This is a genomic window from Aliiroseovarius sp. ABM4_368 (assembly GCF_056161205.1).
Map to the genome: position 1 here is coordinate 1 of NZ_JBSWYR010000002.1, position 54,464 is coordinate 54,464.

63 protein-coding genes (1 of these 63 running past the window's edge) are annotated in these 54,464 nt (G+C 58.7%); 20 read left to right on the plus strand and 43 right to left on the minus strand.

What is annotated here, in order from left to right; translation table 11 throughout:
• The 4 genes from ACXAH3_RS05960 to ACXAH3_RS05975 all read right to left on the minus strand — a co-directional run.
• On the minus strand, positions 1 to 109 hold a 109-nt coding region (locus tag ACXAH3_RS05960), incomplete at its 3' end, for a GTP-binding protein (RefSeq protein WP_474861802.1).
• Between the two features lie 197 nt (positions 110 to 306).
• Positions 307 to 1,482, minus strand: coding sequence for a M48 family metallopeptidase (locus ACXAH3_RS05965; protein ID WP_474861163.1), 1,176 nt, complete (start codon positions 1,480 to 1,482; stop codon positions 307 to 309).
• The gene (locus tag ACXAH3_RS05970) at positions 1,479 to 2,654 is read right to left on the minus strand and encodes a DUF898 family protein (protein WP_474861164.1); all 1,176 of its coding nucleotides are present in this window, start codon (positions 2,652 to 2,654) and stop codon (positions 1,479 to 1,481) included. The genes ACXAH3_RS05965 and ACXAH3_RS05970 overlap by 4 nt, the downstream gene beginning before the upstream one ends.
• 7 nt (positions 2,655 to 2,661) lie before the next feature.
• Positions 2,662 to 4,995, minus strand: a complete 2,334-nt coding sequence (locus ACXAH3_RS05975) for a DNA topoisomerase IV subunit A (protein ID WP_474861165.1) — start codon at positions 4,993 to 4,995, stop codon at positions 2,662 to 2,664.
• Positions 4,996 to 5,127: 132 nt separating this feature from the next.
• On the opposite strand from ACXAH3_RS05975, the gene ACXAH3_RS05980 reads away from it, so the two are divergent.
• From ACXAH3_RS05980 to ACXAH3_RS05995, 4 genes are all read left to right on the plus strand, one after another.
• Positions 5,128 to 5,700, plus strand: coding sequence for an SH3 domain-containing protein (locus tag ACXAH3_RS05980; RefSeq protein ID WP_474861166.1), 573 nt, complete (start codon positions 5,128 to 5,130; stop codon positions 5,698 to 5,700).
• 110 nt (positions 5,701 to 5,810) lie between these two features.
• A complete protein-coding gene (locus tag ACXAH3_RS05985) occupies positions 5,811 to 6,641 on the plus strand; it encodes an SDR family NAD(P)-dependent oxidoreductase (RefSeq protein ID WP_474861167.1) in 831 nt (276 codons plus the stop codon).
• 72 nt (positions 6,642 to 6,713) lie between these two features.
• Complete coding sequence (locus ACXAH3_RS05990; protein ID WP_474861168.1) at positions 6,714 to 6,917, plus strand: twin transmembrane helix small protein; 204 nt, start codon at positions 6,714 to 6,716, stop codon at positions 6,915 to 6,917.
• A complete protein-coding gene (locus tag ACXAH3_RS05995) occupies positions 6,917 to 7,489 on the plus strand; it encodes a cob(I)yrinic acid a,c-diamide adenosyltransferase (RefSeq protein ID WP_474861169.1) in 573 nt (190 codons plus the stop codon). Before ACXAH3_RS05990 ends, ACXAH3_RS05995 begins: the two co-directional genes overlap by 1 nt.
• Here the strand turns inward: ACXAH3_RS05995 and ACXAH3_RS06000 are convergent.
• Positions 7,486 to 7,965, minus strand: coding sequence for a GyrI-like domain-containing protein (locus ACXAH3_RS06000; protein WP_474861170.1), 480 nt, complete (start codon positions 7,963 to 7,965; stop codon positions 7,486 to 7,488). The two genes, ACXAH3_RS05995 and ACXAH3_RS06000, sit on opposite strands and share 4 nt — an antisense overlap.
• 225 nt (positions 7,966 to 8,190) lie before the next feature.
• Here ACXAH3_RS06000 and ACXAH3_RS06005 point away from each other — a divergent pair, with 225 nt between their 5' ends.
• Together ACXAH3_RS06005 and ACXAH3_RS06010 are read left to right on the plus strand one after the other, a co-directional pair.
• Positions 8,191 to 8,949 (plus strand): electron transfer flavoprotein subunit beta/FixA family protein, encoded by a 759-nt coding sequence (locus ACXAH3_RS06005; RefSeq protein WP_474861171.1) that lies wholly within the window; start codon positions 8,191 to 8,193, stop codon positions 8,947 to 8,949.
• The gene (locus ACXAH3_RS06010) at positions 8,949 to 9,875 is read left to right on the plus strand and encodes an electron transfer flavoprotein subunit alpha/FixB family protein (RefSeq protein ID WP_474861172.1); all 927 of its coding nucleotides are present in this window, start codon (positions 8,949 to 8,951) and stop codon (positions 9,873 to 9,875) included. The genes ACXAH3_RS06005 and ACXAH3_RS06010 overlap by 1 nt, the downstream gene beginning before the upstream one ends.
• 52 nt (positions 9,876 to 9,927) lie before the next feature.
• Here the strand turns inward: ACXAH3_RS06010 and ACXAH3_RS06015 are convergent, their stop codons facing one another.
• The gene (locus tag ACXAH3_RS06015; RefSeq protein ID WP_474861173.1) at positions 9,928 to 10,755 is read right to left on the minus strand and encodes a DUF6473 family protein; all 828 of its coding nucleotides are present in this window, start codon (positions 10,753 to 10,755) and stop codon (positions 9,928 to 9,930) included.
• A gap of 195 nt (positions 10,756 to 10,950) precedes the next feature.
• Here ACXAH3_RS06015 and ACXAH3_RS06020 point away from each other — a divergent pair, with 195 nt between their 5' ends.
• Positions 10,951 to 11,826, plus strand: coding sequence for a 3-hydroxybutyryl-CoA dehydrogenase (locus ACXAH3_RS06020; RefSeq protein ID WP_474861174.1), 876 nt, complete (start codon positions 10,951 to 10,953; stop codon positions 11,824 to 11,826).
• Between the two features lie 41 nt (positions 11,827 to 11,867).
• Here the strand turns inward: ACXAH3_RS06020 and ACXAH3_RS06025 are convergent, their stop codons facing one another.
• The 7 genes from ACXAH3_RS06025 to ACXAH3_RS06055 form a co-directional block, all read right to left on the minus strand.
• Entirely contained in the window at positions 11,868 to 12,749 is an 882-nt protein-coding gene (locus ACXAH3_RS06025; protein WP_474861175.1) for a lysophospholipid acyltransferase family protein, read from the minus strand.
• A gap of 29 nt (positions 12,750 to 12,778) precedes the next feature.
• Positions 12,779 to 13,051, minus strand: coding sequence for an HPr family phosphocarrier protein (locus ACXAH3_RS06030; RefSeq protein ID WP_474861176.1), 273 nt, complete (start codon positions 13,049 to 13,051; stop codon positions 12,779 to 12,781).
• Positions 13,052 to 13,057: 6 nt separating this feature from the next.
• Entirely contained in the window at positions 13,058 to 13,450 is a 393-nt protein-coding gene (locus tag ACXAH3_RS06035) for a PTS sugar transporter subunit IIA (protein ID WP_474861177.1), read from the minus strand.
• A 1-nt stretch (position 13,451) separates the two neighbouring features.
• Positions 13,452 to 14,360 carry an RNase adapter RapZ gene (gene rapZ, locus ACXAH3_RS06040; protein WP_474861178.1) on the minus strand — a complete coding sequence of 303 codons (909 nt, stop codon included), beginning with the start codon at positions 14,358 to 14,360 and terminating at the stop codon, positions 13,452 to 13,454.
• 81 nt (positions 14,361 to 14,441) lie between these two features.
• Positions 14,442 to 14,885 (minus strand): HPr kinase/phosphorylase, encoded by a 444-nt coding sequence (locus ACXAH3_RS06045; protein WP_474861179.1) that lies wholly within the window; start codon positions 14,883 to 14,885, stop codon positions 14,442 to 14,444.
• Complete coding sequence (locus ACXAH3_RS06050) at positions 14,882 to 16,630, minus strand: sensor N-terminal transmembrane domain-containing protein (protein WP_474861180.1); 1,749 nt, start codon at positions 16,628 to 16,630, stop codon at positions 14,882 to 14,884. The genes ACXAH3_RS06045 and ACXAH3_RS06050 overlap by 4 nt, the downstream gene beginning before the upstream one ends.
• A gap of 92 nt (positions 16,631 to 16,722) precedes the next feature.
• On the minus strand, positions 16,723 to 17,427 hold the full coding sequence (locus ACXAH3_RS06055; protein WP_474861181.1) for a response regulator transcription factor: 705 nt from the start codon (positions 17,425 to 17,427) through the stop codon (positions 16,723 to 16,725).
• Positions 17,428 to 17,799: 372 nt separating this feature from the next.
• On the opposite strand from ACXAH3_RS06055, the gene ACXAH3_RS06060 reads away from it, so the two are divergent.
• The gene (locus tag ACXAH3_RS06060) at positions 17,800 to 19,398 is read left to right on the plus strand and encodes a phosphoenolpyruvate carboxykinase (protein ID WP_474861182.1); all 1,599 of its coding nucleotides are present in this window, start codon (positions 17,800 to 17,802) and stop codon (positions 19,396 to 19,398) included.
• Between the two features lie 82 nt (positions 19,399 to 19,480).
• Positions 19,481 to 20,362, plus strand: a complete 882-nt coding sequence (locus ACXAH3_RS06065; RefSeq protein WP_474861183.1) for an alpha/beta hydrolase family protein — start codon at positions 19,481 to 19,483, stop codon at positions 20,360 to 20,362.
• Here ACXAH3_RS06065 and ACXAH3_RS06070 read toward each other — a convergent pair.
• Positions 20,359 to 21,126, minus strand: coding sequence for a sulfite exporter TauE/SafE family protein (locus tag ACXAH3_RS06070; RefSeq protein WP_474861184.1), 768 nt, complete (start codon positions 21,124 to 21,126; stop codon positions 20,359 to 20,361). The genes ACXAH3_RS06065 and ACXAH3_RS06070 overlap by 4 nt on opposite strands.
• Before the next feature lie 190 nt (positions 21,127 to 21,316).
• Here ACXAH3_RS06070 and ACXAH3_RS06075 point away from each other — a divergent pair, with 190 nt between their 5' ends.
• The 3 genes from ACXAH3_RS06075 to ACXAH3_RS06085 all read left to right on the plus strand — a co-directional run bounded on the left by ACXAH3_RS06075 (position 21,317) and on the right by ACXAH3_RS06085 (position 24,071).
• On the plus strand, positions 21,317 to 22,966 hold the full coding sequence (locus tag ACXAH3_RS06075; protein ID WP_474861185.1) for an acyl-CoA dehydrogenase family protein: 1,650 nt from the start codon (positions 21,317 to 21,319) through the stop codon (positions 22,964 to 22,966).
• Positions 22,967 to 23,075: 109 nt separating this feature from the next.
• Positions 23,076 to 23,633 carry a TetR/AcrR family transcriptional regulator gene (locus ACXAH3_RS06080; protein ID WP_474861186.1) on the plus strand — a complete coding sequence of 186 codons (558 nt, stop codon included), beginning with the start codon at positions 23,076 to 23,078 and terminating at the stop codon, positions 23,631 to 23,633.
• A 39-nt stretch (positions 23,634 to 23,672) separates the two neighbouring features.
• Complete coding sequence (locus ACXAH3_RS06085; protein WP_474861187.1) at positions 23,673 to 24,071, plus strand: META domain-containing protein; 399 nt, start codon at positions 23,673 to 23,675, stop codon at positions 24,069 to 24,071.
• On the opposite strand, the gene recO is transcribed toward ACXAH3_RS06085, so the two are convergent.
• The 12 genes from recO to folK all read right to left on the minus strand — a co-directional run bounded on the left by recO (position 24,052) and on the right by folK (position 33,161).
• On the minus strand, positions 24,052 to 24,792 hold the full coding sequence (recO, locus tag ACXAH3_RS06090) for a DNA repair protein RecO (protein WP_474861188.1): 741 nt from the start codon (positions 24,790 to 24,792) through the stop codon (positions 24,052 to 24,054). The genes ACXAH3_RS06085 and recO overlap by 20 nt on opposite strands.
• 36 nt (positions 24,793 to 24,828) lie before the next feature.
• On the minus strand, positions 24,829 to 25,158 hold the full coding sequence (locus tag ACXAH3_RS06095) for a DUF1491 family protein (RefSeq protein WP_474861189.1): 330 nt from the start codon (positions 25,156 to 25,158) through the stop codon (positions 24,829 to 24,831).
• Complete coding sequence (gene era, locus ACXAH3_RS06100; protein WP_474861190.1) at positions 25,158 to 26,075, minus strand: GTPase Era; 918 nt, start codon at positions 26,073 to 26,075, stop codon at positions 25,158 to 25,160. The genes ACXAH3_RS06095 and era overlap by 1 nt, the downstream gene beginning before the upstream one ends.
• A 4-nt stretch (positions 26,076 to 26,079) precedes the next feature.
• Positions 26,080 to 26,760, minus strand: coding sequence for a ribonuclease III (rnc, locus tag ACXAH3_RS06105; protein WP_474861191.1), 681 nt, complete (start codon positions 26,758 to 26,760; stop codon positions 26,080 to 26,082).
• A complete protein-coding gene (gene lepB, locus ACXAH3_RS06110; protein WP_474861192.1) occupies positions 26,757 to 27,536 on the minus strand; it encodes a signal peptidase I in 780 nt (259 codons plus the stop codon). The genes rnc and lepB overlap by 4 nt, the downstream gene beginning before the upstream one ends.
• Before the next feature lie 115 nt (positions 27,537 to 27,651).
• Positions 27,652 to 28,050 (minus strand): holo-ACP synthase, encoded by a 399-nt coding sequence (gene acpS / locus ACXAH3_RS06115; RefSeq protein ID WP_474861193.1) that lies wholly within the window; start codon positions 28,048 to 28,050, stop codon positions 27,652 to 27,654.
• Positions 28,047 to 28,490 carry an ABZJ_00895 family protein gene (locus tag ACXAH3_RS06120; protein WP_474861194.1) on the minus strand — a complete coding sequence of 148 codons (444 nt, stop codon included), beginning with the start codon at positions 28,488 to 28,490 and terminating at the stop codon, positions 28,047 to 28,049. Before ACXAH3_RS06120 ends, acpS begins: the two co-directional genes overlap by 4 nt.
• On the minus strand, positions 28,487 to 29,239 hold the full coding sequence (locus ACXAH3_RS06125) for a pyridoxine 5'-phosphate synthase (protein WP_474861195.1): 753 nt from the start codon (positions 29,237 to 29,239) through the stop codon (positions 28,487 to 28,489). The genes ACXAH3_RS06120 and ACXAH3_RS06125 overlap by 4 nt, the downstream gene beginning before the upstream one ends.
• Positions 29,240 to 29,275: 36 nt before the next feature.
• Positions 29,276 to 29,923: a DUF2062 domain-containing protein gene (locus ACXAH3_RS06130; protein ID WP_474861196.1), complete on the minus strand. Its 648-nt coding sequence runs from the start codon at positions 29,921 to 29,923 to the stop codon at positions 29,276 to 29,278.
• A gap of 33 nt (positions 29,924 to 29,956) precedes the next feature.
• Positions 29,957 to 32,065 (minus strand): RelA/SpoT family protein, encoded by a 2,109-nt coding sequence (locus tag ACXAH3_RS06135; protein ID WP_474861803.1) that lies wholly within the window; start codon positions 32,063 to 32,065, stop codon positions 29,957 to 29,959.
• Between the two features lie 61 nt (positions 32,066 to 32,126).
• Positions 32,127 to 32,483 carry a DNA-directed RNA polymerase subunit omega gene (gene rpoZ, locus ACXAH3_RS06140; RefSeq protein WP_163040754.1) on the minus strand — a complete coding sequence of 119 codons (357 nt, stop codon included), beginning with the start codon at positions 32,481 to 32,483 and terminating at the stop codon, positions 32,127 to 32,129.
• A gap of 81 nt (positions 32,484 to 32,564) precedes the next feature.
• Complete coding sequence (gene folK, locus ACXAH3_RS06145; RefSeq protein WP_474861197.1) at positions 32,565 to 33,161, minus strand: 2-amino-4-hydroxy-6-hydroxymethyldihydropteridine diphosphokinase; 597 nt, start codon at positions 33,159 to 33,161, stop codon at positions 32,565 to 32,567.
• A 102-nt stretch (positions 33,162 to 33,263) separates the two neighbouring features.
• Between folK and ACXAH3_RS06150 the strand changes: the two genes are divergently transcribed.
• The 3 genes from ACXAH3_RS06150 to rnhA all read left to right on the plus strand — a co-directional run bounded on the left by ACXAH3_RS06150 (position 33,264) and on the right by rnhA (position 34,955).
• Complete coding sequence (locus tag ACXAH3_RS06150) at positions 33,264 to 33,821, plus strand: LabA-like NYN domain-containing protein (protein WP_474861198.1); 558 nt, start codon at positions 33,264 to 33,266, stop codon at positions 33,819 to 33,821.
• A gap of 75 nt (positions 33,822 to 33,896) precedes the next feature.
• Positions 33,897 to 34,484, plus strand: a complete 588-nt coding sequence (locus tag ACXAH3_RS06155; protein WP_474861199.1) for a class I SAM-dependent DNA methyltransferase — start codon at positions 33,897 to 33,899, stop codon at positions 34,482 to 34,484.
• Positions 34,485 to 34,502: 18 nt separating this feature from the next.
• A complete protein-coding gene (gene rnhA / locus ACXAH3_RS06160; protein ID WP_474861200.1) occupies positions 34,503 to 34,955 on the plus strand; it encodes a ribonuclease HI in 453 nt (150 codons plus the stop codon).
• A gap of 9 nt (positions 34,956 to 34,964) precedes the next feature.
• On the opposite strand, the gene ACXAH3_RS06165 is transcribed toward rnhA, so the two are convergent.
• From ACXAH3_RS06165 to def (ACXAH3_RS06185), 5 genes are read right to left on the minus strand one after another with little or no spacing between them, the layout of a single operon-like run.
• A complete protein-coding gene (locus tag ACXAH3_RS06165; protein ID WP_474861201.1) occupies positions 34,965 to 35,627 on the minus strand; it encodes a hypothetical protein in 663 nt (220 codons plus the stop codon).
• 34 nt (positions 35,628 to 35,661) lie between these two features.
• A complete protein-coding gene (locus tag ACXAH3_RS06170; protein ID WP_474861202.1) occupies positions 35,662 to 35,901 on the minus strand; it encodes a GlsB/YeaQ/YmgE family stress response membrane protein in 240 nt (79 codons plus the stop codon).
• 38 nt (positions 35,902 to 35,939) lie between these two features.
• The gene (gene fmt / locus ACXAH3_RS06175) at positions 35,940 to 36,839 is read right to left on the minus strand and encodes a methionyl-tRNA formyltransferase (RefSeq protein WP_474861203.1); all 900 of its coding nucleotides are present in this window, start codon (positions 36,837 to 36,839) and stop codon (positions 35,940 to 35,942) included.
• Positions 36,840 to 36,853: 14 nt separating this feature from the next.
• Positions 36,854 to 37,375, minus strand: a complete 522-nt coding sequence (gene def / locus ACXAH3_RS06180; RefSeq protein WP_474861204.1) for a peptide deformylase — start codon at positions 37,373 to 37,375, stop codon at positions 36,854 to 36,856.
• Positions 37,372 to 37,893, minus strand: coding sequence for a peptide deformylase (gene def, locus ACXAH3_RS06185; RefSeq protein ID WP_474861804.1), 522 nt, complete (start codon positions 37,891 to 37,893; stop codon positions 37,372 to 37,374). Before def (ACXAH3_RS06185) ends, def (ACXAH3_RS06180) begins: the two co-directional genes overlap by 4 nt.
• Before the next feature lie 101 nt (positions 37,894 to 37,994).
• Here def (ACXAH3_RS06185) and ACXAH3_RS06190 point away from each other — a divergent pair, with 101 nt between their 5' ends.
• Entirely contained in the window at positions 37,995 to 39,164 is a 1,170-nt protein-coding gene (locus tag ACXAH3_RS06190; protein WP_474861205.1) for a MalY/PatB family protein, read from the plus strand.
• A gap of 59 nt (positions 39,165 to 39,223) precedes the next feature.
• Here ACXAH3_RS06190 and ACXAH3_RS06195 read toward each other — a convergent pair whose 3' ends face one another.
• From ACXAH3_RS06195 to ACXAH3_RS06240, 10 genes are all read right to left on the minus strand, one after another.
• The gene (locus ACXAH3_RS06195; protein WP_474861206.1) at positions 39,224 to 39,571 is read right to left on the minus strand and encodes a hypothetical protein; all 348 of its coding nucleotides are present in this window, start codon (positions 39,569 to 39,571) and stop codon (positions 39,224 to 39,226) included.
• Between the two features lie 97 nt (positions 39,572 to 39,668).
• A complete protein-coding gene (locus tag ACXAH3_RS06200; RefSeq protein ID WP_474861207.1) occupies positions 39,669 to 41,108 on the minus strand; it encodes a cryptochrome/photolyase family protein in 1,440 nt (479 codons plus the stop codon).
• Positions 41,109 to 41,159: 51 nt separating this feature from the next.
• On the minus strand, positions 41,160 to 41,951 hold the full coding sequence (gene cobM, locus ACXAH3_RS06205; RefSeq protein WP_474861208.1) for a precorrin-4 C(11)-methyltransferase: 792 nt from the start codon (positions 41,949 to 41,951) through the stop codon (positions 41,160 to 41,162).
• On the minus strand, positions 41,948 to 43,747 hold the full coding sequence (gene cobJ / locus ACXAH3_RS06210; protein WP_474861209.1) for a precorrin-3B C(17)-methyltransferase: 1,800 nt from the start codon (positions 43,745 to 43,747) through the stop codon (positions 41,948 to 41,950). Before cobJ ends, cobM begins: the two co-directional genes overlap by 4 nt.
• The gene (gene cobI, locus ACXAH3_RS06215; RefSeq protein ID WP_474861210.1) at positions 43,738 to 44,439 is read right to left on the minus strand and encodes a precorrin-2 C(20)-methyltransferase; all 702 of its coding nucleotides are present in this window, start codon (positions 44,437 to 44,439) and stop codon (positions 43,738 to 43,740) included. Before cobI ends, cobJ begins: the two co-directional genes overlap by 10 nt.
• The gene (gene cbiE / locus ACXAH3_RS06220; RefSeq protein WP_474861211.1) at positions 44,436 to 45,635 is read right to left on the minus strand and encodes a precorrin-6y C5,15-methyltransferase (decarboxylating) subunit CbiE; all 1,200 of its coding nucleotides are present in this window, start codon (positions 45,633 to 45,635) and stop codon (positions 44,436 to 44,438) included. The genes cobI and cbiE overlap by 4 nt, the downstream gene beginning before the upstream one ends.
• Entirely contained in the window at positions 45,632 to 46,288 is a 657-nt protein-coding gene (locus ACXAH3_RS06225) for a precorrin-8X methylmutase (RefSeq protein ID WP_474861212.1), read from the minus strand. Before ACXAH3_RS06225 ends, cbiE begins: the two co-directional genes overlap by 4 nt.
• Complete coding sequence (locus ACXAH3_RS06230) at positions 46,285 to 47,523, minus strand: sirohydrochlorin chelatase (protein WP_474861805.1); 1,239 nt, start codon at positions 47,521 to 47,523, stop codon at positions 46,285 to 46,287. The genes ACXAH3_RS06225 and ACXAH3_RS06230 overlap by 4 nt, the downstream gene beginning before the upstream one ends.
• Before the next feature lie 21 nt (positions 47,524 to 47,544).
• Positions 47,545 to 47,772 (minus strand): DUF6732 family protein, encoded by a 228-nt coding sequence (locus tag ACXAH3_RS06235; protein ID WP_474861213.1) that lies wholly within the window; start codon positions 47,770 to 47,772, stop codon positions 47,545 to 47,547.
• A gap of 216 nt (positions 47,773 to 47,988) precedes the next feature.
• Positions 47,989 to 48,810 (minus strand): protein-disulfide reductase DsbD domain-containing protein, encoded by an 822-nt coding sequence (locus ACXAH3_RS06240; RefSeq protein WP_474861214.1) that lies wholly within the window; start codon positions 48,808 to 48,810, stop codon positions 47,989 to 47,991.
• Positions 48,811 to 48,919: 109 nt separating this feature from the next.
• Here ACXAH3_RS06240 and ACXAH3_RS06245 point away from each other — a divergent pair, with 109 nt between their 5' ends.
• Positions 48,920 to 49,498 (plus strand): YqgE/AlgH family protein, encoded by a 579-nt coding sequence (locus ACXAH3_RS06245; protein WP_474861215.1) that lies wholly within the window; start codon positions 48,920 to 48,922, stop codon positions 49,496 to 49,498.
• A gap of 6 nt (positions 49,499 to 49,504) precedes the next feature.
• Here ACXAH3_RS06245 and ACXAH3_RS06250 read toward each other — a convergent pair whose 3' ends face one another.
• A complete protein-coding gene (locus ACXAH3_RS06250; protein ID WP_474861216.1) occupies positions 49,505 to 50,461 on the minus strand; it encodes an L-threonylcarbamoyladenylate synthase in 957 nt (318 codons plus the stop codon).
• 94 nt (positions 50,462 to 50,555) lie between these two features.
• Here ACXAH3_RS06250 and ACXAH3_RS06255 point away from each other — a divergent pair, with 94 nt between their 5' ends.
• Positions 50,556 to 52,277, plus strand: a complete 1,722-nt coding sequence (locus ACXAH3_RS06255; RefSeq protein WP_474861217.1) for an acyl-CoA dehydrogenase — start codon at positions 50,556 to 50,558, stop codon at positions 52,275 to 52,277.
• Complete coding sequence (locus ACXAH3_RS06260; RefSeq protein ID WP_474861218.1) at positions 52,274 to 53,305, plus strand: MBL fold metallo-hydrolase; 1,032 nt, start codon at positions 52,274 to 52,276, stop codon at positions 53,303 to 53,305. Before ACXAH3_RS06255 ends, ACXAH3_RS06260 begins: the two co-directional genes overlap by 4 nt.
• On the opposite strand, the gene ACXAH3_RS06265 is transcribed toward ACXAH3_RS06260, so the two are convergent.
• Positions 53,302 to 54,249 (minus strand): NAD(P)-dependent oxidoreductase, encoded by a 948-nt coding sequence (locus ACXAH3_RS06265; RefSeq protein WP_474861219.1) that lies wholly within the window; start codon positions 54,247 to 54,249, stop codon positions 53,302 to 53,304. The genes ACXAH3_RS06260 and ACXAH3_RS06265 overlap by 4 nt on opposite strands.
• A 163-nt stretch (positions 54,250 to 54,412) precedes the next feature.
• Here ACXAH3_RS06265 and ACXAH3_RS06270 point away from each other — a divergent pair, with 163 nt between their 5' ends.
• On the plus strand, positions 54,413 to 54,464 hold the 5' end (the start) of the coding sequence (locus ACXAH3_RS06270; RefSeq protein WP_474861220.1) for a DUF6173 family protein. Its footprint extends 395 nt past the window's final position; only the first 52 of its 447 coding nucleotides appear in the window; it begins with the start codon at positions 54,413 to 54,415; its stop codon lies off the right edge, out of view.

The following is a 54,464-nucleotide window of genomic DNA, read 5'->3' on the forward strand; positions in this document are numbered from 1 at the left end:
CAAAGAATTTGGTGATCGCTGCCGTCAGAGTGGTCTTGCCGTGGTCAACGTGACCAATCGTGCCGATGTTAACGTGCGGTTTACCGCGTTCAAACTTTTCCTTAGCCATGAGCCCTACGCCTCGTGTCTGGGGGGGTCACTGACCCCGTGGTTCAATATCGCGCGCTAGCTATATCCTTGTCGAAAGAAAATCAAGGCTTGCGTGGGCCTTCCTGCAAGGAAAAGACGCAATCTGACGGCTACACAGCAAAAGCATGGAAATTTCGTCTGACTGCCAAGGGCTTGCGCCCCGTCTAAGCCGAGAACTTATTCTGACTGCGGCCATGTTTTCTTGTCGAATGTAACAGCGTTGGAAGGCTGATGTCCCTGGCCACCGCAGACCGTCTGCAAATCACGCCACGATTGGGCGTCTAGAATCGTTTCATAGGCGCGGTTTGGATCCACCGCCGACTGCGCTGCCGAGATGCGGTCGGTCATCTGCGGATGGGACGCGAAATGTGCAACGATCCCTTCGGCATCGCCATGTTCTGCATGCAAACGCTCGAAGAACGTGCCCAGCGCCACGGGCGAAATATTGGCCTTTTCCAACAAATCATGGGCGTAATCATCGGCCCGCGTCTCGGCGGCTTGACTATAGGATGCATTGATCAACTGATTGGCTATAAACAAGGCAACGGTGCCGCCGGCGAAGTCGCCAAACAACAGACCCAGCACGCCAAGCGATCCGGCGGACCGTAGCGCATCGCGGGTGGGGTCGCGATAAACAACATGCCCGATTTCATGCGCTAGAACAGCGGCGACTTCGTCTGGGTTGTCTGCTTCTTCCAACAATCCTCGGAAAAAGACCAGCCGTCCGCCTGGCAGAGCGAAGGCGTTGACCATCGGGTGATCCAGAATGTGGATCTGCACGTCATATGGCAAGTCTGCATCCGGGTTCAGATGCGTATACATGGCCTGCATCGCGGCATTGCCCGCCGGGTCGTCGCAGATCCTAAGCTGATCCTCAAACCCAGTTTCGGACAAGGCAGTTCGGATTTGTTCAAACGTTGTGTCACCCAGCGCCTTTTCACCCTCGGGCGGCAGGATCTCGGCCAGTTGCGCTGCCATAAGCGGCACCAGCAGAAAGACGATCGCGGCGACCGAAGCCACCGCACCGCCCGCCCAAAGCACCAATTTGGACAGGGGAGTCGTACGCTCGCGTTTGCCGAGCGACGGGGCGTGTTGCGTCACATAGTCTTGAGCCGCCTGATCGGCCAGATACAGCCGCGTAACCGGGTCGCACTTGCGCGACAGCACCATGACACGCCGGTCCGCCTGATCGCGTAACCGGCGCAGGTTGGCCCAGCGCCATGCGACCTGTTTGCCATCAGGCATAACCAGGACCAGCGCCTCGGGAAGGCAATCCAACCGCACACGGGTTAGATGGGCGCGTTCACCTTGCGCAAGATCGGCAAAGACCTCGTTTTTGTGTTGCAGGCTCATATCGCAGCCCCCACATCCAGCGCGTCGGCAAAGCCTTCAGCCTCGGCAAATTCATCACGGTCGCGCTGAACGATCTGCGAAATGCCCTGCGTGTTCACGATTTCCGTCACTTCGGCGAAATGCTGCGCTAAGGGCAGCGTGATCCACGCATGGGTCATAGCTCGGGTGAGCGTCAGCAACAGGAAATAGGCCAGCAGTGCCATGGGCAGAAACGCGATACCGAAACCTTCAAGCGCCTCAAAGTCGATATTCTCCAGATCCGCCGTCCCGGCGATCAACATGAGCACCATGAACGACGCGATGACTACGGCCGACATGACAATATTCAACATCAACCCGCCAAGCGCATAGATCCCGATGATCCGCCACGGTCGCGGGTTGGCTGTAAACCGCATGTCGCCCAGTTCCTTAGCTTCGGTCATGCGCTTGAAACTTTCCGCTCGCCAATGGGCCAACCCATAGATCAGCCACGCCCCAGACAGAAAGAACAAAAACACCCAAGCGGGGTTTTCATAAAGATAGATCATCGCCCCGCCGACCACGGACAGGCCGACCGCGTAATAGACATGCCGCATCGCCCCGAACAAAAGCCCCTTCGCCCCGCTTTGAACAAAGCGTTGATCGCCATAGAAGGTGCGCGAGACACGGTATTTCTCCAGCCATAAAGTCGTAAGAGGCCACGTTAGCCCCAACGTACAGAACGCGAGGATCCAATGAACCATCGCGCGAATGCTATAGCCCCATGCGCCCGGTTCCAGCCCGAAACGAATACCGCGCCATCGGGTGCGGGCCAGAATGTAACGACGTGCACGGTATTGGGCGAAAAAGATGATCGGAGTCAGGCCCAGAAAACTCAGCCCATAGGCGGCAAAATTGGCATTGAACAGTGCAAAGCTGAAATACATCAGAAGCAGGTTCACGATGCCAATGTAGAACGCCATGAAGACCACAGCGACCAAAAAACCCAGAAGTTTCTCGAGCGGGTCACCTACGTACTCCATGGGTGTGCCGCCGGGACGAATGGCGCTCCAATAATACCGACGCAGGCGGGTCTTGGCCCAGAAACGATAGAACCCAAGCGTCAGGACTGTCAGGATGCTGGTGCGCAGTGCCAGCCAGAAAACTGGCCCCTTTTCGCCCGCATATGAGATCGTCAATTGGCTTGGAGGCACTGCCGGATCACTCGAACTTGTTGTTACGCGGGAAGCCGTGAGGCGGGGCTTTGCCGACACTGGCGCGCTTGCCCAGCCACGGCGACATATCGCTTTCTGTGCGCGTGCGGTCGCCGGTGGCGGGCCAGGACAGACCCTCGTCCAGATTGAAGGTCTTCACATCGGACAGGCCGCCATCCAGCTCGAGAATGCCCTGCTTGCCACGGGCCGAGTTGTACTTCTGCAACCGAACCCCCTTGCCGCGCGTCATCTCGTTGATCTCGGCCACAGGGAAGACCAGCAGGCGTCGATTTTCCGAGATTATGGCCACGTGATCACCTGAGACAGGCGCACAGATTTTGGCGGTTGCGTCGCCCACATTCAGCACCTGCTTGCCGTTCTTGGTCTGGGCCAACACGTCGCTTTCATTGACGATAAACCCGTTCCCTTCGTTCGAGGCGACCAGAAGCTTCCGGTCGGGCTGATGGATGAACAGATCCACGATCTCGGCCTCGTTCGGCAGATCGACCATCAGGCGCAAGGGTTCGCCCATGCCGCGCCCGCCGGGCAGGTTGGCGCAGGAAATGGTGAAGAACTTACCGTTGGAATCAAACGCCAGCAGACGGTCGGTGGTTTCGGCGTGGAAGATGAAACGCGGGCCGTCGCCGTCGCGGAATTTCAGCTCGCGGGTCAGGTCGATATGGCCCGACATGGCGCGGATCCAGCCCATTTGGCTGCACACCACGGTGATCGGCTCGCGTTCGATCATGGCTTCCAGCGGTACCTCTTCGACCTCGCCAGCTTCAGCGAACTGGGTGCGTCGAGCGCCCCCTTCGAAGTTCTTACCAAACAGCTTTTTCGACTCTTTCAGTTGCTCGGAAATCTTGTCCCACTGCAGGCCATCGCTGTCCAAAAGATCCTCAAGCGCGGCGCGCTCTTCCATCAGCTCGTCCCGCTCGCGGACCAGTTCGATTTCTTCAAGACGGCGCAAGCTGCGCAGACGCATGTTCAGGATGGCATCGGCCTGCACGTCAGACAGCTCGCCCTCGCCGGGCGCGGGGCTGACATAGTCGCTTTCCGACATGGCACGGGCGTGCTCGATCCCCCAATCCTCGCGCATCAGGGCGGCTTTGGGATCGTCGTCATAACGTATGATGTCGATCACACGGTCAAGGTTCAGGAAGGCAACGATAAAGCCCTCGAGCACCTCAAGCCGGTGGTCGATCTTGGCCATCCGGTGACGCGAGCGGCGCTGCAACACGTCACGGCGGTGATCAAGGAAGGCACGCAGCACTTCCTTCATCGAACAGACCTTCGGTGTCACGCCGTCGATCAACACATTCATGTTCAGGCTGAACCGCGTCTCAAGGTCCGAGTTGCGGTACATCAAACCCATCAGAAGCTCGGGATCAACATTCTTGGATTTCGGTTCCAAAACGATACGGATGTCATCCGCACTTTCGTCACGAATGTCGCCCAGAATCGGAACCTTCTTGGTCTGGATCAGCTCGGCAATCTTCTCGATCAGTTTAGACTTCTGAACCTGATACGGGATCTCGGTCACAACGATCTGCCACTGCCCGCGTCCCAAATCCTCGACCTCGTGCTTACAGCGCAGACGGAAGGACCCGCGGCCCGTGCGATAGGCGTTGGCAATGCTATCCTTGGGCTCGACAATCACGCCACCGGTCGGGAAGTCCGGCCCGGGCACATAGTTCAAAAGCGTGTCGTCACGCGCGTCCGGCACTTTGATCAGATGCAGACAAGCGTCAATCAGTTCAGGGATATTATGCGGCGGGATGTTGGTCGCCATCCCCACAGCAATCCCAGAGGCGCCATTGGCCAAGAGATTCGGAAACTCAGCCGGTAAAACAACCGGCTCGGTCAGGCGGCCGTCATAGTTATCGCGATAGTCGACAGCATTTTCGTCCAGGCCTTGCAACATCGCCTCGGCGACGAAGGTCATGCGTGCTTCCGTATAGCGACTGGCAGCCGGGTTATCGCCGTCGATATTGCCAAAGTTCCCCTGCCCGTCGACCAGCGGATAGCGCACCGCAAAGTCCTGCGCCAAACGTGCCATCGCGTCATAGATCGCGGCATCCCCATGGGGGTGGAAGTCCCCCATCGTATCCCCAGAAATTTTGGCGGATTTCAAGAACTTGCCACTGGACGCCAGCTTTAGGCGGCTCATCGCATACAAGATGCGGCGGTGCACGGGCTTCAAGCCATCACGGGCATCCGGCAAAGCGCGGTGCATAATCGTCGACAGCGCATAGGTCAGATAGCGATCACCAATGGCACGGCGCAGAGGCTCGGCCAGCTCGGTGCCTTCGTTCTCGGGATTGTCGGTTACATCATTCATAGTTTTGGTGTATCCTTGAGGGCGACTCGCGTAAAGCTGCCAAGCGGGTTTATCGGGGGATATTTCTCATTACATTCCCCGCGATTTTTTTAGAAGTACGATGTTAAATGGTTGTCGATTAAGGGGGATACTATGGGTATTATTCGCATGTCGTTGCTGACAGCGGGCGTTATGGGCGCCGCTATGATGCACTACGGACAAGATGACGGTCTGCCAACCGATCGTATTGGACGAGAACCAACTGTTGCTCAGGACACAATTGTTGCCGTTTCGGCCAAGGTGGAAGAAACGGAAGTCGAGGCTGTTGTGCCGCTGACCGCTGCCGCGCTTGTGCCCGCCGCGTCAGATGCCGAAACCACGCCGCGTGCCTTTGTCATAAAAGCCGCAGCAGTGGCGGACGACGCCAGCAGCCCAGCCGCCTTGGCTGAAGCCGCAGCGCGCAAGATGGCGACCGGCGCTCCTGCACCGACCGCGCCCACCACCACCGATGGCCTATCCACCCGTTTCCCAACCATGTTTGTAAGCGGCAGCACCGTGAATATGCGCGGCGGCCCGTCAACACAGCATGGCGTCGTGAACAAACTGACACGCGGCACTGAAGTGGTTGAGACCGGCCAAACCGACGATGGTTGGAGCCAGATCAAAGTCGTTGACACCGGCCAGCGCGGGTTCATCGCATCGAGATTCCTAAAGCCGCAACTTTAACTAGCGGTTCCCTTTCAAGAGCACCTTGGGGCGTCCTTTGTGGCGCCTCTTTTTTGTTGACCCCATCCGTGACGACCCCGTACCCCTTTCGGGCGAGGCAGGAGAACTTCATGACCCAGAAATCCATTCTAATCACCGGATGTTCGTCCGGTATTGGCTATGACGCGGCGCATACTTTGGCCAAACGAGGCTGGCGCGTCTTTGCCACCTGCCGCAAAGAAGACGATTGCGAGCGTCTGCGGGGCGAGGGGTTGGAAAGTCTACTTTTGGACCATGCGGACGAGGCCAGCATGGAATCCGCCTTGGATGAGATCTTGACCCGTACCGGCGGCACTTTGGACGCGCTTTTCAACAACGGTGCCTATGCCATTCCCGGCGCGGTCGAGGATCTGCCCACCGACGCCCTGCGCACAATCTTTGAGACCAATTTCTTCGGCTATCACCACTTGACCCGTCTGGTCTTGCCGGTGATGCGCAAGCAAGGCCATGGCCGGGTGATCCACAACTCGTCTGTGCTGGGCTTTGCCTCGCTTCCTTGGCGCGGGGCATATGTCTCGACCAAGTTTGCACTGGAAGGGCTGATGGACACGCTACGGCTTGAGATGCGGAGCCAGCCCATCGACATCATCCTGATTGAACCCGGTCCGATCACCACCAAGATCCGCGAAAATGCACAGCCACATTTCGAACGCTGGATCGATTGGGAAAACAGCCCACGACGAAACCTTTACGCCAAACTGCGCGAGCGCCTTTATGACGACAGCGGCGACTTAGACACATTCGAACTGCCCCCGTCTGCCGTAACAACAAAGCTGATCCACGCATTGGAACACCCCAAGCCCAAGCCCCGCTATTATGTGACTACGGCCACCTATATCGCGGGCATCGCCAAGCGCCTTCTGTCGACACGTTTGGGGGATCGGCTAACACCCAAGGGCTGACTGCGCCCAAATGCCCCTCGTAAATCCGGGGAAATGAGTCTATTTCAAACGCACACGCAAGGAAAAGACATCATGGCCGACGATCCACTGTTCATACTCGTAGTACTGTCCTGCGCCGCCGTTCTGATCATCTTGATGCTGGGCATAGGGTCGTTTGGTGTCGGGGGTAAGACCGCCCACAAATACTCGAACCGATTGATGCGCTGGCGGATTGGGGCACAGGCCGTGGCCATCGCGCTGATCCTGCTGTTCATCTGGCTGCGCGGAGGAAACTGATGGTTGTTCTGAACAAGATCTACACACGGACCGGCGACAAGGGCGAAACGGCGTTGGGTGACGGATCGCGCCGCCCCAAACATGACGCGCGGGTTGAAGCTTATGGCACGGTGGACGAAACGAACGCCACGATTGGTCTTGCACGGCTGCATGCCGAGGGCGACATGGACGCGGCCTTGGCCCGGATCCAGAACGACCTGTTCGATCTGGGCGCAGACCTCTGCCGCCCCGACATGGCCAAAGACGCCGACGCCGACTATCCGCCGCTGCGCATGGCGCAGGAACAGGTCGATCGGCTGGAAGCCGAGATCGACGCGATGAACAAAGCGCTGGAGCCGCTGCGCAGCTTCATCCTGCCGGGAGGCACCCCTCTGGCTGCCCAGCTGCACCTGTCACGCACCGTATCCCGCCGCGCCGAACGTCTGGCCACCGATCTGGCAACCCAGGAAGACGTAAACCCGGTGGCCGTGAAGTACCTGAACCGCCTGTCCGACTGGTGCTTCGTCGCCGCCCGCGTGGCGAATGACGACGGCAAAGCAGATGTGTTGTGGGTTCCGGGGGCGAATCGCTAGCCGATTGCCTGCACTGGCGCCCAGATTTCGTAAGCCATTTCTTCGGGCGTATTGCGCTCGTCATGCGGATAGCGTTCGAACACCGCGCCCTCACGCGGGACCACCGAGTTTGCAGGGATTAGCTCGCTAAACACGCGGTCAAATTGCTGCGGCAAGTCCGAAACAGGTCCAAATTTGCGTAGGACCAGATAGTCGCCTTCCGACAAGGTGACATGACAGTATCCTTCCGGCAGAGCTTCGACTTCCGAAGGCACCTCAAGCCCGACGGCATAGTTGAACGCGCCGTCCGGGGTCATGCCGTAAGACACACCATAGAATGCACCCTCAATCACGTTCTCGATTTCTGGCGGCTCCGCAAAGAACTGCTGCCAAAGTCCCGGAATCTGGTTTCGGGTTTCCATCGAATACTGACCGGACCGACCAGCGACGATACGGGATGGCGCGTGAAAAACTTCGACGGTTTCGGATTGCGTCATGGCGGATCTCCTATGATTCCCGGATCAGGATGCACGCGCTTCACCATCAAAGCAAACCCGACCACCCGGCAACATTCTTGCAATGAATCCCCCACAAAACGAAAGAACGCGACGTCGGTGGACCCAGACGTGACGATTTTACGCTGTTTTCACATGCAGCATTTCGGTAAACGTGTCGCGAGAGCATTACCGCCCCCTGTGGGCATAACTGGGAGATACACGCCAATGAAGGTGCTTGTGCCTGTGAAGCGCGTGATCGACTATAACGTGAAAGTTCGTGTAAAAGCGGACGGCAGCGGTGTCGATCTTGCCAACGTAAAAATGTCGATGAACCCATTTGACGAGATTGCCGTCGAAGAGGCCATCCGCCTGAAAGAGGCCGGGAAGGCTGACGAGATCGTCGTCGTGTCGATCGGCGTGAAGCAGGCTCAGGAAACCCTGCGCACGGCTCTGGCCATGGGTGCAGACCGCGCCATTCTGGTAAACGCTGCTGACGACGTCCACGAAGACATCGAGCCGCTGGCCGTTGCCAAGATCCTGGCGAAGGTTGTTGAAGAAGAGCAGCCGGGCATTGTTCTGGCAGGCAAGCAAGCCATCGACAACGACATGAACGCCACCGGTCAGATGCTGTCGGCCCTGCTGGGCTGGTCGCAAGGCACATTTGCCTCCGAGCTGGACATTGACGGCGACAGCGCCGTTGTGACCCGCGAAGTCGACGGCGGCCTGCAAACCATCAAAGTGAAGATGCCCGCCATCATCACCGTTGACCTGCGCCTGAACGAGCCGCGCTATGCGTCGCTGCCGAACATCATGAAAGCCAAGAAAAAGCCGCTGGATGAAAAGACCGCTGCTGACTACGGCGTTGACGTGACCCCGCGCCTCGAGATCGTGAAGACCTCGGAGCCGGCAGAACGCGCCGCTGGTATCATCGTTGGCTCGGTGGACGAGCTTGTATCGAAACTTAAGGAAGCGGGGGCTGTATAATGGCTGTTCTACTTCTTGCTGAAGTTACCAATGGTGAACTGGCGCTGGACGCCACCGCCAAGGCTGTCACCGCTGCGAAAGCTTTGGGTGACGTGACCGTTCTGGCTGCTGGTGCATCTGCCGCCGCTGCTGGTGAAGCCGCTGCCAAGATCGACGGCGTGGCCAAGGTTCTGGTTGCCGAAGACGCATCACTGGGCCACCGCCTGGCCGAGCCGACCGCAGCCCTGATCGTATCGCTGGCTGGCGATTACGAGCACATCGTGGCACCCGCCACCACCGACGCCAAGAACGTCATGCCGCGCGTAGCGGCTCTGTTGGACGTCATGGTGATCTCGGACGCCACCGCCGTGGTCGATGGCGACACGTTCGAACGCCCGATCTATGCCGGTAACGCCATGCAGACCGTCAAATCGAAAGACGCCAAGAAGGTCATCACCTTCCGTACGTCGACCTTCGACGCTGCTGGCGAAGGCGGTTCGGCTGCAGTTGAAACCATTGGCGCAGCTGACAACCCCGGCCTGTCGGAATGGGTTGAAGACAAGGTTGCCGCAAGCGACCGCCCCGAGCTGACCTCGGCTGGCGTTGTTGTGTCAGGCGGCCGTGGCGTGGGTTCGGAAGAAGACTTCGCCCTGATCGAGAAACTGGCAGACAAGCTGGGCGCCGCAGTTGGCGCATCGCGTGCGGCGGTTGATTCAGGCTATGCTCCGAACGATCTGCAGGTTGGTCAAACCGGTAAGGTTGTTGCTCCGGAACTGTACATCGCCGTGGGCATCTCGGGCGCCATCCAGCACTTGGCTGGTATGAAAGACTCGAAGATCATCGTCGCGATCAACAAAGACGAAGAGGCTCCGATCTTCCAAGTTGCCGATTTCGGCCTGGTCGCCGACCTGTTCGAGGCCGTTCCGGCCCTGACCGACGCTGTCTAAGCCGAAGTAACAGAATACACGAAAGGCCCGCCCATCCGGCGGGCCTTTTCTTTTACAGCCTCTGCGATGACAGACTTTCCGCCAGTTTACGCGCCACCCGTTCATGGGCCAGCGTACCCAACATCATCCCGGCTGCGGCAGCATCCATTTCCGAATGCACCAGCCCCTTTTGCCCAAACGAGATTTCATCGGGCGTCATCACCACTTCGACCAGATCACGCACGAAGGGGCGAATGTTCTCGACCATCGCGTGATCGACGAAGAGGGGATCAGCGCCCAGCGCGCGCTCGGACATCTGGCCAACCGGGTGGTCCGCCATCCAGACCAGCGTCGCGCGTTTGTCCAGCCGCGACAGCAAGCCTTTCATGCGCCCCACCCACGCGTTTTTCAGTTCCTTGCGGATTACCGCGAAGCGCTGTTCACAGGTGGATTGCAGCGCGCCCAACAGGTGGCGCGTGAAGTGATAATCGGTGAAGTCCAGCTCGGGATAGAGGTATTTCAACATGCTAGAGGCGCGCAAGAACCGATCGTTTCGGCGCGGATGAACCACATAGAAACGGTTGGACAAATTCTGAGCACCCGGCATCTGGATCACAACGTCACTGGCTTTGTTGCACAGTTTCAAAAGCGTCGGGTCCTGCAGGAACACGTCCAGCCCCGCATTCGGACAGCCAAAGTTCACCACCAAACGCCCCAATCCCACCTCGAGCAGGTCGGGATAGGGCTGCTTCATAAATCGGCCATAGGTTTCCGTTCCCCCAAGCACTGCCACATAGGGCACGCTTAGATCGCGTTTCGGTCCACGGAACAGTATTTTCGACGTTTTGTAACGACACGGGAAATAGTCCAACGACCCTTTCCCAAGGCTATCATAGGCCATGCCACCCACTCCTTCATTCTTCACCCAAGATGCAGTGTCGGCCCAAAGGATTGCCAAAATGCTAAGCCTAAAATGCTCGATGTTTCCTTCAGCCTTGCTTAACCCTTGCGCCTGCAACCGCGCGGGGCATACTCTGTCAGCAAGCAGACGCAACGCCGGGTCATCCCTGCGCGGCGCGACCAGAAGGAAAGTTATATGAGCATCGAGACAGTTGGCGTTATCGGCGCCGGGCAAATGGGCAATGGCATCGCGCATGTTCTGGCCCTTGCCGGATACGAAGTTCGCCTGAATGACATCAGCCAAGACAGTCTGGATGCCGCCATCGCCCGCATCACCAAAAACATGGAGCGTCAGGTCTCTCGCGAGTTGATTTCGGCAGATGACATGAGCGACGCCATAGGGCGGATCAGCACCACGCTGTCACTGCCCGATCTTGGCCCGACCGATCTGGTGATCGAAGCCGCCACCGAAAACGAATCCATCAAGAAGCAGATTTTCGATACCCTTCTGCCGCATCTAGGGGCGGACACGATCCTGACCTCGAACACATCTTCCATTTCGATCACTCGTCTGGCCAGCGGCACTGACCGCCCCGAACGCTTCATGGGTTTTCACTTTATGAACCCGGTACCTTTGATGAAACTGGTCGAGTTGATCCGAGGCATTGCCACCGACGAGCCCACCTATCAGGCCTGTCTGGCCGTGGTGGAAAAGCTTGGCAAAACCGCCGCCAGCGCCGAGGATTATCCCGCCTTTATCGTGAACCGCATCCTGATCCCGATGATCAACGAAGCTTGCTATGCGCTTTTGGAAGGCGTCGGATCGGTCTCGTCTATTGATGCATCGATGAAGCTGGGTGCGAACCACCCGATGGGCCCGCTGGAGCTGGGCGACTTTATCGGTTTGGACACCTGTCTGGCGATCATGAACGTGCTGCATGACGGGCTGGCGGACACCAAATACCGCCCCTGCCCTTTGCTTGTGAAATACGTGGAAGCTGGCTGGGTCGGACGCAAAGCTGGACGCGGGTTCTATGATTATCGCGGCGAGGTGCCGATGCCCACGCGCTGACCCCTAGAAACAAAAAAGGCCCCGCTGGGGCCTTTTTTCCCTTACTTGCCAGCCAGTGCCAGCGTATGCGCCCTGAGCCATGCCATAAACCCGCGCGGGTCTGATTGCAGCGTGGCCATTTCCTCGTCCGTTAGTACTTTGCCAACGACAGGTGCGATGGGACGGTTGCAGCTTTTGACGATCTCGTGCAGCAGCAGCGCTTGCCGCATCGTGGCCGACAGGCGGTTGGCGATTTGATACCAGCGCGAGTTCGCTCCGGGAAAGAAAATTGGCACAACCCGTGCGCCGGATCGGCGGATCATCTGCGCGGTAAACACGTTCCATTCGCGCTCAATCGCCGGCCCCATCAAACTGTCCGAGGATGCAACGACGCCCGATGGGAACAGAGTGATCAACCCACCCTGTTTCAGGTGCGCCATGGCTTCGGCCCGCATCTCGACCATCTTTTTCTGTGCTTCCGGGTCATGCGGGAACGGCACCGGAATCATGTAGGACGAGGCAACCTCGTCCAGCCCGTCCAAAACCGAACGGGTCAGAATGCGGTAATCGTCACGGCGACGGCCAATTAGCTCGGCCAGAACCATCCCATCGGTCAAGCCATGCGGGTGATTGGCCACGACGACCACCGGGCCATCCGCCGGGATATTTGCCAGCTGGTCATCCGGGGTCTGCACCTGCACACCCATAACGTCCAGACATGCGCCCCAGAAGGCTTGCCCTTTGGGCGCGCCACGGCGTTCCAGCTTGCGCACCATTCGCAGGATCGACAGCTTTCCGGTGAACCATTCGACGGTGCGGATGATCAGTCCTTGGACCGGATTGTTGAACGAATTGGCATAGGTTAGGCTGCGACGGTCATATTGCTGAGGGACCGCAGCCGTCGGATTGGCCTGCGCCACCGGGGTTTCCGCTTCATGCGTCACGTTTCGTTCATCCTTGCCACGTTGCAGCTTTACATGCCTTCGCCGAACTTGTCAGCCACCAAAGCCTCAAGCGCGTCCAGCAGCTCGGCTGCTTGCGGACCCGAGGTTTCGACCTGAATACTTGTCCCCTGCGAGGCAGCAAGCATCAAAAGACCCATAATCGAATCTCCGTCAGCGTCCAGCCCATCTTTCGATACCCGCGCACGTGCATCGTGGTTCTCGACCGTATCAACAAACTTGGCCGAGGCCCGCGCATGCAGGCCCTTCACATTGATAATCTCAAACTCGCGGTTCGTGGTCATAGCGCGTCAATCCTCGCTTACATCAATGCAGTCAATATACTTTCGACCCGCAGCCAATGCTTTCTGGGTCGACGCTTCGACCGACAGATGGCGGGTTTTTGCCAGTTTCAACAGCATGGGCATGTTGGCGCCGTAAAGGATCTTGCGGTCGGTTTTGCAACACGCGGGAAGCGAAAGATTGGCAGGCGATCCACCGAACATGTCCACAACGATCACGACGCCATCGCCTTGATCTACACTGTCCGCGGCGGCTGCTATCTCGGACCTTTTGTCTTCACGGTCACACTCTGCGGCCGTGGAAATCGCACGCATACCCGGCTGTTGGCCGACCACATGTTCGACCGTTGCCAGATATTCTTTTGCAAGCCCGCCATGCGCGACGATCACGATACCGATCACGCTAAACCCTCGATGTTGATGCCGCTGCTGTCCCGGCGCGGCGTTCCAATTCCCGGTGTCTAATTGACACCTGCCATTCGCGAGTTGCAAGCGCCTTTGCCAAGTTTTCCGCAAGGGCAACCGAGCGATGCTGGCCACCTGTGCACCCAAACCCAATCGAAAGGTGTGCTTTGCCTTCTTCACCAAAGGCTGGGATCAGAAATTCGACCAGATTTTGCACCTGATCAAAGAACTGCGCGAACCGGGGGTCTTCGGCGATATAGTCCGATACCTCGTGACTGCGCCCATCCAGCGCGCGCAGGGCGGGTTCCCAATGGGGGTTGCGCAGAAAACGAGCGTCAAACACCATATCCAGCCCACGCGGCACCCCGCGTTTATAGGAAAACGAGTGGACCGACACCGCAAGCTCTTCCGCCCCAGATACGGACAGCCAACGCATGATCTCGTCTTTCAGATCGTGTGGCGATAGGTCAGACGTATCAATCAACACATCCGCGCGGCCACGGATCGGAATTAGCAGCTCGATCTCACGCATGATGCCCAAATCGGGTGTTTCGTCCGGGGCCAACGGGTGGCGGCGGCGGGTTTCCGAATACCGACGCACCAGCATATCGCGCGAGCAGTCGAGATACAGAACCTCAACCGCGAAGCCATCATCCTCGCGCAGGTCTTCGATCACCTGCAGCAGCATTTCGGTCGAGAAATCACGGTTTCGCACATCGACGCCCAGCGCCAAGGGGCGCGTCAAAGCAGGGCCGGACAGAACACGGTCGATCAAAGACAGGGGCAGGTTGTCGATAACCTCGTACCCGATGTCTTCGAGCACACGAATCGCGGTCGTACGGCCAGCGCCGGACGGGCCGGTGACCAACACGATCTTCTGTCCAGATTTCGATTTACGATCCGACATTGCCCCTCCTTCCGAGCAGGCGTCTGGGTGACTGTCCGAGGCATATAGCGCAATTTAAAGGCGGACCAAAGTCCCGCCAGCTTATTCTGCGGTCGCGTGGCGTCCGTGACGCAGCAAGTTGAAGACCGCTATTGCGAAATAGGGTGCATCGACGCGGAACAAGCATTCAATCGCGCAACCGTTAACTTCTGTGATTGCTGGTGAGGTAGGAAGGCGCGACATTTCGATCTGCCCCATATCCACCACCAATTGCAGGCGGGCTTTGGGGCAATGGGGAACGTTGATCAAGCCCACTCCACGCGCCTCGATCACGCCGGGCATCTCGGGCGGAGCGATCACGTAAGGCGCGTCGCCCTCGATCACGATCTGGCTCAGGTCGTCAGCCACAAGTTGTCCGCCCAGCCCGATCAGCTCCAGCGCCAAAGCGGATTTCCCAGACCCGGATGGGCCAGTGATCATCACCGCTGCTTCACCCACAGCAACCGAGGTCGCGTGAAATTGGGCAGCAATGGGTGTATCGTTCATACGGGCAGACCCACCACGAAGCGTGCGCCCAGCGGGTCTGATGTCAGATCCGCGTCTGTCGGGCGAATATTTTCAGCCCAGATCACGCCGCCATGAGCTTCGACAATCTGTTTCGAAATCGCCAGACCCAAGCCCGAATTGTTGCCAAACTGGTTCTGTGGGCGTTCGGAATAGAAGCGATTGAAGATCTTGCCCAGCGCCTGATCAGGAATGCCGGGGCCGGTGTCTTCGACGACGACCAACACACGGTTCTCGCGACGGCGGGTCCAGACGCGGATGGCGTCCCCACTTTCGCAGAAGCTGAGCGCATTGGTAATCAGGTTCACAAACACCTGCGCCAGACGCGCCTCGAGCCCGCTAATCATGATCGGATCATTCGGTAGGTCGGTGATAAAGTCGACACCCTTGTTCTGCGCCTCGCCACCCAAATAGTCCGTCAGGCTGTTTAGCATCCGCAGAAGATCGAATTCTTCTTCATCTTCGCGTACCAGTTCGCTGTCCAAACGCGAAGCGTTGGAAATGTCACTGACAAGGCGATCCAATCGCCGCGTGTCGTGTTCGATTACGTCCAGCAAGCGCTCGCGCTGTTCTTCTTTATTGGCCAGCCGCAGCGTCCCTACAGCCGAGCGCAAGCTGGCCAGTGGGTTCTTAATCTCGTGTGCCACGTCGGCGGCGAATTGTTCGTTAGCGTCGATCCGGTCATAAAGCGCCGTTACCATGCCCCGCAAGGCGCCGGACAGACGCCCAATTTCATCCGGGCGCCCGGTCAAATCCGGGATACGTACCCGTCGCGTTTTGACGTTGCGTGGATCATTTTCACCGCTCAATTCCGCAGCTGTAGCCAGATCCGACAACGGGTTTGCAATGGTCGAGGCCAAGACGAGGCTCAGACCAATCGACACCAGAATGGCGATCACGAACATCTGCAGAAGCTGCTCGCGCTCGGCGCGGACCAGAAGGTCAAGTTCCCCTGCGGCGCTGGTAATGGCAACCACGCCCTTGGGCTCGCCATCCAGCAAGATTGGTGTGGCGACCGAAAAGACCGTACCTCCGTTTTGGTTGACCCCGTTGGCCACCTGCGTCGCCCCCAGCATTGCACGGAAATAAAGGCTGCGCGCCATGCTTTCCGTGTCCAAGGGCTGATCCAGCCCGCGCCCGGTGTTGGCGATGCCCGACGCGGCCTCCCAGACCGAGTTCAGCATGTCGGTGATCACGGTCGAGCCAACATCGCGCTGAAGCCCGTCCACCGGGGTGGGTTCGTCCCGGTCCCGTCCGACCGTTGTCGCCAACAGCGTTTCGGTTTCATCAAAAACAAACACCTCAAGCCCGACGGGCAGATGCAGTTTCGACAAGGTCTTGGCAAAAGCGGATGGCGCTGGTTCGGCTAGATCTGTTTCTAATGTTTCGATCGCTTCTTTTTCGACCTCGATCTCGCCAGTTAGTTCGTCCGTGGCTTCCGTCAGGGTCTCTTCCACAATCCGCGCGGCTTCTTCACCTTGCGCCAGTTGGGCTTCAAACACGTCGGCGATCAGCTCGGCCTCGACCACCAGACCGCGCTCACGCTGGAAAAGCAGGCTGTCGCGGAACGGGTTCAGATACAGAACACCCGCGACAAGGATCACCAGCCCCAAAAGGTTGAAGGTAATGATTTTGCGTGCAAGCGGCGAGCGGTTGATCGAAATCAGGCCGCGTTCGGACCGCTTGTTCGGCAACACCGTATCAAAGTCATCGTCGTCGGGGGACATCCAATCCTCGCCCAGAACGACGTCACTTTCGTTTGATTTTTTTCGGCCCTTCAAGCGCATGCGCTTCCTGCCCGACGCGTCTAACATGCGCTTCATTCTTCGTTGTAACGATATCCGATACCGTAAAGCGTCTCGATGGCCGAGAAATCATCATCCGCTGTACGCATCTTTTTGCGCAGACGTTTGATATGGCTGTCGATGGTCCGGTCATCCACATAGACCTGATCATCATAGGCAACGTCCATCAGCTGATCGCGGCTTTTCACGAAACCAGGACGCTGGGCCAAGGCTTGCAGCAGCAAAAACTCGGTGACGGTCAGGGATACGTCTTTGCCTTTCCACGACACCGCATGACGCAGTGGATCCATACGCAGTTCGCCGCGTTCCAACACACGCGCTTCTTCCACGTCGCCCGCATCGTCGCTGGCAATCACCTCTTGCCGGCGCAACAAGGCGCGGATGCGTTCGACCAGCAAACGTTGGCTGAACGGCTTGGTGACATAGTCATCTGCACCCATACGCAGGCCCAGCACCTCGTCAATTTCATCATCTTTCGAAGTCAGGAAGATCACCGGCAAGGTCGAGGTCTTCTGCCGCACGCGCTGCAGCAGATCCATCCCATCCATCCGGGGCATCTTGATGTCAAACACAGCAAGATCCGGCAAGCGTTTGGCAAAGGCGTCCAACGCGCTTTGGCCGTCATTATAGGTCTCGACCTCAAACCCTTCGGCTTCAAGTGTGATCGACACTGAAGTCAGGATGTTTCTGTCGTCGTCAACTAAGGCAATCCTAGACATAAGGCTTCCTCGCACTGCTCGTGCCACAATTAGTCGTAATATCTTGATTACATATTCTCGCTTTATCTACGGCGAATCAACTGAGAATTACGATTCGTGACGATGCCGCGCAGCTTTCTTACGCTGCTCACCAAGAAATCAGCGCGATTGTATCTGTCTTTATTTCGCATACGAAACTCTTTGATTGCGCAAACACGTACTTGGTTGCGCTAACGCGGCATTGCGCGCTGTTCCTTAAGAAAGTCGACGTGCTATAGGCCGAACACCGGCCCTCGTTCACATGAGGGTTGGCGTGCAGAAATCGCATCTGCGCTCTCATGTGAAACAGATACGCCGGGGAGCTACAGACGGACCGGCGACAGGAGCAAATAAATGACCACTGGACGGGTAAACCCAGCACGCCGCTTGGAAGATCAAGGCATCACCGGGCTGGGCAATGTCTATTATAACCTGATGGAACCAGCTTTGATCGAAGCCGCACTGGGCCGCGGCGAGGGCAAGCTGGGACAAGGCGGCACCTTCCTGGTCGAGACCGGCAAGCACACGGGCCGTTCTCCCAAGGACAAATTTGTCGTCAAAACCCCCAGCGTCGAGCCGCATATCTGGTGGGAAAACAATCCGCCGATGGATCCGGCCAAGTTCGACGTCCTTTATGAGGACATGCTGGAACACATGAAGGGTAAGGACTATTACGTTCAGGACCTGTTTGGTGGCGCTGACCCGGTACACCGTCTAGATGTGCGTGTGGTCTCGGAATTGGCTTGGCACAACCTGTTCATCCGCCACCTGCTGCGTCGCCCAGACCGCGACGAGCTGGACGAATTTGACCCCCAGTTCACCATCATCAACTGCCCGACTTTCCTGGCCGATGCCAAGCGTCACGGGTGCCGCTCGGAAACGGTGATCGCGTTGAACTTCGACCGCAAGCTGATCCTGATCGGCGGCACCGAATACGCGGGCGAGAACAAAAAGTCGGTCTTCACGCTGCTGAACTATCTGCTGCCTGAAAAAGGCATCATGCCGATGCACTGCTCGGCCAACCACGCCACAGGAAACCCGGTCGACACCGCCATTTTCTTTGGCCTGTCGGGCACCGGCAAGACCACCCTGTCGGCTGATCCCGAGCGTACGCTGATCGGTGATGACGAACACGGCTGGTCGGACACCGGCACCTTCAACTTCGAAGGCGGCTGTTATGCCAAGACCATCAACCTGTCCGCCGAAGCCGAGCCGGAAATCTACGCCACGACCCAAAAATTCGCGACCGTGATCGAGAATATGGTCTATGACGAAGAGACCAAAAAGCTGGACTTCGAAGATGACAGCCTGACGGCCAACATGCGTTGCGCCTATCCGCTGCACTACATTGCCAACGCTTCGGACTCTGCCATTGGTGGCCACCCGAAAAACATCATCATGCTGACCTGTGATGCGTTTGGCGTTCTGCCTCCGATCGCGCGCCTGACACCGGCGCAGGCGATGTATCACTTCCTGTCGGGCTTCACCTCGAAGGTTGCTGGCACTGAAAAAGGTGTGACCGAGCCCGAGCCGACATTCTCGACCTGTTTTGGTGCGCCCTTCATGCCGCGCCGCCCGGCCGAGTATGGCGCGCTTTTGCGTGACAAAATCGCCAAGCACGGCGCAACCTGCTGGCTGGTGAACACTGGTTGGACCGGCGGTGCTTACGGCACCGGCTCGCGCATGCCGATCCGCGCGACTCGCGCCCTGCTGACCGCCGCCTTGGACGGGTCGCTGGCCGAAGCCAAGTTCCGCAAGGATGAAAACTTCGGCTTCGAGGTTCCGGTCATGGTGGAAGGCGTTGCCGACTTGCTGCTAGACCCGCGCCGCACCTGGCAGGACGCCGCCGCTTACGACGCGCAGGCGCAAAAACTCGTAAAGATGTTCTCTGATAACTTCGTACAGTACGAAGCCGACATTGACGACGACGTGAAAGCCGCCGCCATCGGCTAAGCCGAACACAGAAGCTAGACAAACGCCTCGGCCCAACGCCGGGGCGTTTTCTTTTGGGCTGACGCGTCATGACATTACCCGTGTGAACTTACGCAAAGTCAGCCTTTACGCGCACGTCAACTTTGCGCTTGCTTGGGGCATGTCCCAGACCGTCACCATAGATGGCCCCGCCCCACTGAACGGAACGTTCTTCGCCGCGCAAAACCCGCGTGCTGTGGCGGTTCTGAACGGAGCCACCGGTGTCCCCCACCGTTTCTATCGCCATTTCGCTACATGGTTGGCCGAGGAACAAGACGTATCCTGCCTGATTTACGACTATCGCGATTTCGCAACCTCTGCCCGCGGCCCCGTGAAAGATGTCACCGCCACCATGCTGGATTGGGGGCTACACGACACTCAGGCTGCACGTGATTGGCTGTCGGCCCGTGCAGCCGGGTTGCCGATCTGGGTCATGGGGCATTCTCTGGGCGGACTGCTTTTGGCTCGGCAAAGCCGCACCGATGAAATCACGCGCGTGATCACCGTGTGCTCGGGGCCTGTTCAAACTTCGGATCATCCTTGGCCCTATCAGGCACTGGTGCGGGCGCTGTGGTTCGGGGTCGGACCGGTTTCAGTCGCGACGATGGGCTATGTGCCGAAACAACTGTCGGGGCTGGGCACCGACATCCCGGGATCGGTATTCAAACAGTGGAAACGCTGGTGCACAACACGTGGGTTTACCGCGACCGACCCGACCGTTCCCGCAGCACCCGAAGGCGCGCTGACCTGCCCTGTGCGCATGGTATCGCTGTCGGATGATAAGTCCGTTCCACCAAATGCGGTCGCCCGCTTGGCCAAGCTTTATCCGGGCACTCAGACCGAACACATCACATTTCACCCGAAGGATTTCGGGTTAGAAAGTGTCGGCCACACAAACACCTTCCGCCGTCAGAACGCAGCGCTTTGGCCCGCGCTGATCGCCTAGCCCATCAGCCCGCGTCTGATCAGGTTCAATCCTGCAACCGTCAGCACAACCAATGTCGCCCGCTTGAAGGTCTTTTGTGGCATTCGGTCATGCAGGCGATAGCCCACAGCCATCCCTAGAAACGCCGGGATCAGCAAGGCCACGGACAAAGGGGCTGTCTGGGAATTAAACACTCCCGACTGAACATGGGCACCCACAAGCACCAAAGCTCCGAACCCATAGACGACACCCTGCGCCAGCATCTGCTCGGTCTTGGGTGTGTTGGTCGCAATCAGATAGGCCACAAGCGGCGGCCCCCACACGCCTGAAATCCCGCCAACAAGCCCCGAAACGGACGCGATGACACTCTCATCCCGCACTCGGTTCTCGGGACGCAAAACCGGAACCCATCCACGCAACTGCATGAGACAGAACAGAACGACTGGAACGCCGATCAGGATAAACAGCAACCGCTGTGGCATGAACAAGACCAGTTGCGCACTGAGGATCAAAGTGAAGAACAGCGCCAGAAGATAGATCCGATATTTGCGCACAACTTCCCATGCGGCGCGTCTTCCGTGGCGCAACGCCTGACGGACGTTGGTGGTGGCTGTGGGAAGGATCAACGCAGCAAGTGCTATCTCGACGGGCAAAACAGTGGCAAGGCCCGAGATCATGATCAGGGGCAAACCAAAGCCCACCACACCTTTCACGAACCCCGCAAACAGCGCGATTGCGAGAGCAAAACCAAGCGTCGATATACTTAGATCAACCAGAATTCCCATGAGTATCCCTTACGTCTAACCCCTTGTAGCGGAATAAAACCCATACGCCACGCAAAACTCCAATGCGTTATATATGTTCGCATTTCAGGTTTCTGGTGTATTTTTATTGCGCTGCAACTGCAAAAGGATTATCTCTCTGCAGACGCGAAATAAGCAGCCGAATCCCGGCCGTATGTGACAGGAGTTTTCCATGACCAGCGCCCTGATCGACAACCTTCTTGACCTGACCGGCGCGGCCCTTGCCCCGGTTGAAGCCACTTTCAACGCCGCTAAGGAAAACGTCCGTGCGCTTGTGTCTGATGGCGACCGCGTGTCGGGCGCAAAATTGGAAGAGCACCAAGCCGCCGCCCACGCATTGTCTTGGCTCGCCACCTATACCGAAAGCCTTCGCCAAATGAACGCTTGGGCGACACGTCTGACCGACGAAGGCCGCTTCGGCGAGATGGAAAAGCTGATCCTGCAAATCGCCTTCGGTGAATACCTTGCCCAGATGAAGGGCGGTATGATGATGAGCCAGAACGAAATGGCACGTCTGACCGACATGGATGTTGACGGTGCTGCTTTGGACACCGATGCCATCGATACGCTGGTTGCTGAAGGCAACAACCAAGCGGCCCGCTCCCGACTGGTCGAGCTGATGCAAGACAATGCAGGCCATGCGACATTCGGCACCACCGGGCTGGATGAAGAACTTGAGATGATCCGCGAACAGTTCCGACGTTACGCAGACGAACGCGTGACCCCGAACGCCCATGAATGGCACCTTAAGGATGATTACATCCCGCTGGAAATCATCGAAGAATTGGCCGAGATGGGCGTCTTCGGCCTTACCATCCCCGAGGAATACGGAGGGCTGGGCCTGTCGAAAGCTTCGATGGTCGTAGTTTCGGAAGAGCTGTCGCGCGGCTATATCGGTGTCGGCTCGTTGGGCACTCGCTCGGAAATCGCGGCCGAACTGGTCGAGGCCGGCGGCACTGAGGAACAGAAGCAACACTGGCTGCCCAAGCTGGCCAGCGCAGAAATCCTGCCGACCGCAGTGTTCACCGAACCCAATACTGGCTCGGACCTTGGTTCGCTGCGCACCCGTGCGGTAAAGAACGCCGATGGCGACTATGAAGTCACAGGCAACAAGACTTGGATCACCCACGCAGCGCGGACCCATGTGATGACGCTGTTGGCGCGCACCGATCCCGACAGCAAAGACCACCGTGGTCTGTCGATGTTCCTGGCTGAAAAGACTCCCGGCGATGATGAAAACCCCTTCCCGACCGAAGGCATGACCGGCGGCGAGATCGAGGTTCTGGGCTATCGCGGCATGAAAGAGTTCGAGCTGGGCTTTGATGGCTTCAAAGTGAAGGGTGAAAACCTTCTGGGCGGCGAAGAAGGTCAGGGCTTTAAGCAGCTTATGAAGACCTTTGAAGCGGCCCGCATTCAGACCGCCGCCCGCGCCATTGGCGTGGCGCAGAACGCGCTGGAAATTGGCATGCAATATGCCGAAGACCGCAAACAGTTTGGCAAGTCGCTGATCAACTTCCCCCGTGTGGCCAACAAGCTGGCGATGATGGCGGTCGAGATCATGGTCGCGCGTCAGCTGACCTATTACTCGGCTTGGGAAAAGGACCACGGCCAGCGCTGTGACCTCGAGGCTGGCATGGCCAAGCTGCTTGGTGCTCGTATCGCGTGGGCCTGTGCGGATAACGCGCTGCAGATCCACGGCGGTAACGGCTTTGCCCTTGAATACCAAATCAGCCGCGTGCTGTGCGACGCGCGTATCCTAAACATCTTCGAAGGTGCAGCCGAAATTCAGGCACAGGTCATCGCCCGCCGCCTGCTTGGCTGATGTAAAATGCACATATGGTGCGGACAAAACTTTCTGTTCGCACCATACGATTGCGTACAGTGCGCATTCAGGCTAAGCACTACATACGGCACCGTATGGAGTTCTGCCAATGACAAATCAACGAAAGCGACTTCGTAAGGAAGACTGGATCTTAGCCGGATTGTCCGCCTTGGCTCGCCACGGCCACACAAGCCTGAAGGCCGAACCTTTGGCGCGCCAAATGAAGACCACCAAGGGATCTTTTTATTGGCACTTCAAGTACTTGTCGGATTTCCACAGCGCTGTCCTTGCCCATTGGCAAGAGCTGTCATTGTCCGCCCTTGAAGATCAATCTCTGACAGACGCGAAACCAGTGGAACGGCTTACACATTTTTCCGAAAGCCTGTCGCACCCCCAAACCCCGCTGTCGCCCGGCATCGACGCACGGGTGCGGGCATGGGCGCACGAAAACCATACGGTAGCGAATGTTTTTACTTCTGTCGATCAATCGCGCGAGCAGTACCTTGGCGAAATTCTGCGTGACCTCAACCTACCCAACCCCGACTTTGTTCACATCGTGCACGGCGCATTGGTCGGCTTCGGCACTCTTTCCGGCAGCGACGGTACCGCCGATAACGACGCCATTAGTACGCTTTTGGCAGCACTTCTGGCATTGCGCGACGCATAAGGGCTGGAAATCCCCGTGGCTAAGGCTCATCTTGGTCTAATGAAACCACTTCTATGGACTGCATTCGGGGCTGCTTTCTTGATGGCTGGCTGCAAAGACGAAACCATATCCGGCTACGCCGACACCAGCACCCATTGGGCATTGGTCGAGCTAGACGGAACACCATTCCCTGCCCGCGCCACGATCAGCTTTCCTGAAAAGGGGCGGATTGCGGGGAAAGCCCCATGCAACACCTATTCTGGAACGCAAACCGCCCCCTACCCGTGGTTCGAGGTGGGCCCCATTGCGGCCACCAAACGCGCCTGCCCAGATCTTCCATCCGAAAGCGCCTTCTTCAGCGCACTTAAGCAGATGAGCATCTCGGAAGTTTCTGGCAACACGTTGATCCTGTCGAACGAAGACGGTCGACAAATGGTGTTCAAGACCGCTCCGCGCTGACGGCATCACGCCGCAATCGATCCAAAAACCGCGCTCGGGCTTCAGGCAGGGGTTTATCGCCCAACGCATGCGCGATCCCGTGCGTCAGAAAATGCCCTGTGGTCATCAACCCGTCCAATACATTGGACAGCGACCCGTCGCCCACACCCAGTAATTCTGGTGGCAGCGGCAGCAAGCGATCCGCCCACTCCCCTGCCCCTTCGGCTGACACCGCTCGCCCCGTTTTGGGCGAAACATAGGCCAAGTCATCGCGCACCCCGGTGACGGCGCATTCGGACAGGTCCAAACCAAAGCCCAGCTCCTCCAGCAACGCCAATTCCCATTTCAGATAGGCGGTGGGCCACGCTTCATTGACGCCCAGAAGATCCAGCATGGATTGCGTGCGATCATACAATACGGGATGCGGCTCGCGCTCGGGCAGAGCATAGGCCAACAGCGCGGTGATGGCGTTCAGCCCACCCAGCGCCGTGCGATCCGACAGGACAAGCGCGCGACTGCGCAAAGGCTCGACAGTATAGCTACCGATATGCTCTTCCAGCCGCGCGCGCCATGTAACGTCCAACTGCGCGCCGGGCTGCAGGGTCGGCGCGATCTTGCGGCTAACGCCGCCGCGCACCACACCCGCGTGACGACCGTGCTCGGCAGTAAAAACATCAATGATGACAGAGGTTTCGCCATGCTTGCGCACCGACAGCAACGCCCCTTGATCCCGCCAATCCATCGCGACCCTCCTGCGCACAGCCTAGCGGGGTCCGCGTCAGTCCGAAAGCCCCGGTTCGTCCAGAAGATGGCGACCTTGCTTGTCTTCAACCTCGATCACCCAGAGGTCTGGGTCGAAGCCCTTTTGGCGTGTCAGAGCGGCGTCCACTTCCGCCTCGACGCCCTCGGCCAGAACCACCCAACAGCGATCACCCGTCATCAGGTCAAAGCTGCGTTGATAGGCTACGGCCTGTCCGTCCAGCGTGTTCATTTTGACCAAAACCGCCCCCGCCGTCGCGTCGCCCTTCTGGGTCACGAAAGCCGGAATGTCGGACAGGCGCAGCCGCGTCAGATAGGCCGAGACCCAGACATCCGCCGTCAGGCGCATCACTTATTCCCGTCGCGGAAATCGAGCCCCATTTCCGAGTAGCGCTCTTTTTCTTCAAGCCAGTTCGGACGCACTTTTACCTGCAGGAACAGGTGAATCTTGCGGCCCATGAACTCTTCCAGCTCGGCGCGGGCGGATTGGCTGACGGCTTTGATCGTCTCGCCACGTTTGCCAAGAATGATCCCCTTATGGCCGTCGCGGGCGACATAGATGATCTGGTCCACGCGGGCTGAGCCATCTTTACGCTCCTCCCAGTTTTCGGTCTCGACCGTCAACTGATAGGGCAGTTCCTGATGCAGGCGCAGGGTCAGCTTTTCGCGGGTCATCTCGGCGGCGATCATACGCATGGGCAGGTCGGCGATCTGGTCTTCGGGGTACAGCCACGGGCCTTCGGGCAAACGTTCAGCCAGCCACTTACGCAGATCTTTAACACCATGGCCTTTCTCGGCCGAGATCATGAAGGTCTCGGCAAAGTTATAACGGTCATTCAGGTCTTTGGTCAGCGCCAGAAGCACCCCGGATTGGACCTTGTCGATCTTGTTGATGGCCAGCGCCACGGTGCGGCCCTGCCCGATCTCTTCCAGACCATCCAGAATGCGCTGAACGCCTTCGGTGACGCCGCGATGTGCCTCGACCAGCAGAACGATCACGTCCGCATCCGACGCACCGCCCCATGCGGCGGCAACCATCGCACGGTCAAGACGGCGACGTGGCTGGAACAGGCCGGGCGTATCCACGAAAACGATCTGAGCATCGCCTTCAATCGCCACACCACGAATGCGCGCGCGGGTCGTCTGCACCTTGTGCGTCACGATCGAGACCTTGGCCCCCACCATATGGTTCGTCAGCGTTGACTTGCCCGCATTGGGCTCGCCAATCAGGGCGACAAACCCCGCACGTGTGTTCGCATCCGACATAAGTTTATCCTTCAACCTGCGCCAAAAGCGCCTTGGCCGCAGCCTGTTCGGCGGCTCGTTTCGAGTTGGCTTTCGCCTGTGCCGTCCGGCCATCGGGCAATTGCGCTTCGATGGTGAAGACCGGGGCATGATCCGGGCCTTCGCGGCTTGTTTCGACATATTTCGGCACGGCCATCTTACGCGCCTGCGCCCATTCTTGCAGGGCTGTTTTTGCGTCGCGGGCATCAGCCTCGACCGTGTTGATGCGATCACCCCATAGTCGCAGGATCATATCCCGCGCGGGGTCTAGCCCGCCATCCAGATAGACGGCTGCAATCACCGCCTCCATCGCGTCGCCCAAAAGCGCAAGCTTGCGACGGCCTCCGGTCTTCATCTCGGACCGGCCCAGTTTCAGGACCGCGCCCAGATCAATCTGCTTGGCGACATCCGCGCAGGTTTCCTTGCGCACCAACGCGTTATAACGCGGGGCCAGCGTGCCTTCGGGCGCATCGGGATCGTCGGCCAGCAGCTTTTCGGACATCACCAGCCCAAGCACCCGGTCGCCCAGAAACTCCAGTCGTTGGTTGTCAGGCCGCGTGGCGGACGAGATCGACCCATGCGTCAGCGCGCGGATCAGCAGATCGGGCTGCGAGAATTCGTACCCGATGCGTGCCGTAAAGGCCTGAAGGTCCGCAGAAAGCTTCACTCGATTTCCTTGAAGTAACGATCCGAGCGCCACGTCCAGAAATAGAACAGACGTTTGCCAGCGGCCGAGAACATGATGCGGTCGGCGCGGCCAAGCAGGTATTCAGCGGGAACAAAGCCTACCCCGCCAGCGTTAGGGCTGACACGGCTGTCGATCGAGTTATCGCGGTTGTCACCCATGAAGAAATAGTGGCCTTCGGGCACAGTGAACACGTTGGTATTGTCCACGCTGCGGTTGGCGAAGTTCAGGATCGAGTGCGACACGCCGCCGGGCAGCGTTTCAATGAATTTTTCTTTCAAGCACTCGCCGCCTTCGCCCACTGGACGGTTGATACATTGGGGGATGGTGCGGAAACGGCCCTGCGGCAGTTTGATTTCCGAGAACATTCCAACCGGCTCTTGCGTCGCGACTTCGCCGTTGATCGACAGTACGCCATTCTTAACTTGAATCTTATCGCCCGGCAGACCGATCAAGCGTTTTACATAGTCCGTCCCAAGGGTCGGATGACGGAAAACGACGACGTCGCCACGCTCGGGCTCGGATCCCAAAATACGCCCCGAGATCGGGCAGCTTGAGAACGGGCAAGAATGACGCGAATAGCCATAGGCCATTTTGTTGACGAACAGAAAGTCGCCAATCAACAGCGTGTCTTTCATCGACCCGGTGGGGATCCAGAAGGGCTGAAAGAACAGGGTGCGGAAGATCCCGGCGATGATCAGCGCCCAGAAGATCGTTTTCACGTTCTCCCACAGGCCATCTTTCTGCTTTTCGGTCATGTAACTGCCTTTTGTCTGTCAGGCCGCAGGGGCCGAAATCTGTTGTGGGCGATATGAGCGGATGGGGGGGCAGAGTCAAGTTTAGCGCCGGGTTTCGGCGGGTTTGAAGAGGGATTTAGGCAGGTCGCGCCTCAATCACCACAAATGCCTGCGCCCAAGGATGATCGTCGGTCAAGGTGACGTGGATGATCGCCGTATGCCCTTCGGGGGTCATTTCGTCCAAACGGTCCTTAGCCCAGCCCGTGACGGCCATCACGGGTTGGCCCGTGCGCAGGTTCGACACGGCCATATCGCGCCAGCTGATCCCCATGGCAAGTCCGGTGCCCAACGCCTTAGAGCACGCCTCTTTCGCGGCCCATCGTTTAGCCAATGTACCGGCCTCGTCCTTGCGGCGGGCGGCTTTGGCAAGCTCGCGTTCGGTGAAGACACGTTTGCGGAAGCGGTCTCCGAACCGATCCAGCGTGCCTTGAATACGCTCGATATTCGCAAGATCCGTGCCAATGCCAAGGATCATTTGGCTGCCTTTTTATCCAAGACTTTGCGCTGATTTTTGTACCCCATCGTCAGGAAGAAGCGGTTGACCAGAAGGGTAATCACCATGACGCCCGCAAAGACCAGCACCCATGTCATCATCGAAATGGACGAGAACATTTCCCGCATGGCAGGCATCAGGATCAAGAGTCCCGCAAGCACGGCAACAGTGATGACACCGACAACCATGGTGGCCAGCGTGGCGGCGGACCAAGCCTCGGCTTTTTTATACGGTCCCAGCCCGGCATCTGCGCGTTTTTGACCTTCGATCATCGCGGCCATCATCGGGGGCAGTACCGTGGACAGACCGGACGGCAGCGAGAAACCAAATAGGCGCTCAAGCAGCAAGCCGATGATCATCAACCCGATCATGGCCAGAATATAAACGCCCGCATAGCGCTTCCAGTTTAGTGTTCCGTTCATCCTCGGGCCTCGTTCATTAGGCGACGCATCTCGGCGATAGCGTCGGGAAGGCCACGGAAGATCGCTTCACCGATCAGGAAGTGGCCAATGTTCAATTCAATTACCTCGGGCATAGCGGCAATGGGGGCGACCGTATCATAGGTCAGCCCGTGACCCGCGTGCACCTCTAGCCCCAGCGAGTGTGCGAACGCTGCACCCTCGCGCAAGCGTTCCAGCTCGGCGTCACGCTTGTCGAAATCCCCTTCTGCATGGAAATCGCAATATGCCCCAGTGTGCAGTTCGACCACAGCGGCACCAATCCGAGCCGAGGCTTTGATCTGTTCGGCATCCGCATCGATAAACATCGACACACGACAGCCTGCGTCGCGCAGGGGCAGGATGTAATCGCCCAGACGGTTGTCGTTGCGCGCCACGTCCAGGCCGCCCTCGGTCGTCAGCTCTTCGCGCTTTTCGGGCACCAGACAGACAGCGTGGGGTTTATGACGCAGGGCAATGGCCTGCATTTCTTCGGTCGCAGCACATTCAAAATTCAACGGTGCCGTCAGGGCTTCCATCAACCCGTCAATATCCTCGTCCCGGATATGGCGGCGGTCTTCACGCAGATGCGCGGTGATGCCATCGGCCCCGGCTTCTTCCGCCAGCTTTGCCGCCCGCACGGGATCAGGATAAGCTGACCCGCGCGCGTTTCGCACTGTCGCTACGTGGTCAATGTTCACACCAAGCCGAAGCTGGCCTGCGGTCTGGGTCATGTTCGTGCTCCTGCACCGGTTCCGTTTTGGAAAGTGTTACTTGTTTTTGTCAGGGCCGCCACCCTCGGAAAACCGTTCGGCCATACGTTTTTCGTACCGCGCCTTCAGCTTGTTAATCCGGCGGCGCTGATAGGCGTGGATTACCGGGTTGGCCAACACATAAGCCGCGATACCTGCGATGATACCGGGGATCAGGCAGCCCACCAGATAAGGCAGGAACACGCGGTCATAGAAGCGGTCCAATTTCGACCAATCCGCGATCCTATCGGTGAAGACCGACTTGATATTCATCCAAATTTCATTGGTGGCCGAGGTAAAACTGGCAACGATTTCAGGAAGATGGACCGTCACGTTGTGGCCCAGAATGGCATGACCCAAATTGACCGACAGTTCGGCAATGATGGGAAAAGTCAGCGGGTTACCGACAAAGGTCGCCAGAAGGGACGCCAGAACATTCCCGCGCATCAGCCACGACAGAATGGCCGCGGTCAGAAAGTGCAGCCCGTAAAACGGCGTGAACGACGCAAACACTCCGGCTGCAATCCCGCGCGAGATCCGATGCGCAGGGTCGGGCAGGCGTCGCAATCGATGCACCACATACTGCGCCGCACGATACCACCCGCCACGCGGATAAAAGAATTCCGCTACGATTCGCAGATACGATCGCGGATTTCGTTTAAACACGTGCGTTTCCTTCCGCCTGCTCGGCCGGTTTCGTTATGGTTTGCGGCTCAGATCCCGATGACGATGTACCGCTGCGACATCACTATCAGCCTCAAGTGCCAACATAATGGCATGAAGATGTTCGATATCGCGCAGCTGAACGTCTACGATCAAGCGATAGAAATCCGGTTTCCGATCCAAGAACTTCAGGTCCGAGATATTGGCCTTCTGTTCGCCTATCAAGGTGCAAATGCGTCCCAAAACACCTGCATCATTGGAAATCGTCAGCTCAATGCTGACAATGTGGATGGCCGGGTGCTTACCTGAATGCCAATGCAAATCCACCCAGCGCGAGCTGTCATCGTGCAGATCCGCCAGCGCATCGCAGTCAATCGTGTGCACCATCACGCCCTTGCCGCGATAGGAAATCCCGACAATCCGTTCGCCCGGTACTGGCTGACAGCACTGTGCCGGAGCAAAATCCTGCCCGGCTTCCAGCCCGATTACTGATGCATCGACGTCAACCTCGTCCCCGCCGGTTCCGGCCTCGGGATAGAGTGTTCCAACAACGTCCCGCGCCTGCAGTTCGGCCGATCCAAGACGCGCCAAAAGCTCGTCCGTGTCTTTCAGACGCAGCTGTTTCGCAGCGGTCGCCAGTGCCTTATCGCTGACCTTGCGCCCCACATGTTCGAACGCCAGACGCGCCAATTCGCGGCCTAGACGGACATAGCGGTCGCGGTCATCTGAACGCAGCTTCTTACGGATCGCTGCTTTGGCACGGCCTGTCACCACGATGTCGATCCAAGTGGCTTGCGGGCTTTGGCCTTCCGCCGTCATGATCTCGACCGACTGACCGTTCTTGATCCGCGTCCACAGCGGCACGCGAATGCCATCAACCTTGGCCCCAACGCAGCTGTCACCAATCCGCGTGTGGATGGCATACGCAAAATCCAGAGGAGTCGCGCCGCGCGGCAGTTTGACCACCTCACCCTTCGGCGTGAAGCAGAACACCTGGTCCTGATACATCTCGAGCTTCACATGCTCGAGGAATTCGTCGTGGTCATCCGCCGCTTCAAACCGTTCCGTCAAAGACGCAATCCACTTGGCCGGATCGACCGCAAACGGGTTTTCCACCCGGATCCCGTCACGATAGGACCAGTGCGCAGCCACGCCGGTTTCTGCCACCTCGTGCATCTCTTGCGAGCGGATCTGAACCTCGACCCGCTTGCCGTCACGCCCCGACACCGTGGTGTGGATCGAGCGATAGCCGTTCGATTTCGGCTGACTGATATAGTCCTTGAACCGCCCCGGCACCGCGCGCCACCGCTGATGGATCGCGCCCAGAACCCGATAGCAATCCGCATCACTTTCCGTGATCACCCGAAAGCCATAAGTATCGGACAGGCGCGAAAAGCTTTGCCCCTTCTCTTCCATCTTGCGCCAGATGGAATAGGGTTTTTTCGCGCGCCCAAAGGCTTTGGCCTCTATGCCGGCCTTGTCCAGTTCCAGACGGATATCGCTGGTGATCTTCTGGATCACATCACCGCTTTCCTTCTGAAGCCGCAAGAACCGCCGCATGATCGAGCTTCGACCCTCGGGGTTCAGCACGTGAAAGGCCAGATCCTCAAGCTCTTCACGCATCCACTGCATCCCCATACGACCAGCAAGGGGGGCATAAATATCCATCGTTTCGCGCGATTTTTGGACCTGTTTGTCCGGGCGCATCGCCTTGATCGTACGCATATTGTGCAGACGGTCGGCAAGCTTCACCAAAATGACGCGCATGTCTTTGGACATGGCCATAAAGAGCTTGCGGAAATTCTCTGCCTGCTTCGTTTCAGACGAGGAAAGCTGAAGATTGGTCAGCTTGGTGACACCGTCCACAAGCTCGGCAATATCTTTGCCAAACAGTTCGGCAACCTCGCCATAGGTTGACCCGGCATCTTCAATCGTATCATGCAGAAAAGCGGTGATGATGGTCGCATCATCCAGCTGCATATCCGCCAATATCTCGGCCACGGCAAAGGGATGCGTGTAATAGGGGTCGCCCGAATGGCGATACTGCCCAAAATGCATTTGGCCGCCATATTCAAAGGCGGCCATAAGCAGGTCCGAGTTGGACTTGGGATTGTACGTCGAAATGCGTTCGATCAGACCGTCGATATCGAGATCAACAAGCTCGTCTTTCCAGCTCGTCACTCGTGACGCCCCCGCTCGCTTTCGATCAGCCTTGGCCTTGCGCTTCCATCAGCGCGCGCAGCAGCTTTTCTTCCGACATGTCGTCGTCAGCAGGCTTGTCAGCAGCTTCGGCACCCATAAGCAGCGCCATGCTGTCTTCTTCGGGTTCGTCCACCTCGATCTGAGTCTGGTGATCTTCGATCATGCGTTCGCGCAGCTCGTCCGCCGTCTGGGTTTCGTCCGCAATCTCGCGCAAAGCAACAACGGGGTTTTTGTCGTTGTCGCGATCAACTGTAATCTCGGCTCCTGCCGAAATTTCACGCGCACGATGCGACGCCAGCATCACCAGATCAAACCGGTTCGGCACTTTATCTACGCAATCTTCAACCGTCACACGGGCCATGTCAGCTCCATTCCTTGCAAGGGGATGTGAAACGCCTGTCTATGCCTCTGGACGGGCAATGACAAGCACAAACGCCCCATATCAGGCCATTTCAAAGGGCGAAACCTCTTTTTTTGCGGCATCCGGCAGGGCGTTAGCCATCTGCTGGATGGTTTTCCCCAAAACGGGGTGGCGCCAATCCGGTGCGACGTCCGCCAAAGGAATCAGGGCGAACCCACGGTCCTGCAGCCGCGGATGGGGAAGGATCAACTGATCTGGAGCTTCTTGCATCTGCCTGTCCAACGGCAGATTTTTCCAGTGCAGGAACGTATCGCGATCCGGCGCCACGCGGTCCTCATATGCAATCATGTCAATATCAAGCGTCCGTTGCGCCCAACGCGAGGGTCTTTCGCGACCGAATCTATCTTCGACCTGATGAAAGGTTTTCATAAGAATTTCAGCAGGTTCATCCACCATAAGCTGAACGGCCACATTGATGAAATCCGGCCCCGCCCCCGCCGGAAAGCAAGCTGTGCTATAGTAACGACTTACAGAGGTGATTCTTAAACCACGTTCAGAAAGACAATTCAGCGCATCGCGCACAAGTTCTGCCGATTCCTTTAATTCAAAAGTGACGTTACTTCCTAACAGTGCTAATACTTTTGCATATGTTTCTTCGTGATTTTTGGCTTGCAGCACAGCGAGCGTTCCCTAGATTGCGACAAGTGTTTTCTTCGTTAAGTGATTTTAATCCTACCACTCACGGAATTGCTCGGCGAAGACAATTAGAAAGGATAATTAATGTTCTATCGTGACGAGCGTCTTGCACTCTTCATCGATGGTTCAAACCTGTATGCAGCGGCTAAGTCGCTTGGGTTTGACATCGACTACAAGCTGCTTCGGCAAGAATTCATGCGCCGGGGAAAGCTTTTGCGGGCCTTCTACTATACCGCTCTTCTGGAAAACGACGAATACTCACCCATTCGCCCGCTGGTTGATTGGTTGCACTATAATGGCTTCTCGATGGTGACGAAGCCCGCCAAAGAATACACCGACTCCATGGGGCGCCGGAAAGTCAAAGGCAACATGGATATCGAACTGACGGTCGACGCTCTTGAGCTGGCTGATTATATCGACCACGCTGTGCTGTTCTCGGGCGATGGTGATTTCCGCCCGTTGGTGGCCGCGCTTCAACGCAAGGGCGTACGTGTGTCGGTCGTCTCGACGATCCGCAGCCAACCACCGATGATAGCAGATGAACTGCGCCGCCAAGCGGACAATTTCATCGAGCTGGAAGAACTGAAAGACGTGATCGGCCGCCCACCACGCGAATTTGAAGGTGGCGACGAACGCGAGTGATCTGAGCGAACGGGCCGGGGCAAACGCTCCGGCCTTTTCATTTGCAGCGCACCGACCTTAGTTCCCTGAACCAACATGTCCGAAGATCGCCAAACACTCGACGTCTATGACGCACAAGCAGCCGAGTACGAAGCCCGCGTTGCCGTAAAATCCACGCCTGGGCTGGATGCGTTCATGGCTGCGTTGCCGCAGCGCGCGCATGTGTTGGATCTGGGCTGCGGACCCGGTCTGAGCGCAAAGGCAATGCTGAAACATGGCCTATCTGTGGATGCCATCGACGGGTCCGACGCGATGGTCAAACGCGCCCGCGATCATGGCGTTCCGGCGCGTAAGGTGCTGTTTCACCAGATCACCGGACAGTCTGTTTATGACGGGCTCTTTGCCAATTTCAGCTTGCTCCACTTGCCCCGCGCAGACATGCCCGCGATGCTGATCCGCCTTAACAACCTGTTGAAGCCGAAGGGATATCTTCATATCGGGTTGAAGCTTGGCACGGGCGAGGCCCGCGATGATCTGGGGCGGTTTTACACCTATTACCAACAGGACGAGTTGGAAGGGCTGTTGACCTTGGCGGGCTTTACACCCATCACCCATATTCTGGGATCAGGAACCGGGCTGGATGGTCGGCCCTCGGACTGGATTGTCATTCACGCGCGCAACTAGGCGAAAGGGAACAAGATTATGGCCAAGTTTTTCGCCTATACCGATGGTGCCTGTTCCGGCAATCCCGGCCCCGGCGGCTGGGGCACGCTTTTGCAAGCTAAAGAGGGTAACACCGTCGTCAAGGAGCGCGAGCTGAAGGGTGGCGAGGCGCTGACCACCAACAACCAGATGGAGCTTATGGCCGCCATCATGGCGCTTGAAACCTTAGGCAAGCCCTGCGCGATCACCGTCGTGACCGACAGCCAGTACGTCAAGAACGGCGTCACCGGCTGGATCCACGGGTGGAAGCGCAACGGCTGGCGAACGGCCGCAAAGAAGCCTGTGAAAAACGCCGAGCTTTGGCAAAGGCTGGATGCGGCCCAAGCCCGTCATCATGTGACATGGGAATGGGTAAAGGGTCATGCGGGACATCCCGAAAACGAACGCGCGGATGAGTTGGCGCGGGCGGGCATGGCACCGTTCAAGACCTAAGCAAGCCCCCTAGGACTCAAGCCACAGCCCCAGGCCCAGCTCGCTTTCCTCTGTTCCTTGAAGACCTTTGGTATACTGCACAGTCAGGTGCCGCCCCTGGCGCATTTCCCACGCGATGGACGGGATGGCTTTCACAAATGTCTGAGCGGGCGTCTCCATCACGTCCACGCCCAGCATGGTCATCACCTGATCATGGGGCTTTAGGCCAATCATCCCGTAACCGCCATATTCAGTCTCGTACCCTTCGGTGGAAACACTGGCGAAAAGCTTCAGATCCGCCCAAGCAGACCCTAGTGGCGTATTGAAACCGCGACCAAGATGGAAGGCGGGTTCGATCCGGGGGTCGTACTCGGGACCAGCCAGCGTCAGACTTAATGCCTTTCGTAGCGGGCGGTCGTTCTGAGAGAAATGCCAACGGGCCGACAGTTCGTATTCTGTCGGCTGTAGGATCGCAAAATCATAACGGATCTTGCCAGAAATCGTGATGTTGTGGCGTAACCCGTATTCGACATAGGCGGTGCCACGCGGATAGTTCTGCAGGCTGCCGGTATCTTGTTCTGTGGACACAGACAGGAACACCTCGCCCTGCTCGCGTGGCCATGCACCCGCTACGGCCTGAACCGTCGCGGTAATCACTGCAATACACGCCAAGATGAAAGCACGAACCAACATGGGTTCACTGTGCCTGAAGAAGGTTAATCGCCTGTTAACTGCGGCCCGAGTACCGCTGCCACAGCCAAATCACCAGCATCGCTCCCAGTACCGCTCCGATGACTCCGAAAGCAAAGCTGCCGATGGCCAAAAGGAAGCGCATTAGAAGCCCGCTGATCAACGCGCCGCCCACGCCAATGGCAATTGTCGTCGGTACGTCGGTGCGCACATCCATTATTCGCGTGGCCAAAAAGCCTGCGGCGGCTCCAATGATGATCAAAAGGACGATGGGCATGGGATCAATATGGGGTCAGTTGCTGGCAAATGAAAGGCTTAGCTGACGTGATCGGGCATCTCGAACCCGCGCAGGAAGTCCTCGGCCTCCATCGCGCGTTTGCCGGGACGCTGCGCGCGCAGCACCTCGACCGCTCCATCACCACATGCCACGGTCAGTCCGTTCAAAACCTGCCCAGGAGCCCCTTGACCATCCGCCAAACGCGATGCCAGAAGCTTCAATTGCTCGCCCGCCATGTCGCATTTCGCGCCGGGAAACGGAGACAGGCCACGGATCAGGCGATCAACCTCGATGGCCGGACGAGTCCAATCCACCCGCGCCTCGGCTTTGTCGATCTTGGCGGCATAGGTCACGCCATCATCAGACTGCACCTCGGGGGACAGATCCCCCAAACGTGCCAAAGCATCAACGATCATCCGCGACCCCATCGCAGCCAATCGGTCATGCAACTGCGCGGTGGTTTCCGCGGCGCCAATCGGTGTTGCCTCGCGCAACAGAACGGGACCTGTGTCCAGCCCGGCCTCCATCTGCATGATGCAAATGCCGGTTTCCGCGTCACCCGCCATGATCGCGCGGTGGATCGGCGCTGCCCCACGCCAACGCGGTAAAAGCGAGGCGTGGATGTTCAAACAGCCATGCGTCGGTGCGTCCAAAATGGCTTGCGGCAAAATCAAGCCGTAAGCGACGACCACCGCAGCATCCGCGTTTAGATCTGCAAAAGCCGCCTGTTCATCTGCCCCCTTCAGTGACACCGGATGGCGCACTTCCAGCCCCAACTCCAACGCTCTCGCATGAACCGGACCGGGGCGATCTTTCTTACCGCGCCCCGCCGGTCGCGGCGGCTGGCAATAGACGGCTGCGATGTCATGCCCAGCTTCGACCAGAGCCTCGAGCACCGGAACGGAAAAATCGGGCGATCCCATGAATACAAGACGCATCTGGACCTCGGACCTTAGCAGCAAGAACAGGATTTGCTGGTGGCACCAAGCTTCTTGGCCTTCTTAACCAGCATGTCGCGCTTCGTGCGTGACAGGTGATCCAGGAACATCTTGCCATTCAGGTGGTCGATCTGATGCTGCACCGAAGTGGCCCAGATATTCACGAGATCGCGTTCCTCAACCTCACCAACCTCGTTCAAGAACCGTACAGTCACCGCGCGCGGCCGTTTGATCACAGCGGACACACCGGGCAAATTCGGGCTGGCTTCTTCATGCTCGCGATACTGGGTCGAGGCATGCAGGATTTCTGGGTTCGCCATACGCACCGCCTGCCCGCGCTCGTCAGACGCATCCACAACCGCAAGACGCTGCATGATCCCAAGCTGAGGCGCGGCCAGCCCAACACCGGGCATCGCGTCCATTGCAAAGATCATCTCGTCCCAGATGGCGCGGATCTCGTCCGTAACGGCCTCGACCGGTTCGGCGGCTGTGCGCAGGCATTTATGCGGGTATTTCACATAAGGGCGGTGGGTCATGTCCGGGCCAGCTCTCGCTTCAGTTTCTGCATCTTACGGGTGATCATCTGGCGCTTCAGCGGCTTCAGATAGTCGATGAACAGCTTGCCGTTCAGGTGGTCAATCTCGTGCTGAACACAGGTCGCCCACAGCCCGTCGAAATCCTGTTCTTTCAAATTCCCTTCGCGGTCCAACCACTGAACACGCACCTCTTTCGGGCGAGTGACTTCGGCGAACTGATCGGGGATCGACAGACAGCCTTCTTCATAGACGTTCAGCTCGTCCGAAGACTGGATGACCTCGGGATTGAACATGATCATCGGCTCGCGCGGAGCGTCTTCCTCGCGCACGCAGTCCAGCACGATCAACCGCTTCATCACCCCGATCTGAGGAGCTGCCAGCCCGATCCCCGGCGCGTCATACATAGTTTCCAGCATGTCATCGGCCAGCTTGCGCAGATCGTCGGACAAGTCCGGCACAGCGTCGGCCACCTTTTTCAGGCGCGGGTCGGGGTGAATGAGGATCGGTTTGATGGTCATATGCAGCATGTAGGACATGCGCCCCTTTGGTGCAATGGCTGGCTTGCGCCCGCCGCCAAAGCCGCTAACGTGCCCCAAAACGCCATCCCGAAGGAGACACCATGAATTTCGACGAAGTCATCGAGCGCCGCGGCACTCATTCCGCCAAATGGGACATGATGGAGAAGATCTATGGCGTACCCAAGGACGAGGGCATCGCCATGTGGGTGGCAGATATGGATTTCCGCCCGCCTGCAGCGGTTCAGAACGCACTGCAAGGCATGCTGGATCACGGCATCTATGGCTATTACGGCGATGAAACATCGTACAAAGACGCCATTTGCTGGTGGATGAAAACCCGCCACGATTGGAAGGTCGACCCAGCCGCAATTTTCACCACCCACGGGCTGGTCAACGGCACAGCGATGTGCGTCGACGCCTTCACCAATCCCGGCGATGGAGTTGTGTTGTTTACCCCGGTTTACCACGCCTTCGCCCGTGTGATCCGTGCTGCCGAACGTGACTTGCGCGAATGCCCCTTGGTGAACAATGACGGGCGCTATGAAATGGATTTCGCTGCCTATGACGGCATGATGCAGGGCAACGAGAAAATGTTGATCCTGTGTTCACCGCACAACCCCGGCGGCCGTGTCTGGACCAAGGAAGAACTGGAAGGCGTCGCCGATTTCGCACGCCGCCACGATCTGATCATTGTCTCGGACGAGATCCACCATGATTTGGTCTTCCCCGGTGCGACCCACATCCCCATGACGAAAATCGACGGGATCGAAGACAGGTTGGTCATGATGACAGCCACGACAAAGACCTTCAACATTGCAGGCTCGCATTCTGGAAATGTCATTGTTCCAGACCCGGACCTTCGCGCAAAGTTCGTAGGACGCATGGCTGCGATGGGCATCTCGGCCAATTCCTTCGGCATAGTCATGGCCGAAGCGGCCTATTCACCCGAGGGCGCCGAATGGGTGGACGGCGTCGTCGCCTATATCGACGAGAACCGGAAACTGTTTGATGCAACGATTGCGGGCATTCCCGGTCTAGCCTCGATGCGGATGGAGGCAACCTATTTGGCGTGGGTCGATTTCTCGGGCACCGGGATGGAGGTTGCCGAATACCGCCGCCGGGTCGAACAAGACGCCAAACTGGCCGTGAACCACGGCGAGACGTTCGGTAAAGGTGGCGAGACCTTCCTGCGTTTCAACCTGGCCACCCCACGCGCACATGTCGAAGAGGCCTGCGCGCGCCTTAAGGCCGCCTTCGCGGATTTGCAGTAACAAACACAAAAGCCCGCGCGGGTTCGTCCAGCGCGGGCTTTCTTGTTCAAAACTCGGCGCTAATGCCCTCGGATCAGTGCAACCGGGGCGTCATCTTCTTGAGCATAATCTCGCGGCACGGTGTCATGGGCTTCCGCCTTTCGTTTGAATTCATATTTCATCTGACCGTCTTCCTCTTCCGAGGCGATAATCAAGCACTGATATAGGTGTCGCGACCCATCATACAGGTCCACCAACCCGCGCAAATGTGGCGCGCGTTCCGCGTCCAGCGCGAATCCCGTTTCCCAGAATTTCAGAATCGGAAAGACTTCTTCATTCACACGTATGCGCAAACGGCTCTTCTTTTTAAGGTCTTTCTTGCGCGCAGCTTCCAGTCCCTCGCGCACTTCTTTTGGCAGATATTCCACGGTTCGTCCCCTCCCAAAGCAGATGACTATCATTGCACAAGATATGTATCGGTCAAGTAAACCGAGTGTTAACCTTGAGTAATAATCGAGACTGCAGTTAGAGCGCGCTAAAGGCATCAAGCGCGGATGAACGAGCACTGGCATGGTCCACGATGGGGTTTGGATATGTTGCCCCCAAGCGCACGCCTGCCCCTAGCAACACCGCCTCAGGCGCCTGCCAAGGAGCGCCAAGATGGCGGTCTGGCAGGTTCGCCAGCTCTGGCACCCAACAGCGAATATACGAACCGGTTGGGTCAAATTTCGCGGCCTGCGTGATAGGATTGAAAATCCGAAAATAGGGCGCGGCATCCGCCCCGCAGCCTGCCACCCACTGCCAACTGGCCGCGTTTGATGCAACATCCGCGTCCAACAGCGTATCATGAAACCACTCAAGCCCCTGACGCCAGTTGATGCGCAGATGCTTGGTCAGGAACGAAGCCACGATCATCCGCACACGGTTATGCATCGTGCCAGTTTGCCACAGTTCGCGCATACCTGCATCCACGATGGGATACCCGGTTTGTCCGCGCTGCCATGCGGTCAGATCACCAGGCGCGTTGCGCCATGGAAAAGGAACGAATTTCGGCTGGAACTCCACATCGGGCAAGCTGGGGGTGTGATACAGCAGATACGCCGCGAATTCGCGCCAACCGATCTCGGCCAAGAACTTAGACGCGTCGCGGTCTCCGACATCTCCGGTCACCAAGGCACGGCGCAAACTGGCCAATATCTGGCGCGGAGTGATCTCGCCCATTTGCAGATGTGGAGACAGGTTCGAAACACGCGCCTCGGCAGGAAAATTGCGCCCATCGGCATAGCCTTTCACCCGCTCGTTCAGAAAACAATCCAACCGTGCAAACGCCCCGGCCTCGCCCGGCGCCCAAAACCGGCCAAATTCTGAAGCCCAGTTTGGGTGTGACGGCAGTAGTCCCCAATCTGGCAGGTCCTCACTCCGTAGTTGTCGATGGAATTTTAACTCGGCAGGGATGGGTAAGGCTGTTGTCACCTGATCCAACTGGGCCAGACACGCGCGCCAGAACGGGGTGAAGACACGAAAGGGCGTGCCAGATTTAGTCGACACCTTCCACGGTTCAAACAGATAACGCCCCGTGTGGCTTTCTGCCCGAATACCCTTGGACTTCAACTGCGTCTTCAGGACAGTGTCCGCGGCGACCGCATTGGGCGTGTAGCGACGCGACCAGTGCACCTCCTCTGCACCTGTTTCCGCGATCACTTGCGACAGTACCGTGTGCTCTGGACCTGAGCGCAACACCAACTGCCCGCCCAACTGCTCGATCTGCGCCGCTAAAGCGGTCAACGAGTGATGCAACCACCACCGCTGAGCTCCGCCCATTACGTCGGGAGGAAAAGGATCATTCACGTACAGACACACAACGCGTCGATCGCCAGCGCTGGCGGCTGTCAACGCGGCATGATCCGACAAGCGCAGATCATTGCGATATAGAAGAATGGCGGGGCCGGAATCTTGGACGGTCATATCAACCTCTTGGACTGCATATTCCGGATACGAAGCAGCCCCGCCATCAGATCATGTATTGTTATCTTCCACCAAATCGACACCAACCACCGGACGCAGCACATGAGGCTTTTCCGGATCATAAAGTGCTGAATCCTTGAAGTCGCGCCCGCGGTCCAGTGCAGGCCCAACAAGGATCAGCGCGGTGCGGGTGATCTTTTCAGCGCGGACCTTTTTGCGGATGTCCGCGATGGTGCCGCGAATGAGCATCTCGTCCGGCCAGCCGACGCGATAGGCGACAACCACGGGGCAATCCTCGCCGTAATAGGGCGTCAGCACCCGCTCGATCTCGCGCATGTTGCGCACGGCAAGGTGGATGGCCAGCGTGGCGCCGGTCTTTGCGAAATTCTCAAGCGTTTCGCCCTCGGGCATCGAGGTCGACTGCATCGACATACGCGTCAGCACGATCGACTGCGCAATCTCGGGGATGGTCAGTTCCTGGCCCAAAGCGGCAGCGGCAGCCGCATAGGCCGGCACGCCGGGGATCACCTGATAGTCGATGCCGTCGGCGTTCAGGCGACGGATCTGTTCGGCAATAGCGCCGTACAGCGACGGGTCGCCGGAATGCACGCGGGCGACATCTTCGCCGCGGGCGTGGGCGGCTTTGATTTCGGCGTGGGTGTCATCCAGCGTCATCGCGGCGGTATCCATGACTTTTGCATCGTCAGGAGCGCAGGCAACAACCTGTGGCGGGACCAGAGAGCCAGCGTAGAGACACACCGGGCATTCGCCGATAACGCGCTGTGCTTTCAGGGTCAGAAGTTCAGGATCGCCGGGGCCGGCACCAATGAAATAGACGGTCATGACAGGTCTCCATCAATGCGACGGGCATAGCCGCGCGGGGTAAACATACGGGGGCCTTCACCCAGCTGCGCAAGGCGCGAATTCGACGACCCCACCAGAACCACGGTCAGCATATCGACCTCGTCCACCTGCAATTCATCAAGGCGACGATAGCGGATATTTTCGGTCGGGCGGCCCAAGTTGGAGGCCAGCATCACAGGCGTGTCTGCAGGGCGATGCTTCAGCAGAATATCACGGGCTTCCGCCAACAGTGTGCGACGCTTCATCGACACGGGATTGTAGAAAGCGATCACAAAATCACCCTCAGCAGCGGCATGCAGACGCTTCACGATATCCTCGCGGTGGGTTAGCAGATCCGACAGAGAGATGGCGCAGAAATCGTGGCCCAATGGCGCGCCTGCACGGGCGGCTGCCCCTTGCAGCGCGGACACACCGGGGGTGGAGACAACTTCGACCCGACGCGCTGCATCCGAAACGCCTTTTTCTTCGGCGGTGCGGTCCAGAAGTTCATAGACCAGCGCGCCCATTGCATAGATGCCCGCGTCACCCGAGCAGACCAGAGCCACGTTCTTGCCCTTGCCCGCCTGCTCCAGTGCATAACGGCAGCGATCTTCTTCACCTCCAAGCGGAAAGTCGGACCGGGTTTTGCCAGCAGCCAACGGGCCAATCAAGTCGATATAGAGGCCATAGCCCACCAGCTCCTCGGCCTCTTGCAGCAGGTGGCTGGCTTCCGGCGTGCGCCATGTGTGCTGGCCCGGCCCGATCGAGACGATGGACAGCTTGCCACGGGTGCGGCCGCGCATCTCGGTGATCGGCTCGGGTACACGCGCGATGGCGCAGGTGGTGTTGGCGGTTTTGACCTTTTCGACGACCAGTTCGGCGTCGGGTCCAGCAGCGGCCAGAGCCGCACCTTCCGACACGCCATGACAGCCAACTTCCGCGAACACAACATCCGAAGGGTTCGCAAGACGCGCGGACTCGGCTTCCAGTTCTTCTGCGGTGAACACGCGGAAAGGCACGTCCAGACGTCGAGCGAGATCATTCATCGCACGTTCGTCGGCTTTCAAGTCAAGCGAGGTCACGCAGGCAATGGCCCCGGGTGCAATATTGGCGGCGGCCAGCTGTTCGGACACGTTCTGCCACAGCTCTTCCGGGTCGGCATTGCGCGCACAGCCCACGCCCAGCGCGAAGCGTTGCGGGTGATAGGCCAGTCGGGTCGGACCGGTCTCGACCGGTGCTTCCGAAACAACCAATTCAACCAAACCGCCCGCATCTTCGATGTCAAAGATGTTCTCACCCACGATGGACACGCCAGCGCCGGACAAGAGTTCTGCCATGGCTTCCTTGGCGTCGCTCTGATTGGCCAGACGATAACCCACGGGCGGCTCGTCCAGCGCCACGCCCATCGACACGTCACCTGCGGTGGTTACAGCAGCGGTCGCGCCGATCTCGGCGGCAATCTGCGAGGCCAAACGGTTTGCCCCACGATGCCCGCCCAGCAAAGGCAGCACGGCGGAACCATCATCTGCCACGGCCACAACCGGTGGCTCGGCCAGTTTGTTGGCAAGGATCGGTGCAACGGCGCGGATCAGGATGCCCGCAGCGCAGACGCCTACAATGGGCGTACCCGCAGCAAACAGCATCCGCGTGTGATCTAGCGCGTTGGGAAAGAACGCGTCGGCATTCTCCACGCGTCCCTCGCGTCCATGGACCTGCGCGCCCAGAAGTTTCGCGACCCGGTGGGCCAGAGGTTCGCCTGAAGCATTCAAGCAGATAACAACAGGCGTTACAGCCATGGGTCAGTTCCTTTCGCAAGCAGGATCATCGAGAAATAGGGGGCCTTTTCAGGCGCCTCGGACAGGGGCAGAACGACTTCTTCAGGCAAGCTGGCGCGCTCCACATAGGTGGCTTTCGCCGTCAGGCCGAGGTCGTCAATCACGCTGCGGATCTTGGGCAAGTGACGGCCGACTTTCATGATCGCCACCGACTCGGCGCCTTCGATACGCGACCGAAGTTCAGCTTCGTCCAGCGGGCCGGGCAGCACGGTCAGGCGTTCGTTGCGCGCGACCAAGGGCTTCTGCGCCCGTGCGGCCACCGTAGTGATCGAGGTTACACCGGGAATAATCTCGCAGTCGAACCGATCGGACAGGCGGGCAAACAGATACATGAACGAGCCATAGAAGAACGGGTCGCCCTCGCACAACACGACCACATCGTCGCCTGCTTCCAGACGTTCCGCAATCTGCGCAGCACCCGCGTCATAGGCGGCTTGGGCGGGCGCGCGTTCGACCGTCATCGGGACGGGGATGCGGATTTCGTCGGCGTCGTCCGCGATCAGGCCCGCCGCGATGGACCGCGCGAAGCTGTCGCCATGTTCTAACGCCGGATAGGCCACGACTTTCGCCGCAGCAATCAGGCGCGCAGCCTTCAGCGTCATCAGCTCGGGGTCTCCCGGGCCAAGGCCGATCCCGTAAAGGGTTCCGTTCATCTTTTGATCAGGCTCCATTGGGTGACAGGGCGCAGGGGTTTCCAGCCGGACAGAGATCCCAGTTCCTCGGCCCGTTCCACAGACAGTTTCACCAGCTGTCCACCATGTTTCTTGTGTAGCGCGGTCAGGCACATCTCGCTTTCAATGGTGACGGCGTTCGCGACCAGACGGCCCAAGGGGCGCAGGGCGGCCCAAGCGGCGTCGAAGGTTTCCTCCGTCAGGCCGCCGCCGATGAACACAGCATCTGGGGCATCGAGGCCTTCCAACGCGGCGGGGACCATGCCGTCGACAAGCTCCAGACGCGGTACGCCCAGCGCCAACGCATTCGCAGCTGCCATAGCGCGGCGTTCGGGCTTGGGTTCGATCCCGATGGCACGAGCGTAACGGGCACCGCGCATCCATTCCACGGCGACCGAGCCGCAGCCCGTTCCTATGTCCCACAACAAAGCCCCGCGCATCGGCATCAGCTTCGCCAGAGTGATCGCGCGGACCTCTTGCTTGGTCATGGTGCCGTCAGATTGGAACAGCTTATCCGCCAGCCCCGGCACGCGCGGCAGCAGGGCGGCATCAGGCGCGGCAACACAGTCAACCGCGAGCGTGTTGAACTCGGGCACCTCGTGGTCCCAGCTTTCCGCCAGCCCATCAAACCGCGCTTCCTTGTCGCCGCCCATATGGGCCAACACGGTCATGCGGGATTTGCCAAAACCGCGTTCTGTCAGGAAGGCGGCGATCTGGGCGGGAGTCTCAGACCCCGTGGTCAACACCAACAGCCGTGCATCCGGCTGGATAAAGGCAATCATCTGCTCGACAGGGCGCCCGTGCACCGTCAGCGTTTCCAGATCCGCCATCGACCAGCCCATGCGGGCGGCGGCCAGTTGGAACGCACCAACCTGCGGGTGATAGACAATTTCGGACGCATCGAAATGACGGCCAATCTTCGCCCCGACCGAGAACCACAAAGGGTCGCCGGTCGCCAGCACCGCCACACGCTTGCCATGCCGCGCTTCCAGTTCGGAAATCAGACTGTCAAAGGGCGAGGGCCACGCAAGGCGTTCTGCCTGCGTGTCCAGCATCTCGTGATGGCGCTTGCCGCCCACAATAGCCTCGGCCGCATCCAGAACCGCACGGGTCGCCGGAGCCAGCCCGTCGACGCCATCTTCTCCGATGCCGATGATATGCAGCCAGCGTTGGGTCATGCATTCTCCTCCGGCAATCCAGCCGCCAGCGCGTTCACTGCCGCTGAGGCAATCGCCGAGCCGCCGCGACGTCCGCGCAGGGCGACAAACTCGCAGCCGCGTGAATTGTTGGCCAGTTCTGCTTTGCTTTCGGCAGCGCCGACAAAGCCCACTGGGAAGCCAAGAATCACGGCGGGTTTCGGTCCGCCCGCATCAATCAGCTCCAACAAGTGGAACAAAGCAGTGGGGGCGTTGCCCACGGCAACCACTGCACCGTCCAGCTTGTCCGCCCACAGCTCGACCGCAGCGGCGGAGCGCGTATTGCCGATCTCTTTCGCAAGAGGCGGCGTGCGCGGATCGTTCAGGGTGACGATCACCTCGTTCTCGGCGGGCAGATAGCGGCGGATGATCCCCGCGCCCACCATCTCGCAGTCGCAAAAGACGGGTGCGCCGGATTTCAGCGCCGCATGCCCAACCTCGTAGGCGTTTTGAGAGAACGCCAGACGATCCGCAACCTCGACCATGCCGCAGGCGTGGATCACACGGGTTGCCAGCGCTGCCATGCCGCCCGGGAAACGGTCCAACCGGGCTTCGCGGCGCAGGGTCGCGAAGCTTTCGGCATAGATCGCCATCGGGTCGCGCTCATAGCGCAAGGGGGGGCGGCCCGTGCTCATTTCGAGCGTGCCGATTCTGGGCCATGCGGGTGTTTCGCATGAGGATATTCCGCGTGTACGTGGTCATGATCATGGTGATGATGGTGATCGTACCCGTGATCATGGTGGTGATGGTGATGCCCATGGTCGTGATCATGGCTGTGGTCATGATCGTGATGATGGTGGTGGTGGTGATGACTGATATAGAGGCGGCATTCGCCGGTGCAGAATGTGTCACACATCTTACAATCCGCCACGTTCGAGCCAGGTGCCGATGCCCCCTGCCCTTCAACGTGATGGTGATGGCTTTCCTGAATGGCGCCCACTTCGGCCTCGAACCCCAGAACTTCCACGCGGTATTTGCACATCACGCAGGTGGGCGGCGGAACGTCTGCGAAGGCGGGGTGCTTTTCGCGATCCTCGACGGAAATAGTCTTCTCTTCGCCGCCATCCATTGCCAGAACCTGTGTACGATAGCCACACGTGCCGCAGTTCGGCGGGCGCATTTCGCCCAACTGTTCGGTCACACGCTCGGCAAAGGTTTCCAGAACCTTCGGGTGATCGTTTAGATAGCCAGCTTTGACGAAATGGATGTCTGGGTTTTCAGAGGCAACCTTGTCGGTGAACCCATAGATCCGGTCGATCAGGATGCCCGAAAACAGGAAATACGGGAACACGATGACGCGCTTGTAACCCAGCTTGGTCACATGGTTCAGGCAGGGTTCAACCAATGGGAAGGTCACGCCGGAATAGCCCACTTCCAACCAGCCAAAGCCCATGCCTTCCTGCAACAGGCGCGCCACCTTGGCGACGTTACCGTTGGCGTCCGGGTCCGATGCGCCACGGCCAATAACCACAAGGCAGGTTTCTTCCAGCGGCACCTCACCCTGTTCAGCATTGGCGGCGTCGACGGCCTCCTGAATGCGCGCACCAGCGGCGGCGATCATCTTGGGATCCACGCCCAGTTCGCGCCCATAGGTCACGTCGATCCCGTGCTTTTCCGCATAGGAGTTCAGAACCGTCGGAATGTCATTCTTGGTGTGCATCGCGGCAAACAGCATGCCCGGCACGGCCAGAATGCGGTCACAGCCCGCTTCACGCAGACGGTCCAAACCGTCGCGGATCACCGGGTTTGCGAACTCCAGATAGCCATAATCGGTCAGCCAGTCGTCTGGGAAGTAGGCCGGGAGTTTTTCAGCTAGGACTGCGAACTGGTCCACAGCGTCCTGGCTACGCGAGCCATGCCCGCAGATCATCACACCAATTTTCGACACGGGTTATGCCTCCTGCGGCTTGCTATCAGTCTCGTCTGCATCGGCGTCTTCTGCCTTGGCGTCGTTGCCCTTTTGGCCCTTCAGCGCTGCCCACAGACCAATGGCCGCTGCCAAACCAATCAGGATGATCGCCCCGATATGGTCATGTCCTGCGACCTCTCCGATATGGCTGGGGTGAGCAATGGCGGGTCCGGCCAGAAGGCCAAGAACGACAAGAGCAAAACGGGTCATGCGACATCCTTTCACGCATAATGCGGGCGCAAAGAGGGTGCCTCTTACGTTCAACGACGCTGCGTCTGATCCCCTATCTGGGTCGATCGTCGACAGCCAACCTCTCTGGCCCATAAGGGCTTCGTTGGATTGTCTATAGAAAGCGATGGGGTCAGGCGCAATGGGAAAGGCGGCACGGCGGGGCCGTTTGGCGACATTACAGGGCGGCTGTTGGCGCTAACCGCCCGTGCAGCCGCGAATATCCACGCCGCGCCCAGCCGCCAACACCGTCAAACGCACGTCCGAGCGGTTCAGAAGGAACGGCTTGCCGGTGGTCGGAACAAGCTCGGCCACGGTGGTCAGCACATTGCCCTGCCGACCGGTCGACAGAGTGTTCACCCAAAGCGAGGGGTCGGCGGTTTCAATCACGACCACTTCACCACGCCCGACACGGGGCATGTCAATTTTCGCCGTAAGGCGCAGCCCGTCCTTGATCGGTTCCACTTGGCAAATGGCTTTGCGCACCCCAGCTTCAGCCCCCGTATCAGGCCGCTCACTAAGCGCGCGTTTGATCGGACGCGCCGCTTTCATGGCCTCGGCGGGCAACGTAACAGAAATCTCGGCGTCCATCGGCATGCACACATCCCTGCATACGCCAAGATTCACCCTGCCTTTAAGCGTGATCGGCTGACCCGCTTGGCTGGGCGTCAAGCTCATCGGCAGGATCAGTTCGTGTGAATAGCCGATCGTCTGCATGCCGGCTGTGTCAAATACCTCGGGCACCGGCCAGTGGAAGGTCACACCCGCTAGGTTGCCCGATCCGCGCCAATCAAGGCTTGGCGGAATGCCCGCGTCACCCGGACTACGCCAATAGGTTTTCCAACCATCTGCCAACCGCACCCGAAGAGCGGCCATGTGGTTGCCTGACGCATCGCGCCAGCCCGGCAGCACGTCGATCTGCGCCACATCCTCAAGCGACAAGGACGCACCGGATTGGGCCGTGGCTGGAGTGACCAGCGACAGCGCCCCAAGGCCAGCGGCAAGGAAAGCATGTTTCATATTCATGCCCAAATACATAAGCCCCTACGCGCCGGTGTAAAATCACAAAAACTGGATAAGTTGTGACCAGCCCTTGCAAAGCAACGCTGGGGTCGCTTTTCTATTAACTATGAGCGACACCGATCCCACCGAAATGAACCTCAGCGGAAAGCTGTTGATTGCCATGCCCGGAATGGGCGACCCGCGGTTTGAAAAATCCGTGGTGTTCATGTGCGCGCATTCGCCAGAAGGGGCGATGGGGCTGATCGTGAACAAACCCTCGGCCGACCTGTCCTTGGGCGATGTGCTGGCACAGCTCGAGATCGATGCAAGTTCGATCACCAAGGCAGGAAAGGTGTTTTTTGGCGGGCCTGTCGAAGGTGGGCGTGGGTTCGTTTTACACTCGGGCGAATACAACAACGATGACTCGACGCTGAAAGTGGATGACGTGTTTTCGATGACCGCGACGCGCGACATTCTCGAGGCAATGGCCCATGGCGAAGGGCCGCAAGAGGCTTTGGCCGCATTGGGTTATGCCGGATGGTCACCGGGTCAGATCGAGGATGAGATCCAGCAGAATGCGTGGCTGACCTGTGATGCCGAGAAGGCGATTGTCTTTGCTGCCGATAACGACGGAAAGTGGTCCGCTGCGCTGGCCAAGCTGGGTATTGATCCACTGCTTCTGTCGGCTGAAGGCGGTCACGCTTAATCGCACTTAATCTCGCGGTGCAGCGGCCCGACGCAATCGGTCATTGATCGCGCGCCCTAACCCATGGTTGGGAATGGGGGATACTGCAATCGGTGCTTCGCCCTCTGAATCCAGCTTGTGAAGACAGCCAAAAAGATTCGCCGCCGCCTCGACCAAATCGCCCGTGGGCGACAGATTCAACACGGCCTCGACATCCCCAAATCCCAACAGACGTTCACCCGGCGCGACAGTTTCCGCATTCAAACGCATCCGCGCAATCGGCGCATAATGTGACTGAAGCTGACCCGGCGCATTGATCGCCTCGTCCTGACCCCGGAACGCAAGAGGCCCACCCAATGCAGCTTCAAGCGCTTCAACCGGTAGACCGCCGGGACGCAAAAGAGTGGGTACAGGGTCCAGCCCTACGATGGTGCTTTCCAGCCCAACACCACAGGGGCCGCCGTCCAAAACGGCCTCGATCCGGCCCGACAGCCCGTCTAACACATGTTGCGCGGTCGAGGGGCTGATCCGCCCCGACGGGTTGGCCGAGGGCGCGGCGACGGGAATATTGGCGGTTCGCAGAAGACGTTGCGCCAGAAGATGTTCTGGCACACGGATCGCAACGGTCGGCAAACCGGCAGATACCAGCGCCGATAACGGCCCGTTTGGTTTCAACGGCAACACAAGCGTAAGTGGCCCCGGCCAAAACGCCATCGCCAGATCACAGGCGAGGCCAGACAGCTCGGCATAGTCCGCCACTGCGTCGACCGAGGGCAAATGCACGATCAACGGATTGAAATGAGGACGACCTTTGGCTTCGAAAATCCGCGCCACCGCCCGGTCATCCGTCGCGTTCGCCCCCAGCCCGTAAACCGTCTCGGTCGGGAAGGACACCAAAGCGCCCGCGCGCAGCAGTTCGGCGGCGCGAGCAATCCCGTCCGCGTCGTCCTGCAAATGCTCGGTTTTCAATTCGCGCTCGGCCATGACGCTGCGTTTTCCTTTGCCCACCAGATGACCTTCGGTAATTGGTCAATTAAGACCAGTTAAGGGCCTAAGCCCACAAAGCCAAGGATCGAACATGACTTATCGCGCCACTACCGACGACTTTCAATTCCTGTTTGATCACATCATCGGCTATGACGACATCTCCGCGACCGAGCTTTTTGCCGAGGCCCCCAGTGACATGGCAAGCGCAGTTCTGACTGAAGCGGGCAAGATGTGTGAAGACAAATTGGCGCCCTCGCATCGGGATGGCGACCTAACTCCGGCTGTCCTTGAAAATGGTGTTGTGCGCACCTCACCGGGTTTTGCAGACAGCTATGCCGCGATTGCCGAAGGTGGCTGGATCGGTATGGCCGCGGACCCGGAATATGGCGGCATGGGGCTGCCGTTAACACTGCAAACAGCTGTAAACGACATGATGTCTGCCGCGAACCTGTCACTGCAGCTTTGCCCCTTGATGAGCCAAGGCCAAATCGAGGCGTTGGAGCACCACGCGTCCGAAGACATCAAGTCACTATACCTGCCCAAGCTGATCTCAGGCGAATGGGCCGGCACAATGAACCTGACCGAGGCTCAGGCAGGGTCAGATGTGGGTGCGCTCAGCTCGAAGGCCGTGGACAACAGCGACGGCACCTATTCGGTAACCGGACAAAAGATTTTCATCAGCTGGGGCGACAACGACATCACCGAAAACGTGTGCCACTTGGTTCTGGCGCGCTTGCCTGATGGCGTACCGGGTACCAAGGGGATTTCGTTGTTTCTTGTGCCGAAACTTATCCCGGATGCAGATGGTAACCCCGGCGAAAAGAACGATCTGCGTGTCGTCAGCCTTGAACACAAGATGGGCCTGCATGGCAGCCCGACGGCGGTTATGTCGTTTGAAGGCGCGCGCGGTTGGATGATCGGCGAACCGCATAAAGGCATGGCCGCGATGTTCACCATGATGAACAACGCCCGTTTGGGTGTAGGGGTGCAGGGCCTGGGTGCTGGTGAAGGTGCATACCAGAAAGCTCTGGCCTATGCCCTGGACCGCAAGCAGGGCCCTTCGCCTCTGGGCGAGAACGGCACCGGTATGATTATCGATTTCGCCGATGTGCGCCGGATGCTGACGCAGATGCGCAGCGAGCTGTTCGCCGCCCGCGCGATGGCGCTGTCGCTAGCGAAAGCGCTCGACATGGCGCGCGCCACTGGCGACGAAAGCTGGACCGCCCGCGCGGCCTTGCTAACCCCGATCGTCAAAGCCTATGGCACCGAAACCGGCATTCTGGTTAGCCACCTGGGCGTTCAGATCCACGGCGGAATGGGTTTCATCGAAGAAACCGGAGCAGCTCAGTACTGCCGCGATGTGCGTGTGACCGCGATCTATGAAGGCACCAATGGTATTCAGGCGATGGACCTTGTGGGCCGTAAAATGATGGACGGCGGCGAAGCGGCGTTCCGTCTGCTGGACGAAATCGAGGGTCAGGCCGAAGGCGCCCGCGCCATGTTCCCCACCATGTCCGAAGCCGTCTGGTCCGCTGCCGAAGACCTGCGCGAAACCGTCGAATGGATGGTCGAACAGGGCGACATGCAAGACCGCTTCGCCGGTGCTGTGCCGTTCCTGATGGGCTTTGCCCGCGTGTTGGGCGCGCATATGCATCTGAAAGCAGCGATTGCCGAAGGTGGCAAAGGCGCTCGCACGGAACTGGCCCGTTTCTACATCAACCGCTTGCTGCCCGAACATGTGGCCCAGTTCACCCAAGCCCGCGCAGGCGCTGCTGGCCTATATGCACTCAGCCCGGAAGATTTGGCATCGTGAGCGGCAAACTGAACTTCCCCTTCCCGGATATCCCCGGCGAGGGCGAAGCCATTGAGGTCGCAACCGGTGTGCTTTGGGCGCGTCTGCCTTTGCCGATGGCGCTGGACCACGTGAACGTCTTCGCTTTCGAGGATCCAGAAGGCTGGACCATCGTCGATACCGGATTTGACACCGGCAAGGCCCGTCGCATCTGGGAAAAGCTGCTGGCAGGTCCGCTGGGCGGTAAGCCCGTGGTGCGCGTGATCGTCACCCACCATCACCCAGACCACGTAGGCCTCGCCGGTTGGTTCCAGCGCGATCACGGCGCAGAGCTGGTTACGACCCGCACCGCATGGCTGTTCGCCCGTATGCTTTTGCTCGATGAACAGATGGAGCCGGTGGACGAAACACTGGCCTATTGGCGGGCAGCGGGGATGGACCGCGAGGTGTATGAGAAGCGCCTGACCGAACGCCCCTTCAACTATGTCGACATCGTCGCCGATATGCCCCTTGGCTTTAAGCGTATCAAGGAAGGCAGCCGCATTCGTTTCGGCGGGCGCGATTGGGATGTGAGGATGGGCAATGGCCATGCGCCGGAACACGCAACACTTTGGTCCACCGACGGGGAATTGGTGATCGGCGGCGATCAACTGCTGGCCACGATCAGCCCAAATCTTGGCGTCTATGCGACCGAACCCGATGCCGACCCGGTGGGCGATTGGCTGGAAGCCAACGAGCGGCTCAAGCAATTCGCCACGCCCGACCAACTGGTCCTGCCCGGCCACAAGCTGCCCTTCACAGGCCTGCCCACGCGGATGCGACAGTTGATCGACAACCACCACAGCGCTTTGCGTCGGTTGGAAGAGTTCCTGTCAGAGCCCCACACCGCAGGAGAATGCTTCCCACCGCTTTTCAAACGCGAAATCAGGGGCGGCGAATATGGATTGGCACTGGTCGAGGCTGTGGGCCACCTGAACCACCTTCTGCACGAAGGCCGCGCCACCCGCAGCAAGCGCGAAGATGGCGCGTGGGTTTGGCGCGCGGTCTAGCCGCGCGCAGGAACCACCTCGTAACCCGCTTCCTCGGGCTCATCATCCACCATTTCCGCCGGGAATCCGGGCGCGGTAATGTCCAGACCCGTTGCTTCCTCGAGCCGGCGAATGATGTCGTCCGACTGCGCTCGCTCGCCAAACCGCGCGATCCCGTCATTGAAGATCTCGATCATCAAAGGCGAAATTTCAAGCGGCACGCCGGTCCGCTCGGCGATGTCCTGAAACAGGCCAATGTCCTTCTTCACAAGGTCCATCGTGAAGGAAATGTCGCGCGAACCGTTCAGAATCACCTGACTTTCGGTTTCATGAACAAACGACGTGCCCGAGGAAATTTTGATCGCCTCATAGGTCGTCGCCAGATCCAGCCCGGCAGCTTTCATCGTCACCAGCGCCTCGCAACAGGTCAGCAGGTTCGCCGTTGCTAAATAGTTGGTCATCACCTTCAGAACCGAGGCCGAGCCAAGTTCGCCCGTATGCAGCACCCTTCGGCCCAACACGGTCAGGATCGGCAGCACGCGCTCAAACGTCGCCCGATCGCAGCCTGCAAAGATCGAGATATTGCCCGTATCCGCCCGGTGGCACCCGCCTGAAACCGGGCAGTCCACCGCAACGCCGCCCCGCGCAATAACCTCGGCACCCAGCCGTTTCACTTCGGCCTCGTCGGTGGTGGACATTTCCAACCAGATCTTGCCCTCGCAAACCTCGTCCAGCATCTCGCTTACCACAGCGTTGCAGGCCGCGGGCGACGGCAGGCAAGTGATCACCACTTCGCAATCACGCATCAAATTCGCAGGGTTTTCAGCAGCTTTCGCGCCGCGCGATACGAACTCCGCGACAAGATCCGGGTTCAGATCTAACACGGTCAAATCCTTACCGTTGCGCAACAGGCTGCCCGCCAGTTTTCCGCCGACATTCCCAAGCCCTACAAATCCGATTTTCATGGCATATCTCCTGATTTGAGCCCACGCTTTCAGCCGCCCCACCGCGTTTCTGTCCCGTTTCCGACATTCCACCCGAATTGCGACACTCATCATATCGTGACGTGACGACCACCGCGCACTGTGTCACTCTTGGCGGGTGTTAAGTTTAAGGAACGGTGCCTCTATGTCTGACGACGCCCCCAAATCCAAAGCCCGCCAACCGCGTGCGCATACCG

Bases quoted from the DNA above. Each gene is read 5' to 3' on its own strand.
- ACXAH3_RS06020 (WP_474861174.1), top strand. From the start codon at position 10,951: ATGAGCATCGAGACAGTTGGCGTTATCGGCGCCGGGCAAATGGGCAAT.
- cobI (WP_474861210.1), bottom strand. From the start codon at position 44,439: ATGAACGGAACCCTTTACGGGATCGGCCTTGGCCCGGGAGACCCCGAG.
- ACXAH3_RS06265 (WP_474861219.1), bottom strand. From the start codon at position 54,249: ATGAAAATCGGATTTGTAGGGCTTGGGAATGTCGGCGGAAAACTGGCG.
- rnhA (WP_474861200.1), top strand. From the start codon at position 34,503: ATGGCCAAGTTTTTCGCCTATACCGATGGTGCCTGTTCCGGCAATCCC.
- rapZ (WP_474861178.1), bottom strand. From the start codon at position 14,360: ATGTCGGATCGTAAATCGAAATCTGGACAGAAGATCGTGTTGGTCACC.
- ACXAH3_RS06000 (WP_474861170.1), bottom strand. From the start codon at position 7,965: ATGACGCAATCCGAAACCGTCGAAGTTTTTCACGCGCCATCCCGTATC.
- ACXAH3_RS06165 (WP_474861201.1), bottom strand. From the start codon at position 35,627: ATGTTGGTTCGTGCTTTCATCTTGGCGTGTATTGCAGTGATTACCGCG.
- ACXAH3_RS06030 (WP_474861176.1), bottom strand. From the start codon at position 13,051: ATGACCACGAACCGCGAGTTTGAGATTATCAATGTGAAGGGCCTGCAT.
- ACXAH3_RS06120 (WP_474861194.1), bottom strand. From the start codon at position 28,490: ATGAACGGAACACTAAACTGGAAGCGCTATGCGGGCGTTTATATTCTG.
- ACXAH3_RS05980 (WP_474861166.1), top strand. From the start codon at position 5,128: ATGGGTATTATTCGCATGTCGTTGCTGACAGCGGGCGTTATGGGCGCC.
- ACXAH3_RS06050 (WP_474861180.1), bottom strand. From the start codon at position 16,630: ATGTCCCCCGACGACGATGACTTTGATACGGTGTTGCCGAACAAGCGG.
- ACXAH3_RS06010 (WP_474861172.1), top strand. From the start codon at position 8,949: ATGGCTGTTCTACTTCTTGCTGAAGTTACCAATGGTGAACTGGCGCTG.
- rpoZ (WP_163040754.1), bottom strand. From the start codon at position 32,483: ATGGCCCGTGTGACGGTTGAAGATTGCGTAGATAAAGTGCCGAACCGG.
- fmt (WP_474861203.1), bottom strand. From the start codon at position 36,839: ATGCGTCTTGTATTCATGGGATCGCCCGATTTTTCCGTTCCGGTGCTC.
- ACXAH3_RS06250 (WP_474861216.1), bottom strand. From the start codon at position 50,461: ATGGCCGAGCGCGAATTGAAAACCGAGCATTTGCAGGACGACGCGGAC.
- ACXAH3_RS06225 (WP_474861212.1), bottom strand. From the start codon at position 46,288: ATGAGCACGGGCCGCCCCCCCTTGCGCTATGAGCGCGACCCGATGGCG.
- ACXAH3_RS05965 (WP_474861163.1), bottom strand. From the start codon at position 1,482: ATGAGCCTGCAACACAAAAACGAGGTCTTTGCCGATCTTGCGCAAGGT.
- ACXAH3_RS06015 (WP_474861173.1), bottom strand. From the start codon at position 10,755: ATGGCCTATGATAGCCTTGGGAAAGGGTCGTTGGACTATTTCCCGTGT.
- ACXAH3_RS05975 (WP_474861165.1), bottom strand. From the start codon at position 4,995: ATGAATGATGTAACCGACAATCCCGAGAACGAAGGCACCGAGCTGGCC.
- ACXAH3_RS06075 (WP_474861185.1), top strand. From the start codon at position 21,317: ATGACCAGCGCCCTGATCGACAACCTTCTTGACCTGACCGGCGCGGCC.
- ACXAH3_RS06150 (WP_474861198.1), top strand. From the start codon at position 33,264: ATGTTCTATCGTGACGAGCGTCTTGCACTCTTCATCGATGGTTCAAAC.
- def (WP_474861204.1), bottom strand. From the start codon at position 37,375: ATGACCCACCGCCCTTATGTGAAATACCCGCATAAATGCCTGCGCACA.
- ACXAH3_RS06095 (WP_474861189.1), bottom strand. From the start codon at position 25,158: ATGCGCCTGACGGCGGATGTCTGGGTCTCGGCCTATCTGACGCGGCTG.
- ACXAH3_RS06080 (WP_474861186.1), top strand. From the start codon at position 23,076: ATGACAAATCAACGAAAGCGACTTCGTAAGGAAGACTGGATCTTAGCC.
- lepB (WP_474861192.1), bottom strand. From the start codon at position 27,536: ATGACCGAAAAGCAGAAAGATGGCCTGTGGGAGAACGTGAAAACGATC.
- ACXAH3_RS06070 (WP_474861184.1), bottom strand. From the start codon at position 21,126: ATGGGAATTCTGGTTGATCTAAGTATATCGACGCTTGGTTTTGCTCTC.
- ACXAH3_RS06085 (WP_474861187.1), top strand. From the start codon at position 23,673: ATGAAACCACTTCTATGGACTGCATTCGGGGCTGCTTTCTTGATGGCT.
- ACXAH3_RS06255 (WP_474861217.1), top strand. From the start codon at position 50,556: ATGACTTATCGCGCCACTACCGACGACTTTCAATTCCTGTTTGATCAC.
- ACXAH3_RS06060 (WP_474861182.1), top strand. From the start codon at position 17,800: ATGACCACTGGACGGGTAAACCCAGCACGCCGCTTGGAAGATCAAGGC.
- ACXAH3_RS06170 (WP_474861202.1), bottom strand. From the start codon at position 35,901: ATGCCCATCGTCCTTTTGATCATCATTGGAGCCGCCGCAGGCTTTTTG.
- ACXAH3_RS06235 (WP_474861213.1), bottom strand. From the start codon at position 47,772: ATGACCCGTTTTGCTCTTGTCGTTCTTGGCCTTCTGGCCGGACCCGCC.
- ACXAH3_RS05990 (WP_474861168.1), top strand. From the start codon at position 6,714: ATGGCCGACGATCCACTGTTCATACTCGTAGTACTGTCCTGCGCCGCC.
- ACXAH3_RS06245 (WP_474861215.1), top strand. From the start codon at position 48,920: ATGAGCGACACCGATCCCACCGAAATGAACCTCAGCGGAAAGCTGTTG.
- ACXAH3_RS06190 (WP_474861205.1), top strand. From the start codon at position 37,995: ATGAATTTCGACGAAGTCATCGAGCGCCGCGGCACTCATTCCGCCAAA.
- cbiE (WP_474861211.1), bottom strand. From the start codon at position 45,635: ATGACCCAACGCTGGCTGCATATCATCGGCATCGGAGAAGATGGCGTC.
- ACXAH3_RS06155 (WP_474861199.1), top strand. From the start codon at position 33,897: ATGTCCGAAGATCGCCAAACACTCGACGTCTATGACGCACAAGCAGCC.
- ACXAH3_RS05985 (WP_474861167.1), top strand. From the start codon at position 5,811: ATGACCCAGAAATCCATTCTAATCACCGGATGTTCGTCCGGTATTGGC.
- ACXAH3_RS05995 (WP_474861169.1), top strand. From the start codon at position 6,917: ATGGTTGTTCTGAACAAGATCTACACACGGACCGGCGACAAGGGCGAA.
- ACXAH3_RS06045 (WP_474861179.1), bottom strand. From the start codon at position 14,885: ATGAACGATACACCCATTGCTGCCCAATTTCACGCGACCTCGGTTGCT.
- cobM (WP_474861208.1), bottom strand. From the start codon at position 41,951: ATGACCGTCTATTTCATTGGTGCCGGCCCCGGCGATCCTGAACTTCTG.
- ACXAH3_RS06125 (WP_474861195.1), bottom strand. From the start codon at position 29,239: ATGACCCAGACCGCAGGCCAGCTTCGGCTTGGTGTGAACATTGACCAC.
- ACXAH3_RS06230 (WP_474861805.1), bottom strand. From the start codon at position 47,523: ATGATCTGCGGGCATGGCTCGCGTAGCCAGGACGCTGTGGACCAGTTC.
- ACXAH3_RS06200 (WP_474861207.1), bottom strand. From the start codon at position 41,108: ATGACCGTCCAAGATTCCGGCCCCGCCATTCTTCTATATCGCAATGAT.
- cobJ (WP_474861209.1), bottom strand. From the start codon at position 43,747: ATGGCTGTAACGCCTGTTGTTATCTGCTTGAATGCTTCAGGCGAACCT.
- ACXAH3_RS06240 (WP_474861214.1), bottom strand. From the start codon at position 48,810: ATGAAACATGCTTTCCTTGCCGCTGGCCTTGGGGCGCTGTCGCTGGTC.
- acpS (WP_474861193.1), bottom strand. From the start codon at position 28,050: ATGATCCTTGGCATTGGCACGGATCTTGCGAATATCGAGCGTATTCAA.
- def (WP_474861804.1), bottom strand. From the start codon at position 37,893: ATGACCATCAAACCGATCCTCATTCACCCCGACCCGCGCCTGAAAAAG.
- ACXAH3_RS06005 (WP_474861171.1), top strand. From the start codon at position 8,191: ATGAAGGTGCTTGTGCCTGTGAAGCGCGTGATCGACTATAACGTGAAA.
- ACXAH3_RS06055 (WP_474861181.1), bottom strand. From the start codon at position 17,427: ATGTCTAGGATTGCCTTAGTTGACGACGACAGAAACATCCTGACTTCA.
- recO (WP_474861188.1), bottom strand. From the start codon at position 24,792: ATGGATTGGCGGGATCAAGGGGCGTTGCTGTCGGTGCGCAAGCATGGC.
- era (WP_474861190.1), bottom strand. From the start codon at position 26,075: ATGTCGGATGCGAACACACGTGCGGGGTTTGTCGCCCTGATTGGCGAG.